The sequence below is a fragment of the Geobacillus sp. Manikaran-105 genome, assembly GCF_002809955.1.
Classification (GTDB): Bacteria; Bacillota; Bacilli; order Bacillales; family Anoxybacillaceae; genus Geobacillus; species Geobacillus thermophilus.
The window spans coordinates 1-53,226 of record NZ_PIJG01000014.1 but is presented as its reverse complement, the minus strand read 5'-3'; the positions used below and the strand labels follow the sequence as shown (position 1 = coordinate 53,226).

53 protein-coding genes, 4 tRNA genes and 2 rRNA genes are annotated in these 53,226 nt (G+C 52.7%); 1 reads left to right on the top strand and 58 read right to left on the bottom strand.

The window, feature by feature from the left end:
• Position 1: 1 nt before the first annotated feature.
• The 49 genes from CV945_RS06330 to metG form a co-directional block, all read right to left on the bottom strand.
• Positions 2–74 (bottom strand) — tRNA-Lys (locus CV945_RS06330).
• A gap of 285 nt (positions 75–359) precedes the next feature.
• Positions 360–435: transfer RNA gene (locus CV945_RS06325), tRNA-Val, on the bottom strand.
• Positions 436–443: 8 nt separating this feature from the next.
• Positions 444–560, bottom strand: a 5S ribosomal RNA gene (gene rrf / locus CV945_RS06320).
• A 507-nt stretch (positions 561–1,067) separates the two neighbouring features.
• The gene (gene lysS / locus CV945_RS06315) at positions 1,068–2,552 is read right to left on the bottom strand and encodes a lysine--tRNA ligase (RefSeq protein WP_033008952.1); all 1,485 of its coding nucleotides are present in this window, start codon (positions 2,550–2,552) and stop codon (positions 1,068–1,070) included.
• Positions 2,553–2,882: 330 nt separating this feature from the next.
• Positions 2,883–3,881: a tRNA dihydrouridine synthase DusB gene (gene dusB / locus CV945_RS06305; protein WP_100659380.1), complete on the bottom strand. Its 999-nt coding sequence runs from the start codon at positions 3,879–3,881 to the stop codon at positions 2,883–2,885.
• Between the two features lie 15 nt (positions 3,882–3,896).
• Positions 3,897–4,118, bottom strand: coding sequence for a helix-turn-helix domain-containing protein (locus CV945_RS06300; protein WP_033008955.1), 222 nt, complete (start codon positions 4,116–4,118; stop codon positions 3,897–3,899).
• On the bottom strand, positions 4,070–4,597 hold the full coding sequence (gene folK / locus CV945_RS06295; RefSeq protein WP_033008956.1) for a 2-amino-4-hydroxy-6-hydroxymethyldihydropteridine diphosphokinase: 528 nt from the start codon (positions 4,595–4,597) through the stop codon (positions 4,070–4,072). The genes CV945_RS06300 and folK overlap by 49 nt, the downstream gene beginning before the upstream one ends.
• A gap of 1 nt (position 4,598) precedes the next feature.
• Positions 4,599–4,958 carry a dihydroneopterin aldolase gene (gene folB, locus CV945_RS06290; protein ID WP_287136198.1) on the bottom strand — a complete coding sequence of 120 codons (360 nt, stop codon included), beginning with the start codon at positions 4,956–4,958 and terminating at the stop codon, positions 4,599–4,601.
• Positions 4,951–5,805, bottom strand: coding sequence for a dihydropteroate synthase (gene folP, locus CV945_RS06285; protein WP_100659379.1), 855 nt, complete (start codon positions 5,803–5,805; stop codon positions 4,951–4,953). Before folP ends, folB begins: the two co-directional genes overlap by 8 nt.
• Positions 5,802–6,677 (bottom strand): aminodeoxychorismate lyase, encoded by an 876-nt coding sequence (gene pabC / locus CV945_RS06280; RefSeq protein ID WP_100659378.1) that lies wholly within the window; start codon positions 6,675–6,677, stop codon positions 5,802–5,804. Before pabC ends, folP begins: the two co-directional genes overlap by 4 nt.
• A gap of 5 nt (positions 6,678–6,682) precedes the next feature.
• Positions 6,683–7,258, bottom strand: a complete 576-nt coding sequence (gene pabA / locus CV945_RS06275; RefSeq protein ID WP_100659377.1) for an aminodeoxychorismate/anthranilate synthase component II — start codon at positions 7,256–7,258, stop codon at positions 6,683–6,685.
• A 5-nt stretch (positions 7,259–7,263) separates the two neighbouring features.
• Positions 7,264–8,685 (bottom strand): aminodeoxychorismate synthase, component I, encoded by a 1,422-nt coding sequence (gene pabB / locus CV945_RS06270; RefSeq protein WP_033008962.1) that lies wholly within the window; start codon positions 8,683–8,685, stop codon positions 7,264–7,266.
• Positions 8,686–8,803: 118 nt separating this feature from the next.
• Positions 8,804–9,730: a cysteine synthase A gene (cysK, locus tag CV945_RS06265; RefSeq protein WP_100659376.1), complete on the bottom strand. Its 927-nt coding sequence runs from the start codon at positions 9,728–9,730 to the stop codon at positions 8,804–8,806.
• Positions 9,731–9,816: 86 nt separating this feature from the next.
• Positions 9,817–10,695, bottom strand: a complete 879-nt coding sequence (hslO, locus tag CV945_RS06260; RefSeq protein ID WP_033014188.1) for an Hsp33 family molecular chaperone HslO — start codon at positions 10,693–10,695, stop codon at positions 9,817–9,819.
• Between the two features lie 14 nt (positions 10,696–10,709).
• Entirely contained in the window at positions 10,710–11,486 is a 777-nt protein-coding gene (locus CV945_RS06255; protein WP_033009019.1) for a type III pantothenate kinase, read from the bottom strand.
• A gap of 132 nt (positions 11,487–11,618) precedes the next feature.
• On the bottom strand, positions 11,619–13,517 hold the full coding sequence (gene ftsH / locus CV945_RS06250) for an ATP-dependent zinc metalloprotease FtsH (protein ID WP_100659375.1): 1,899 nt from the start codon (positions 13,515–13,517) through the stop codon (positions 11,619–11,621).
• A gap of 94 nt (positions 13,518–13,611) precedes the next feature.
• Complete coding sequence (gene hpt / locus CV945_RS06245) at positions 13,612–14,157, bottom strand: hypoxanthine phosphoribosyltransferase (protein WP_012820458.1); 546 nt, start codon at positions 14,155–14,157, stop codon at positions 13,612–13,614.
• A gap of 11 nt (positions 14,158–14,168) precedes the next feature.
• Positions 14,169–15,563 carry a tRNA lysidine(34) synthetase TilS gene (tilS, locus tag CV945_RS06240; protein WP_033008967.1) on the bottom strand — a complete coding sequence of 465 codons (1,395 nt, stop codon included), beginning with the start codon at positions 15,561–15,563 and terminating at the stop codon, positions 14,169–14,171.
• Positions 15,564–15,650: 87 nt separating this feature from the next.
• Positions 15,651–16,634 (bottom strand): protein kinase domain-containing protein, encoded by a 984-nt coding sequence (locus CV945_RS06235; RefSeq protein WP_033009022.1) that lies wholly within the window; start codon positions 16,632–16,634, stop codon positions 15,651–15,653.
• Positions 16,597–17,391, bottom strand: coding sequence for a vWA domain-containing protein (locus tag CV945_RS06230; protein WP_080706498.1), 795 nt, complete (start codon positions 17,389–17,391; stop codon positions 16,597–16,599). The genes CV945_RS06235 and CV945_RS06230 overlap by 38 nt, the downstream gene beginning before the upstream one ends.
• Before the next feature lie 13 nt (positions 17,392–17,404).
• Positions 17,405–19,882 (bottom strand): stage II sporulation protein E, encoded by a 2,478-nt coding sequence (gene spoIIE / locus CV945_RS06225; RefSeq protein ID WP_100659374.1) that lies wholly within the window; start codon positions 19,880–19,882, stop codon positions 17,405–17,407.
• Positions 19,883–20,086: 204 nt separating this feature from the next.
• A tRNA-Glu gene (locus CV945_RS06220) sits at positions 20,087–20,158 on the bottom strand.
• Between the two features lie 11 nt (positions 20,159–20,169).
• Positions 20,170–20,246: transfer RNA gene (locus CV945_RS06215), tRNA-Met, on the bottom strand.
• Positions 20,247–20,413: 167 nt separating this feature from the next.
• Positions 20,414–20,809, bottom strand: a complete 396-nt coding sequence (locus tag CV945_RS06210) for a S1 domain-containing RNA-binding protein (RefSeq protein ID WP_033008971.1) — start codon at positions 20,807–20,809, stop codon at positions 20,414–20,416.
• Positions 20,810–20,927: 118 nt separating this feature from the next.
• A complete protein-coding gene (locus CV945_RS06205; RefSeq protein WP_033008972.1) occupies positions 20,928–21,299 on the bottom strand; it encodes an FtsB family cell division protein in 372 nt (123 codons plus the stop codon).
• A 16-nt stretch (positions 21,300–21,315) separates the two neighbouring features.
• Positions 21,316–21,948 carry a spore cortex biosynthesis protein YabQ gene (yabQ, locus tag CV945_RS06200; RefSeq protein ID WP_033008975.1) on the bottom strand — a complete coding sequence of 211 codons (633 nt, stop codon included), beginning with the start codon at positions 21,946–21,948 and terminating at the stop codon, positions 21,316–21,318.
• Positions 21,945–22,250 (bottom strand): sporulation protein YabP, encoded by a 306-nt coding sequence (yabP, locus tag CV945_RS06195; RefSeq protein ID WP_033008977.1) that lies wholly within the window; start codon positions 22,248–22,250, stop codon positions 21,945–21,947. The genes yabQ and yabP overlap by 4 nt, the downstream gene beginning before the upstream one ends.
• A gap of 362 nt (positions 22,251–22,612) precedes the next feature.
• Entirely contained in the window at positions 22,613–22,894 is a 282-nt protein-coding gene (locus CV945_RS06190; protein ID WP_033008978.1) for an RNA-binding S4 domain-containing protein, read from the bottom strand.
• A 12-nt stretch (positions 22,895–22,906) separates the two neighbouring features.
• Entirely contained in the window at positions 22,907–24,367 is a 1,461-nt protein-coding gene (gene yabN / locus CV945_RS06185) for a bifunctional methyltransferase/pyrophosphohydrolase YabN (protein ID WP_033008979.1), read from the bottom strand.
• A 6-nt stretch (positions 24,368–24,373) separates the two neighbouring features.
• Positions 24,374–25,930 (bottom strand): putative polysaccharide biosynthesis protein, encoded by a 1,557-nt coding sequence (locus tag CV945_RS06180; protein WP_094239412.1) that lies wholly within the window; start codon positions 25,928–25,930, stop codon positions 24,374–24,376.
• A gap of 319 nt (positions 25,931–26,249) precedes the next feature.
• Positions 26,250–26,786, bottom strand: coding sequence for a stage V sporulation protein T (spoVT, locus tag CV945_RS06175; RefSeq protein ID WP_033014196.1), 537 nt, complete (start codon positions 26,784–26,786; stop codon positions 26,250–26,252).
• Positions 26,787–27,014: 228 nt separating this feature from the next.
• The gene (gene mfd, locus CV945_RS06170) at positions 27,015–30,548 is read right to left on the bottom strand and encodes a transcription-repair coupling factor (RefSeq protein ID WP_100659373.1); all 3,534 of its coding nucleotides are present in this window, start codon (positions 30,546–30,548) and stop codon (positions 27,015–27,017) included.
• An 88-nt stretch (positions 30,549–30,636) separates the two neighbouring features.
• A complete protein-coding gene (gene fin, locus CV945_RS06165) occupies positions 30,637–30,867 on the bottom strand; it encodes an anti-sigma-F factor Fin (RefSeq protein ID WP_033008984.1) in 231 nt (76 codons plus the stop codon).
• Positions 30,868–30,969: 102 nt separating this feature from the next.
• The gene (pth, locus tag CV945_RS06160) at positions 30,970–31,530 is read right to left on the bottom strand and encodes an aminoacyl-tRNA hydrolase (RefSeq protein WP_100659372.1); all 561 of its coding nucleotides are present in this window, start codon (positions 31,528–31,530) and stop codon (positions 30,970–30,972) included.
• 60 nt (positions 31,531–31,590) lie between these two features.
• On the bottom strand, positions 31,591–32,223 hold the full coding sequence (locus CV945_RS06155) for a 50S ribosomal protein L25/general stress protein Ctc (protein ID WP_033008987.1): 633 nt from the start codon (positions 32,221–32,223) through the stop codon (positions 31,591–31,593).
• A gap of 74 nt (positions 32,224–32,297) precedes the next feature.
• Positions 32,298–33,245 (bottom strand): ribose-phosphate diphosphokinase, encoded by a 948-nt coding sequence (locus tag CV945_RS06150; RefSeq protein WP_044746529.1) that lies wholly within the window; start codon positions 33,243–33,245, stop codon positions 32,298–32,300.
• 12 nt (positions 33,246–33,257) lie between these two features.
• Positions 33,258–34,634: a bifunctional UDP-N-acetylglucosamine diphosphorylase/glucosamine-1-phosphate N-acetyltransferase GlmU gene (gene glmU / locus CV945_RS06145; RefSeq protein WP_033008990.1), complete on the bottom strand. Its 1,377-nt coding sequence runs from the start codon at positions 34,632–34,634 to the stop codon at positions 33,258–33,260.
• 469 nt (positions 34,635–35,103) lie between these two features.
• Positions 35,104–35,394 (bottom strand): septation regulator SpoVG, encoded by a 291-nt coding sequence (spoVG, locus tag CV945_RS06140; RefSeq protein WP_003247437.1) that lies wholly within the window; start codon positions 35,392–35,394, stop codon positions 35,104–35,106.
• 127 nt (positions 35,395–35,521) lie between these two features.
• On the bottom strand, positions 35,522–35,896 hold the full coding sequence (locus tag CV945_RS06135; RefSeq protein ID WP_033008991.1) for a RidA family protein: 375 nt from the start codon (positions 35,894–35,896) through the stop codon (positions 35,522–35,524).
• A gap of 47 nt (positions 35,897–35,943) precedes the next feature.
• Positions 35,944–36,765 (bottom strand): pur operon repressor, encoded by an 822-nt coding sequence (gene purR / locus CV945_RS06130; protein WP_033008992.1) that lies wholly within the window; start codon positions 36,763–36,765, stop codon positions 35,944–35,946.
• Positions 36,766–36,820: 55 nt separating this feature from the next.
• Complete coding sequence (ispE, locus tag CV945_RS06125) at positions 36,821–37,693, bottom strand: 4-(cytidine 5'-diphospho)-2-C-methyl-D-erythritol kinase (RefSeq protein WP_033008994.1); 873 nt, start codon at positions 37,691–37,693, stop codon at positions 36,821–36,823.
• Positions 37,694–37,917: 224 nt separating this feature from the next.
• Positions 37,918–38,097: a small, acid-soluble spore protein, alpha/beta type gene (locus CV945_RS06120; protein WP_011886605.1), complete on the bottom strand. Its 180-nt coding sequence runs from the start codon at positions 38,095–38,097 to the stop codon at positions 37,918–37,920.
• Positions 38,098–38,290: 193 nt separating this feature from the next.
• Positions 38,291–38,548 (bottom strand): biofilm formation stimulator Veg, encoded by a 258-nt coding sequence (gene veg / locus CV945_RS06115; RefSeq protein ID WP_033008996.1) that lies wholly within the window; start codon positions 38,546–38,548, stop codon positions 38,291–38,293.
• A 182-nt stretch (positions 38,549–38,730) separates the two neighbouring features.
• Complete coding sequence (gene yabG, locus CV945_RS06110; protein WP_033008997.1) at positions 38,731–39,627, bottom strand: sporulation peptidase YabG; 897 nt, start codon at positions 39,625–39,627, stop codon at positions 38,731–38,733.
• A gap of 92 nt (positions 39,628–39,719) precedes the next feature.
• Complete coding sequence (gene rsmA / locus CV945_RS06105) at positions 39,720–40,601, bottom strand: 16S rRNA (adenine(1518)-N(6)/adenine(1519)-N(6))-dimethyltransferase RsmA (RefSeq protein WP_033008999.1); 882 nt, start codon at positions 40,599–40,601, stop codon at positions 39,720–39,722.
• On the bottom strand, positions 40,594–41,157 hold the full coding sequence (gene rnmV / locus CV945_RS06100; RefSeq protein ID WP_033009000.1) for a ribonuclease M5: 564 nt from the start codon (positions 41,155–41,157) through the stop codon (positions 40,594–40,596). The genes rsmA and rnmV overlap by 8 nt, the downstream gene beginning before the upstream one ends.
• 258 nt (positions 41,158–41,415) lie before the next feature.
• Positions 41,416–42,621 carry a G5 and 3D domain-containing protein gene (locus CV945_RS06095; RefSeq protein ID WP_033009002.1) on the bottom strand — a complete coding sequence of 402 codons (1,206 nt, stop codon included), beginning with the start codon at positions 42,619–42,621 and terminating at the stop codon, positions 41,416–41,418.
• A gap of 197 nt (positions 42,622–42,818) precedes the next feature.
• Entirely contained in the window at positions 42,819–43,589 is a 771-nt protein-coding gene (locus tag CV945_RS06090) for a TatD family hydrolase (RefSeq protein WP_033009004.1), read from the bottom strand.
• A 133-nt stretch (positions 43,590–43,722) separates the two neighbouring features.
• Entirely contained in the window at positions 43,723–45,672 is a 1,950-nt protein-coding gene (gene metG, locus CV945_RS06085; protein WP_100659371.1) for a methionine--tRNA ligase, read from the bottom strand.
• A gap of 394 nt (positions 45,673–46,066) precedes the next feature.
• Between metG and CV945_RS06080 the strand changes: the two genes are divergently transcribed.
• Positions 46,067–46,360: a transition state genes transcriptional regulator AbrB gene (locus CV945_RS06080; RefSeq protein WP_033009007.1), complete on the top strand. Its 294-nt coding sequence runs from the start codon at positions 46,067–46,069 to the stop codon at positions 46,358–46,360.
• Between the two features lie 19 nt (positions 46,361–46,379).
• Here CV945_RS06080 and rsmI read toward each other — a convergent pair whose 3' ends face one another.
• From rsmI to rrf (CV945_RS06035), 9 genes are all read right to left on the bottom strand, one after another.
• Positions 46,380–47,288, bottom strand: coding sequence for a 16S rRNA (cytidine(1402)-2'-O)-methyltransferase (gene rsmI, locus CV945_RS06075; RefSeq protein ID WP_100659370.1), 909 nt, complete (start codon positions 47,286–47,288; stop codon positions 46,380–46,382).
• A gap of 15 nt (positions 47,289–47,303) precedes the next feature.
• On the bottom strand, positions 47,304–48,053 hold the full coding sequence (locus tag CV945_RS06070; RefSeq protein ID WP_044746533.1) for a tRNA1(Val) (adenine(37)-N6)-methyltransferase: 750 nt from the start codon (positions 48,051–48,053) through the stop codon (positions 47,304–47,306).
• Positions 48,054–48,115: 62 nt separating this feature from the next.
• Positions 48,116–48,478: a DNA replication initiation control protein YabA gene (yabA, locus tag CV945_RS06065; protein WP_033009009.1), complete on the bottom strand. Its 363-nt coding sequence runs from the start codon at positions 48,476–48,478 to the stop codon at positions 48,116–48,118.
• A gap of 16 nt (positions 48,479–48,494) precedes the next feature.
• Entirely contained in the window at positions 48,495–49,322 is an 828-nt protein-coding gene (locus CV945_RS06060) for a PSP1 domain-containing protein (RefSeq protein WP_033009010.1), read from the bottom strand.
• A gap of 13 nt (positions 49,323–49,335) precedes the next feature.
• Positions 49,336–50,328, bottom strand: coding sequence for a DNA polymerase III subunit delta' (holB, locus tag CV945_RS06055; protein ID WP_100659369.1), 993 nt, complete (start codon positions 50,326–50,328; stop codon positions 49,336–49,338).
• 37 nt (positions 50,329–50,365) lie between these two features.
• Positions 50,366–51,040, bottom strand: a complete 675-nt coding sequence (gene tmk, locus CV945_RS06050) for a dTMP kinase (RefSeq protein WP_033009015.1) — start codon at positions 51,038–51,040, stop codon at positions 50,366–50,368.
• A 20-nt stretch (positions 51,041–51,060) separates the two neighbouring features.
• Entirely contained in the window at positions 51,061–52,500 is a 1,440-nt protein-coding gene (locus CV945_RS06045; protein ID WP_044746532.1) for an aminotransferase class I/II-fold pyridoxal phosphate-dependent enzyme, read from the bottom strand.
• A 318-nt stretch (positions 52,501–52,818) separates the two neighbouring features.
• On the bottom strand, positions 52,819–53,109 hold the full coding sequence (locus CV945_RS06040; protein WP_080729565.1) for a sigma factor G inhibitor Gin: 291 nt from the start codon (positions 53,107–53,109) through the stop codon (positions 52,819–52,821).
• A 34-nt stretch (positions 53,110–53,143) separates the two neighbouring features.
• A 5S ribosomal RNA gene (gene rrf, locus CV945_RS06035) occupies positions 53,144–53,226 on the bottom strand; the annotation flags it as partial.

The following is a 53,226-nucleotide window of genomic DNA, read 5'->3' as shown; positions in this document are numbered from 1 at the left end:
GTGAGCCATGGAGGACTCGAACCTCCGACCCTCTGATTAAAAGTCAGATGCTCTACCTACTGAGCTAATGGCTCATGAGTTGGATAACACCCTAGGATATTGATGTCCCTTCCTCTGCTAGCGTATTCGAAGATGCAAGATGCGTCGGGACAACTCGCAGCAAACTCGATGATGCATCGCTCGTTGCTCTACCTACTGAGCTAATGGCTCATGGTTAGGATAACACTCTAAGCTTCATTTCACTCTACCTGCCCCTTCCTCTACAAGCTTATTCGAAGAAGTCAAGTGCGTCGGGGCAACTCGCAGCGAACTCGAAGATGCAACGCTCGTTACTGAGCTAATGGCTCATGGTATATAAATGGTGGAGGATGACGGGATCGAACCGCCGACCCCTTGCTTGTAAGGCAAGTGCTCTCCCAGCTGAGCTAATCCTCCACGCTGTTGCCTAGCGACGACCTACTCTCGCAGGGGCGCTGGCCCCAACTACCATCGGCGCTGGAGGGCTTAACTTCCGTGTTCGGGATGGGAACGGGTGTTTCCCCTCCGCTATCATCACTAGGCAGTCAACAGAACAGACAAGTTACATTATAATCAAATTTGTTTGCTTGTCAATATCCTTTTGTGCGTCATTATTGACGTCTCACGTGCTATCATAATATAACACACTGAAGAAAGCTTGTCAACTCATTTCGTTTTTTGTTTTGTTCTCAAAAACAACATTGCTCATTATATACATTCTATGACTAAAAGTCAATCGTCGAACGAAAATTAGCGTTGGTACGTGTTATAGGCAAATGCGAGTGGTGTATGATGCAAATATGATTTGCCAAGACGATAGTAATGATCAACGATTTTCCGGTTTAGATCTTTCCATTTGTCTAGGACGGGCGGCAAATTGAGAAACTTTGCAACACTATAACTTCGTTCCTTTCGATTTCTCAAAAACCAAACGAATCCGTTGTTTTTCACCGGCCTTCTTAGGGGCTGGCAGCAGCCGGCTTTTTCTTGAATCGAGTTCTCATAACAAACTGTCCCCTGCCGTTGTTCGCAACAGGGGACGATCGTGGTTATTTATGGCGCATTTGCGGGAAGAGCAATACATCGCGAATGGACGGTGAATTGGTCAAAAGCATGACTAACCGGTCGACCCCGATCCCGAGTCCGCCCGTCGGCGGCATGCCGTATTCGAGCGCTTCGAGGAAATCTTCGTCCATTTCGTGCGCTTCATCGTTTCCTTGTTCGCGCTCCTTCAGCTGCTCCTCAAACCGTTGACGCTGATCGATCGGGTCGTTTAGTTCCGTAAAGGCGTTCGCATGTTCGCGCCCGACGATGAACAGCTCAAACCGATCGGTAAAGCGCGGGTCGTCTGGGTTTTTCTTGGCTAATGGCGAGATTTCGACCGGGTGGCCGTAAATGAACGTCGGCTGGATCAGTTTATCCTCTACTTTTTGTTCAAAAAATTCATTGACGATATGGCCGAACGTCATGTGCGGCGCGACTTCGACACCGTGTTCTTTGGCCAGCTCCCGCGCCTCTTCGTCGCTCATCTGCCGCCAGAAATCGACGCCGACATATTCCTTGATCGCATCGACCATATGGAGGCGCCGCCATTCAGGCGTCAAGTCGACAAGATGTTCGCCGTACTGGATTTTTGTTGTGCCAAGCACTTCCGTGGCAATATGAGCGATCAAGTTCTCCGTTAATTTCATGATATCGCGGAAGTCGGCATACGCCTCGTACAATTCGAGCATCGTAAACTCCGGGTTATGGCGGGTGGAAATGCCTTCATTCCGGAAAACGCGCCCGATTTCATACACTTTTTCCAAGCCGCCGACGATGAGCCGTTTCAAATGCAGCTCGATGGCGATCCGCATATACAGCGTCATATCGAGCGCATTATGATGCGTAATGAACGGGCGCGCCGCCGCACCGCCTGCTACGGCGTGCATCATCGGTGTTTCGACTTCCAAGTAGCCATGGCTGTCAAGATAGCGGCGCATCGATTGAATAATGAGACTGCGGGTGATGAACGTCTTTTTGCTCTCCGGATTCATAATTAAATCGAGGTAGCGTTGGCGGTAGCGCTGCTCGATATCTTTTAAGCCGTGGTATTTTTCCGGCAGCGGACGCAGCGCTTTTGTTAAAAATTCATACGACGATACTTTGATCGAAAGTTCGCCGACCTTTGTTTTAAACATCGTGCCGCGCACGCCGACGATGTCGCCGAGGTCGGAGATTTTAAACAGCTCGTATTGCTGTTCGCCAACATCGTCTTGGCGGACGTAAATTTGAATTTGTCCCGTCACGTCCTGGATGTGAGCAAAGCCCGCTTTTCCCTTGCCTCTCTTTGTCATGATGCGGCCGGCGACGGCGACTTCGATTTGTTGCTCTTCGAGTTCCTCTTTTGACAAATCTCCGTACAGTTCAAACAGCTCTTCCGCTTTATGCGTGCGCTCGAACCGTTTGCCAAACGGATCGACACCCAATTCCTCAATTTTTTTCAGCTTTTCCCTGCGGACGCGCAGTTGGTCGTTCAATTCTTCATGGCTCATACCTCATTCACTCCATTTAGCGATTTTTTACGAAAAATACTGCCAGCACCCGCTGGCAGTCTTCCGCTGCATGAACGTCATCTCCGTTGTGTGAACTACCCGCCACCTACGCTTCGCTTAGAGGTGGAGGCTTCAAGCGACTTGTGCGTGTTCGCCGAACGGTAAGCCACACACCAGAACCCTTTACGCTTCCCTTCGTTCCGAAGGTGTCCGTTCTAGCCATATTCTATCCTATTCGTTGGCTAACGCCAAACGACATTCATCTCCCACTTACTCACTGGGTTACACCCTTCGCGTTCCTTGAGGTGGGAGACTTCTTTCCGAAATCCGTTAAACGGCTTCGGCGTTCGCCGCCCGGCTTTCCGCTTCTTCGGCGACTTGAAGCAAGAGCGCGGCCAATTCGTCCCGCGTCTCGCACTCGTTGATGGCGTTGCGGATTTTCGCCGCCCCGCGGATGCCTTTTAAATACCAAGCCGCGTGCTTGCGCATTTCTTTCACCGCAATATCCTCGCCTTTAAGGGCGATCAGACGGTCCAAGTGCAGCAGGCAGACATCGATTTTTTCCCTTGGGGTCGGTTCGGGAATGAGCTCCCCTGTTTCTAAATAGCGGACCGTGCGATAAATCATCCACGGGTTGCCGAGCGCCGCCCGCCCGATCATCACGCCGTCAACCCCAGTTTCTTCGAGCATCCGCTTGGCATCCTGCGGCGTTTTGACATCACCGTTTCCGATGACTGGAATGTTGACGGCCTCTTTGACTTGCTTAATGATATCCCAATTCGCCTTCCCTTCATACATTTGCACCCTTGTCCGTCCATGGACGGCGACGGCTTTGCCGCCGGCGCGTTCGACCGCTTGGGCGTTTTCAACGGCGTAAATATGTTGGTCATCCCAACCGATTCGCATCTTGACCGTGACGGGTTTTTCGACGGCGTCGACAATGGCGGCGACGACATCGTAAATTTTGTTCGGGTCGAGGAGCCATTTCGCTCCGGCATCGCAATTCGTAATTTTCGGCACTGGGCAGCCCATGTTGATGTCGATAATATCGGCATTTGTATTTTTGTCGACAAATTTCGCTGCTTTGACAAGTGTTTCCTTTTCACCGCCGAAAATTTGCAAGCTGAGCGGCTTTTCGCGTTCGTCGATATAGAGCATATTTAACGTCTTTTCATTGTTGTATACGATTCCTTTATCGCTCACCATCTCTGCGCATACAAGACCGGCGCCGAACTCCTTTACGGTCAGGCGGAAAGCCGAATTGCACACGCCTGCCATCGGCGCAAGGACGACACGGTTTTGAATTTCCACATCACCAATGCGAAACATAAAAACGCCTCCTTTCTACCTGTTTGATTCGAACTTTGGCGGTGCCAGCTCCTCAACCGATACGTTCAGCCGCTCGGCGATCTGTCCGACAAGCGTGTCGGACGGCATCCGGTTCCCCCGTTCAATTTCGCCGAGAATCGAAACGGAAATGCCGAGTTCCTTGGCCAACTTTTCTTGTGTATATCCTTTCAGCTTTCGAAAAGCGCGAATACGTCTTCCCCATCTTTCTGCTTCCATACACGAACTCCTTTTTTGTCGGGTAGTCGGTCAATAATGTCTGCTAACGGTTCCGAAACGTTCGGTATTGTCAAATGGGAATTGATCTCGAGCAACGGGATTAAAACAAACGCCCGCTCCGCCATGCGCGGATGCGGAATGACAAGTCGCTCTGTTTCAATATTTTCATGATTGTACAACAAAATGTCAAGGTCTAACGTGCGCGGCCCCCAGCGAGTTTCCCTTTTCCTGCCAAATTCCTGTTCGATTTGTTGCGTCACGTCAAACAAAGCAAATGGCGACAAAGCGGTCGCCACCTCAATCACCATGTTTAAAAACTTGTCTTGGTTGACGTAACCGACCGGGTCGGTTTCATAGATGGACGAACCCGATGTGACAAAAATTCCCTTATGGCGATGAAGCGCCGCGACGGCTGAACGCAAATAGTACGCACGATCTCCAAGGTTGGAACCTAAAGCAATATACGCAATGTTTTCCATCTTACCGCCCCCTGTAGATTTCAACGGCGACATGCTGATAATGGCCGCGAATGGGCGGATTCGGCTTGATTACTTTCACCGTGCACCGCTGAACGGCGGGGAAAGCGGCAAGCAGCTCATCCGCGATCGCCTCGGCAACCGCTTCGATCAAGGCGAGCGTCCTCTCTTCCACGATCGTCCGACAGCGCTCGTATACTTCCGCATAGTTCACCGTATGCTCGAGACGGTCGCTCCGGCCGGCTGGGCGCAAGTCGAGCTCAAGGGCCACATCGACCAAAAACCGCTGGCCGAGGACGTTTTCTTCTCGGAGCACTCCGTGATAACCGTAAAATTCCATACCTTGAATATAAATTTTATCGATGGCCGCTCTCTCCTTTCCCGAGCATCGCATCCATCATTTTCGCCATGCGGGCGATCGGCAATACGTCATGGACGCGGACGATATGCGCCCCCTTCACGATGCCAAGGCAAACCGTCGCCCCCGTTCCTTCGACCCGCTCCTCAACCGGCACATCGAGCACATGGCCGATAAACCGTTTGCGCGATGTGCCAAGCAAAAGTGGGTATCCCAAAGCAGCAAACTCATCGAGACGCCGCATCACTTCCAGGTTATGTTCAACCGTTTTGGCAAATCCGATCCCCGGATCTACAATAATGTTTTCCTCTTTTACTCCCGCCTGTTTGACAATACGGATGCTCTCCTTCAAGTCGGCGATCATGTCGGAAATGAGATCGCGGTATGCCATATCGTGACGGTTGTGCATTAAAATGATCGGCACTCCGTACGAAGCGGCGACGTGGGCCATATCCGGATCGGCTTTGGCGCCCCAAACGTCGTTGATGATATACGCTCCCGCTTCAATGGCCTGCCTTGCGACCTCGGCTTTATACGTGTCGACGGAAATCGGCACGTCCACCGCATCGGCGATCGCTTTGACTGCCGGAATGACGCGCTGTAGCTCTTCATCAAGCGGCACTGGATCCGCCCCCGGACGAGTTGATTCACCGCCGATGTCAATGATGTCGGCTCCTTCCGCCACGAGCCGTTTCGCATGCTCGACCGCTTTTTCCACTTCATAAAACCGGCCGCCGTCGGAAAACGAGTCAGGCGTCACATTGACAATGCCCATGATCAACGTTTTTTGGCGCAAATCCAGCTCATGCCCGCGGCATTTTAATACAAAGGAACGCGTCATCGTTGCCATCATTCGTTCATCCTTTCTTTCAGTTCGTTCCTCGTCCATAATGTATCGGTAAAGCGGCGGTAATGATGTTGCAGCGAACAGGTCACCGGGCCATGTTTTCCGCTATAAGAGCGGCGGCCGATGCGGTGAAGCGGCACAATTTCCTGCAGTGAATTCGTAATAAAGACCTCATCAGCCTCCTGCAAATGGGACAGGGGATACGCTCCCTCTTTAATCGGGATATGAAGCCGTTCGAGCAAGGCGATGACGAACTGCCTCGTAACGCCGTTTAATATGCCAACAGACGGCGCCGGGGTGTAGACAACGCCGTCCTTGACCCAAAAAATATTCGAAACGATTCCCTCGGCTACTTGCCCGTCCCGATTTAAAAAAATGCCTTCCACATCCACACGGCGGCCAAGCTCCCACTTTCCAATTATATTGTTTAAATAATGATGCGATTTTAACCGTTCATCGCCTTCAGGGCTGTTCCGCCTCGTTGTTAAAACGACCCCTTCTTTCCCTTCTGGAGGGGCGGATGGCGGCAGCGGCTTCATATAGACGATGACGGTCGGGTTTCGGTAACGTTCGATCGGCAAGCCGAGATCGCCGACCCCGGCCGATACATTGAAGCGCACATAAGCGTCGCGCAAGCCATTGGCCTCGAGCAACTGCTCGATGATCGCCACCGCTTCGGCGCGGCCGAACTGCCTTTCGATGTGAAGCTCAGACAGCCCTTTGTTCAATCGGGCCAAATGATCGTCAAGCAAAAAAGGGTGGCCGCTATACGTGCGGAATGTTTCAAATAAGCCAAGCCCATATAAAAAGCCGTGATCAAACGCTGATAACTGCGCTTCTTCGCGCGGAACGACCGCGCCGTTGATATACACGTACATGACTGTCACGCCTTTTTATACGTGTTGATAAAGTTTTTCAACAGTTGCATCCCATGGCTGGTCATAATCGACTCCGGGTGGAACTGTACTCCTTCGATTGGCAATGTTTTATGGCGAATGGCCATCACTTCGTCTTCGTCCGTCCAAGCCGACACGATGAAACAGTCTGGAAGCGTCTCTTTCTCAACGATAAGGGAATGGTAGCGCGTCGCTGTAAACGGGCTTGGCACGCCGCGGAAAATCGTTTCCCCGTCATGGTAAACGGACGACGTTTTCCCGTGCATCAGCCTTGGGGCACGGATGACGCGGCCGCCAAACGCCTGGGCGATCGCCTGATGGCCGAGGCAGACGCCAAAAATCGGGATGCGGCCGGCGAAGCGATCGATAACGGCCAAGCTGATTCCCGCCTCATTCGGTGTACATGGGCCGGGGGAAATCATGATAAAATCGGGATGAAGCCGCTCAATCTCGTCCACCGTAATTTCGTCGTTCCGCTTTACGAGCAGCTCTTCGCCTAAAACCCCTAAATATTGCACCAAATTGTACGTAAACGAATCATAGTTATCGATCATGACGATCATCCTTCTCACCTCATGCTCTGAAATAAAGTCTCTGCTTCGCTCAGCTCTTTCGCCTTCCAGAGGGCAGCGGCTTTTTTCAAACATTCTTTGTACTCGTGCTCCGGGTTGGAATCGATGACAATGCCTGCGCCTGCTTGCACATGGGCCAGCCCGTTTTTCACAACCATCGTGCGGATGGCGATGTTTAGCTCCATATTCCCTTGAAAATCGATCCAGCCGATCGAACCGGTGTACAAACCGCGGCGAACCGGCTCCAATTCTTCGATGATTTCCATCGTCCGCACTTTCGGAGCACCGGTGATCGTTCCGCCGGGAAACATCGCACGAATAACAGAAAACGCATCATGTTCCGGAGCCATGATGCCGGATACGTGGGAAACAATATGCATCACATGCGAATACTTTTCCACCGTCATCCACTCATCGACACGCACCGTCCCATAGACACAGACACGCCCAAGGTCATTCCGCTCAAGATCAACGAGCATGGCGTGCTCGGCCCGCTCTTTTTCGCTGGCTAGCAGTTTGCGGGCGATTTGCCCGTCTTCCGCTTCCGTGCGTCCGCGCGAGCGGGTTCCGGCTATCGGGCGTGTTTCCAGCCGTTCTCCCTGCTTGCGGACGAGCAGCTCCGGCGAACCGCTGACAATTTGACATTCAGGGGTATGCACATACGCCATGTACGGCGACGGGTTAATGGTCCGCAGTTGTTTGTACACAGCGAACGGGTGGGTCAACAGCGGACGGGACTGGCGCACCGACAAATTGACTTGGAACACATCGCCCGCTGCAATATAATGTTGAACGCGGCGGACCGCTTCCATAAACTGCTCCTTTGTCATGGAAACCGATGGACAAGCCGATGAGACAACGGACGGCCAAACCGGCGGGCTGCTTCGCTCTTCAAGCCACAGCCGTTCATACATCTCCAACCGCCGCTCCGCTTCTCCTTCTTCCCCTTCATCTGCATAAGCGAGCAAATGAAGGCGATCGGTTTGATGATCGTAAATCGCCACATCGTCAAATACAAAAAACTGCATAGACGGCAGCTGCAAATCATCTACAGCCAGCGATGGAAGCCGTTCGATATAACGAGCGGCGTCATAGCTGATATAGCCGACCAACCCGCCTTGGCACGGGAGCGGCTCCCCCTCCCCCGGCGCCACACGTTGTGAAAACCATTGCTGCAGCAACTCGAGCGGCGGCCCGTTCAGCACCGTTTCTTTTCCACGATAGATAATGGACAGCTGATGCCCGGCGGCACGAATGATCCCGCTCGGATTGAGGCCGATGATGCTGTATCTTCCCCCTTGTCCGCTCTCCAGCAACACGTGGTGCCGCCGGCCGTATGCCAGTTGCTCATACTGATAAAACCAATCCCGCCCGCTGTAATGAATGGTCCGCTTCAGCCGCCTTCGTCTTTGTTTCATCACAGCCAACCCCTTTACGACGCTCATCATTATCCTTATTGTACAATGAGTCGGCGCTCATATCACCCATAAACATAAAAAAGTTCGACAGGGTCACCCCTGCCGAAAGTAAAGCTGCTTAGTCTTCGAATTGGTAAAGCGGCGTGCTCAAATAGCGCTCCCCATTGCTCGGGATGATGGCAAGCACTTTTTTCCCTTTGCCGAGCTCTTTCGCCACCTTCAACGCCGCATGAATGGCAGCGCCGGACGAAATGCCGCCAAGGATGCCTTCTTTGCGGGCGGCGCGGCGGGCAGCCGCAAACGCTTCGTCGGTTGTGACGGTAATGACTTCATCGTAAATGCTTGTATCCAAAATATCCGGGATAAATCCGGCTCCGATTCCTTGAATTTTATGCGGGCCCGGTTTGCCGCCCGACAAGACCGGCGAATCAGCCGGCTCAACCGCATAAATTTTAATGTTTGGATACGCTTCACGCAACACTTTGCCGGCGCCTGTGATCGTTCCGCCCGTCCCGATGCCGGCCACAAACGCGTCAAGCTGGTCGCCCATTTGTTCGACGATTTCTTTGCCCGTTGTCAAACGATGAATTTCCGGGTTGGCTTCGTTTTTGAATTGCTGCGGCATAAAATAGCCATGCTCGCGAACGAGCTCTTCCGCTTTTTCGATCGCACCACGCATTCCTTGAGCGCCCGGCGTGAGCACCAGCTCAGCTCCATACGCCCGCAACAGGTTGCGGCGCTCTAAGCTCATCGTATCCGGCATGACCAACACTGCTTTGTATCCTTTCGCCGCCGCGACCATTGCCAGCCCGATTCCGGTGTTGCCGCTTGTCGGTTCGACGATCGTATCGCCTGGCTTCAGTTTCCCTTCTTTTTCCGCCGCCTCAATCATCGCCAATGCAATCCGGTCTTTGACGCTGCTGCCCGGGTTCATGAACTCCAATTTTACATAAACATCAGCGCTGTCCTCATCGACGATACGATTTAATTTCACGGCTGGTGTATCGCCGATCAGTTCCGTTACAGAATTGACTGTGCGTGCCATGGTTCCACCCCTAATCCCGATTAATTTTATCGAATTTATTTCCAATGTATCAGCTATTAGTGAAATTGTCAATCATTTTCGCGTTTTCACCGTTTTTCGGCAAGTTGCTTCAGCTGTTCGAGCTCTTCTTTCGCAAAATGGTATGTTTCATTGCAAAAATGGCATGACGCTTCCGCCTGCCCTTCCTTGTCGATGATATCTTGAATCTCCCCTGGCCCCAGGCTGATGAGCGCATCCGCGATCCGCTCGCGCGAACAGCGGCAGACAAATGACACCGGCATCGTCTCCAACACCCGGACGCCGCCGCCTAATTGTTCCAATATTTGCTCCGGTGTTAGGCCGTTTTCAATCATGCGCGACACAGGCGGAATTTGTTTCAACCGCTCCTCAATGCGGCTGATCGTTTGTTCTTCCGTTCCAGGCATCAATTGAATGATAAACCCTCCCGCGGCCCGGATCGTGTAATCGGGGTTGACGAGCACGCCGACGCCGACGGACGACGGGATTTGCTCGGAAGAAGCGAAATAATAGGTGAAATCCTCACCGAGCTCCCCCGAGATGATCGGCACTTGACCGGTGAAAAAGTCGCGCAGCCCGAGGTCTTTGACGACCGTCAGCATCCCGTTTTTGCCGACCGCCCGCGCGACATCGAGTTTCCCGTGTTCATTCAGCTCGAAATGCACGTGCGGATTGGTCACATAGCCGCGCACTTCCCCTTTGGCATTGCTGTCGATTAAAATCGTGCCGATCGGCCCGCCGCCATCAATTTTGATGGTCAACGTTTCATCCCCTTTTAACATTGCTCCCATCATAACGCCGGCCGTCAGCGCCCGTCCGAGCGCCGCCGAGGCGGTCGGCCACGTTTGATGGCGGCGCTGCGCTTCCGCCACCGTCTCCGTCGTCCTTGCCGCATACGCCCTCACCTGTCCGTCATAGGCGAGCGCTTTGACTAAGTAATCTCCCATCTTCACCAAACCCTTCATCCTTTTTTCTCGGTGTTTTTCTCGTACAACAATTTTAAGCCTGTCAGCGTCAAAAACGGATCCACGACATCGATCACGTCCGATTCGCCGGCAATGAGAGGCGCAAGGCCGCCAGTGGCGATGACTTTCGGCGGAACTTTGCTTTTCGCCTTCATGCGCGACACGATGCCTTCCACTTGTCCAACATATCCGTATAAAATGCCGGCCTGCATGGCGCTGACTGTATTTTTGCCGATGATATCGTCCGGACGGGCGATTTCAATGCGCGGCAATTTTGCTGCCCGCGCAAACAGCGCCTCCGTCGAAATCATAATTCCCGGGGCAATAGCCCCTCCCATATATTGTTTATGTTCGTTAATATAACAATACGTCGTCGCCGTGCCAAAATCGACAATAATGAGCGGGCTGCCGTACAAATGGATGCCCGCGACCGCATTGACGATCCGGTCGGCGCCCACTTCGCGCGGATTATCGTATTTAATGTCCAGCCCGGTTTTAATGCCCGGTCCGACAACGAGCGGCTTTACGTGGAAATATTTTAAGCACATGCGTTCAAGGGCAAACATAATCGGCGGCACAACCGAAGAAATGATGATGCCGCGGATGTCGGAAAACTGCAAGCCGACATGGCTCAAGAGCGCCTTGATGGTCATGCCATACTCGTCTTCCGTTTTCGCCCGGCTCGTCTCGATGCGCCAATGGTGTTTTAATTCATCGCCGTCATAAACCCCCAACACGGTATTGGTGTTGCCGACGTCCAACACAAAAATCATGGCCTCATTCCCCACTTTTCTTCAATAAGTTCCTTTCTCTATCATATCATACTTGACTTTCCCGCGGAAAAAAACAGCGCCAACCTACGGGGCCGCGGCTAAAAAAAAGATGCCTCTGAATAGAGACATCGATTACTCCTCTTTCTTTTGAATATTGATTTTCACGTCGATGTCGCCCTTGCCTGCTTCATCGCGGCCTTTGCGGTCGGGCGGCAGCGTGCCGTGCTCAAATAAATGTTTAATTTGTTCCGCATCAAGCGTTTCGACTTCCAACAACGTTGTGGCGATTAGATCCAGTTTGTCACGGTGCTGCGTTAAAATCTGCTTCGCCTTTTCGTAGCACTCTTTAATGATGCGCTGGATTTCCAAGTCAATTTCGTAAGCAATTTTATCGCTGTAATTTTGCTCATTATGCAAGTCGCGTCCTAAAAACACTTGCCCGCTCGGTTGGCCGAATTGCAGCGGACCAAGCTTTTCGCTCATGCCGAACTCCATCACCATCCGGCGCGCGATGTTTGTCGCCCGCTGAAAATCGTTGTGGGCCCCCGTGCTCACTTCGTTGAACACGATTTCCTCGGCGACGCGCCCGCCGAGCAGGCCGGTGATTTTATCCATTAATTCGGCTTTCGTCATAAAGTACCGGTCTTCTTTCGGCAGCATGACCGCATAGCCTCCGGCTTGGCCGCGCGGAACGATCGTCACTTTATGCACCATTTCCGCGTCGGCAAGCACCATGCCGATGACCGTATGCCCAGCTTCGTGAAACGCGACGATCCGCCGCTCTTTTTCCGAAATGACGCGGCTTTTTTTCGCCGGTCCGGCAATGACGCGGTCGGTCGCCTCGTCGATGTCGCTCATGTCGATTTTCTTTTTGTTGCGGCGCGCTGCAACGAGCGCCGCCTCGTTCAACAAGTTTTCCAAATCGGCGCCGGAAAATCCCGGCGTGCGCATGGCGATCGCCTTCAAATCAACCGACTCATCGAGCGGCTTGTTGCGGGCATGCACGCGCAACACCGCTTCGCGCCCTTTCACATCCGGCCGGTCGACGGTAATCTGCCGGTCGAAGCGGCCCGGGCGCAACAGCGCCGGGTCTAAAATGTCCGGCCGGTTTGTTGCCGCAATAATGATGATGCCTTCATTGCCGTTAAAACCGTCCATTTCCACAAGCAGCTGGTTGAGCGTCTGCTCCCTCTCATCATGGCCGCCGCCAAGGCCGGCGCCGCGCTGGCGGCCGACGGCGTCAATCTCGTCGATGAAAATGATGCACGGTGCGTTCTTTTTCGCTGTTTCAAACAAGTCGCGCACGCGCGAAGCGCCAACCCCAACGAACATTTCTACGAAATCCGACCCGCTGATCGAGAAAAACGGCACGCCCGCTTCCCCGGCAACCGCGCGCGCCAACAACGTTTTCCCGGTCCCCGGCGGCCCGACAAGCAACACCCCTTTTGGAATGCGGGCGCCGAGTTCGGCGAATTTGCGCGGATCTTTCAAAAACTCAACAATTTCCACGAGCTCTTCTTTTTCCTCGTCCGCTCCAGCCACATCGCGAAAACGGACCTTCCGCTTGTCATCCGTATACAGCCGCGCCCGGCTTTTGCCGAAATTCATCACCCGGCTGCCGCCGCCTTGCGCCTGATTCAACAGAAAGAAAAACAAAATAAACATAATCACAAACGGAATGATGGAAGTGAAAAACGTCACCCATCCGCTCGTTTCATCCGCAGGCACAACTTCCACCCGCGTCCGTGCCGCCGCTGCATCAATGCGGTCCAGCACTTTGTCGCTGTTCATGACATAAGCGGAAAAATACTGACCTTCATTGTATGTTTTCAATCGGCCTTTGATTTCATATACGCCGCGCTCCGGCTTAATGGAAAACGACTCAACGTCCCCGTTTTCCAGATGAGTGATAAACGCATCGTACGTCATCGGCTCAGTCCGCTGGTTCGTGCCGTTAAAAAAGCTGACGACGCCGATCACGACGAGGAAAATCAGCAAATAAAAGATGGTGTTGCGGAAAATCCGGTTCATTTCTTGCCTCCTCCCATATGAAACACACTATACTCAATACTAGCATAGAAATTTGCTTAAATACAAACAATTCGGCCGGTGCACGACAATCGCTTCACTTTTGGTACACTTCTGGCTTTAAGACGCCGATAAACGGGAGGTTGCGGTATTTTTCAGCATAATCGAGGCCATAGCCGACAACGAATTCGTCGGGGACGGTAAATCCAGTGTAATCAGCCTGAATATCCGCCTTCCGGCCCGACGGCTTGTCAAGGAGGGTGACGATTTTAATCGAATTCGCTTTCCGGTAGCGGAACAAATCCACCAAATAACTGAGCGTCAACCCGCTGTCGATAATGTCTTCAATGATCAAAATGTCGCGGCCCTCAACCGATGTATTTAAGTCTTTGACAATTTTCACTTCACCGGATGAAACAGTCGCATTGCCGTAGCTTGACACATCCATAAAATCCATTTCCAAGTATGTATCGATATGTTTGAGCAAATCGGCCATAAACGGCATCGCCCCTTTGAGGACGCCGACGGCGAGCGGAAAACGCCCCTCATACTCTTTCGTCAACAAGCCGCCGAGTTCTTTGACTTTCGCCTGAATTTCCTCCTCAGTGATCAACACTTTTTGAATATCGTCTTTCATTCCCATCTTTTTTCCTCCTAGCTGTTCATCGCCTCATAATGGAGCAGGATATAACGGGCTTGCCCGCGGTCTTCGGCTTCAAAAGCCGATTTTTTCAGCCCGGGCACCCAGAGAATGCGGCCGTCGGCATCTTCGACGATCGGCCAGCCATCCCTTTCCGTCCGCGGAACTTTGGCTTCAATGAAAATCTCTTTAATTTTTTTCGTGCCTCCCGTCCCTTTCAGCACCATCCGGTCGCCCTCGCGGCGCGTCCGCACGCGAAGCGGAAGGGACACCGCATCGGGGTCAACCACAAACGAATCGTTTCCCAGCCGTCCCTTCGGATAGTGTTCCCTAAATTCACTCACGATTGCACCACCGGTTGGGAGGGGCAATAGCGCTGGAACCGGCAAGTCAAGCTGATAGCTTGGAGCGCCGCTTTGGACGCCAAACGTAAACAAACAGCGGTCATACGAGCGGATCGCTTTGAGCCCTTTTGGCAAATCAATTTGTCCGGAAGGGCGGGCGCGTTCGCAAAGCATCAGTATATGACCGATATGTACAAAAGTCAACGCCGCCGGAACGGCGTCGTAAAGGCGAAGCAGCAAAAGCTGCAACACCCGACGCTGCAACGGCCGAGGCAATGCGAGAAACGGGCGGAGATGCAACACAACTTCATTATATTGTTTTTCCATTACTTTATTCAGCGCGTCGATTGCCAATTCCTCCAAGAACTGCTCATCTTCCGCCATCATTTCACTATATTGTTGAAATCGCTCATGCAAGCGCGGATTTTCCTGTTTCAGCAACGGAATAATATAGCGGCGGAACCGGTTGCGCGTGTAGTCGTCTTTTTCGTTGCTTGGATCGCGGCGCGGGGCGAGCCCTGCCTTTTCGCAATACTCCTCGATATCCGCCCGGCTGACGGCTAAAAACGGGCGGATGAGATACCCGCCGTGAAACGGCCGCTTGACGGGGATACCGGCATATCCTTTTCCTGTGCTGCCGCGCACAAGCCGCATTAAAATCGTCTCGACTTGGTCATCGCCGTGATGGCCGACAGCGACATACTGGGCTTGATGTTTTTTCACCAGTTCGGCAAAAAAGCGGTATCGACAGTTGCGCGCCGCCTCTTGGGCGCCAAGGCCCGTGCGGCGCTGGAAAGCGGGAACGTCGATTTGCGCCGTCTCACATAAAATACGGTGTTCGGCGCAAAAATGTTTCACAAACTCCATCTCCTCTTCCGATTCCCGCCCGCGAAACATATGGTCGACATGGGCCGCTACAAGGCGAAGCTTCCACTCATCGCGAAGCGAAAGAAACACGTGCAGCAGAGCAAGCGAGTCGGGGCCCCCGGAAACGCCGACAATGACTGTCGCCCCTTTTGAAAGCAGTCCGTGCCTGTCAATAAAGGCGCGCACTTTATCCATCATCGCCGAAACCCTCTTTACCCTCTTTTAGCTTCATCGTAACACGACCGCCCCATTTTCTCAAAACTTCCGTTTCTTTATTTTACTAGGTTACATCGACAGATGCCAGTATATATAAAAACCGTACGCGCCAAGCAGCAAGACAGCGATCAGCACCGTTTCGGCAATCCTGCCCGTTTTGCGGCGCTTGGCGGCCCGCCGCCCCGACCGGCGGTTCGGTGCGGCCGCTGCTGTCTTGACCTCATAGTGTGCCGCCACGCGGCGGGAAGAGGCAGCCAATAAGTCGCGGCGCATGTCCTCGGCCTTCGCATACCGGCCGTCAAGCGCATTTTGCAAAACTTCTTTATATTGGGCTAAAAAACGATCCGTTTCAATGATGGACAAAAGTTGCGCCCTCCCGTTCCCTTTTTTCTCGAGCGGCCCCGGATAACAGGCGGCAATCATCACCATCGCCGCCGCAAACAAATCGTACGACGGCTCTGCTTTGCGCGACCCGAGCCCCCAATAGCCGCGGTCATACAGCTCGGTAAACTCTTTGATCGCCCGCCCCTGCATCGTCGTCCCCCCGACATCCAACAGTCGGACGGACGGCGGCGGCCCGGTGACGATCAAATTGTCCGGCTTCAAATCACCGAATACCCATCCTTCTTCATGAAGCCGTCCGAGCACAGACAAAAGCTGCATAAGCAGCACCGGCGCCCATTCTTTTCCGCGCCGGCGGACGAAAGCGGAGAACTGCTCCCCTTCAATGTACTCCATGGCATAAAACGGAACCACCCTCCGGGCAAACGGGCTTTGCCAATCATCGGCTTCCAGCAAAGAAGGCCCGAGGGCGGCTCCCTGGACCTTGGCAAAACGGCGCAATATATTCATTTCCGAGGCTAGCGACGCATAGTCGTCGCTCAGTTTCAGCGCAACGCGGCGGCGGCCGCTCTCCGCCAGATAGACGACGCCGTTCGCCCCGCTGCCGAGCCGACGCAGCAACCGGTACGAATGGCCGTGCCATTTGCCAGTGATGACCGTGCCGGGCGGAAGATTACCAAGACGATCCTTCGATGTATGGCTCATCGCCATCATGAATCCAACTCCTTAGCGACCGATTGCGGCCGAAATAGGCCATCGCTTCACGCAACGCCGGTCCGGTCGGCGTCAGCCCGCCTGATGAAAGCTTTGGAAAGATGGTGGACAGCTCTTCAATTTTCGGCGTCCAATCCATCATTTTCTCAGCGTAATTCCGTTTGCCCGGGAAAATAAACACAGAAAAGCGATTTTCGCCCATGCGCGCGTTTAAACTGAGCGACAAGTCAAGGAGCGCCTCTTTGACCATCGGCAGTTTCGTCTTCATGCTTCCGCTCGTATCGATTAAGATGAGCACATCAAGTGCGGCCGTTTCCCCAAGTTCATCGACGACTTCCATCACTTGGCCGCGCTTGTCCGGCGGCAAGTCCTCAAGCGAAACGTCAGAACCAAAGATTTGTTTCAACTCGCGATTGACGAGCCCTTGCAGCGTCTGCGTCATCGCCTGGCGCGTCACCATTTGCACCGTCTGCGACAGCTGTTTCGCGTACACGATTTGGCTCATGCCGCCGCCGGCGGCAGCGATCGCTTCAATTTCCCGCCGTCCGTTTTCGTCAATCGTGTCTTGATCCAACACGCCGATCACGTTCACTGTAATGCCTTGTTCGCGAGCCAATGCCGCCATCGCAGCCGGGTCCTCGCCATGGTTTGAGCAGCCGTCCGTAATCAACAAAATTTGCCGCAACGTTCCCTTCCGCATGTTCGTTCCCCTCCTTGGCGAATAAGTATTACCATCATCGCCGCCAGGGAACATTTTTATACGCGCATTACTGCGCCTTTTTCATATACATATACGCGGGAATCGTCGCCCATTTTGGCGTGTTGTGCCGCACTTTCGCGACAACGACCGTCATATCGTCTTCAATTTCCCCGCCGCATTGGCGGATCACTTCTTCCATGATCAAATCGGCGACTTCCTGCGGGTCGTTCGTTTTTAACTCTTGAATTTTTCGCTTCATCCATACATCATGGTTCTCTACGTTCATCGGCCCTTCAAACACCCCATCGCTCATCATGATGAGCAAGTCGCCCGATTTTAACTGTTCGCTGACGACATCAAATTCGACCTCTTTAAGGATCCCCATCGGCAAGTTGCTCGCCTCTACCTTGATCACTTTGTTGCCCCGCTTGATGAAACTCGGCGTCGACCCGATTTTCAAAAACTTTGTCGCGGCGTTTTGCAAGTCGATGATGGCCAAATCGAGCGTCGCATACATGTCCTCTGTCGTCCGCAGCGCCAGGATCGAATTGATCGATTTAATGGCAATCGATTCGTCCATCCCTGTCTGCAAAATTTTTTGCAGCAGGCGCAGCGTCTCGCGGCTTTCGTAGTGCGCCCGTTCGCCGTTGCCCATGCCGTCGCTGATGGCAACCGCATATTTGCCGGTGCCGAGCTCAATCGTCGCATAGCTGTCGCCGGAAATGAGCTCGCCCCCTTTAGCCGCAAACGCGACTCCCGTTTCCACGACAAACGCTTTGGTTGAACCAAAGGCAACACGGCAGTAGCCGTTCGGGTAAGCGGCGCACTCTTCACGCTTGACAACAATTGTTTCTCCTAAAATGTCCGACAGCATCGGCGCGATCAGTTTTTCGCACTCGCCGCGCCCCTCGCAATACGGAATGCTCATTTCAATATCGATATTTCCCTTTTCCAAACTGTAAATATCGACGTGGCCGATTTCGATGCCAAACTCTTGCAAAGCGTGGTAAATTTGCTCTTCCTGCAAATAATGGTTTTCCTGTTCCTTTTGCATTTCTTTGGCGAAATCGTCCATCACCTGGGAAACGCCCAGCAACTGCTCGGCGACGAGTTTTCGGCTTTCATAAATTTGCTGTTTGAGTTTGCGATTCGCCTGATAAATGACCATCTCCTTTTCCATCGCGTCAACGACTTTGCCTGCTTTTACGCAATGGCGCTCCCATTCGCGCAGCAGCTGATGGTTGTGCGCCAATGTTTTTTCTTCGGCTTCATGCATCATTCGCTTCATATACGCATAGGTTGTACTAAAGTTTGTCACCCAGCACTGGGCCTTTTTGAAACACGTTTGGCACGTTTGCTCCGTAATATCGCCAAGAAAGTAGTCTTCTTCGCGCTCCTGATGTTCACTGTCATCTGACAATGGTTCGGGTGAAAAACTTTCTGCCAATGCTTGGAAGACGTTCGAAAACTGTGAAACGCGCTGGGCGGTCACGTCGCGAATTTTGCGGACGTATTGTTGCTGCTCATTGATATATTCGGCCGTACCCGGAATGTATTTGGCGATTTTCTCTGTCAAGGAGCGGGCCGTGAACAAAAACAGCACAATGGCGATGCCTGATTCAAGCAACGTCGGCACAAGCTCCGCCTTTCCATTCCCGTATAAACCCATTAACAACGTCGCGACGATAAGCCCGAACGCGACCCCAAGCTTTCGCCCTTCTTTAAGCAGCCCACCGAGCAGCCCGGCGAAGGCAAGCAAGCTCATTTCCGACAAGTTGCCGACGTTCGCTAAGCTCAAAATGAGGCCGGTGACCACTCCGACAGTCGAACCGGTCGCCGCCCCGGCGACAAATGCGAACAGCAGCACGAGATAACGCGACATCACATGCTCAAGCGACAAGCCATACGCCGACCAACCGATCATCCCTGTCAACATCGAGGCAAGCAAAATAATCAATGAAATGATTTCCTCAGCCCGCAAGGCATGTTTGTGTTTCCGGACCGTCAGCAAAGGGATGCTTTGCATAAAAATCAGTGTAAGCACAAGCGAAAGCCCGGCTTCGACAACCGCCATGGCCGTCCCGTAAACCGTCCGCTCCCCGACCCAGTAGTAGGAGATCAGCCATTTCGCTGCCAATGAGACCGCAAAGACGACGAACGGGACGATTTTTAACGATTCGCTGATCACCCTGCGCACCCATCCGTAAATAAAGAGAAAGCCGAAAATGGAAACGCCGACAAACAGCAAAACATCGAACGACAGTGTCAACGCGCCGGCCATTAGGGCAATCAAAGCAAAGGCCGCCTTGTCACGGCGCAACATATAGACGGAAACGAAAAACGGCAGCGCAAACGGGGTCAGCTTCGCCAAAATGAGTGCTCGTCCAAGCAAAAAGCCGACGAGAAGAAGCAAAAATCCTTGATGGACGAACAAGTGGCCAAGGCGCAGCTTCACATGGCGTATCCAACGCGATACGGTTGCTTGCGTGTCATGAATCGGCACTTCCGAAATGCGGCGCACCGTCCCTCTTTCTACTCTTTCCATTCCCGATCCTCTCCTTTGCTTTTCTATTACCCCCTATTATATATTTGAAATTGCCAAAAATTTGTCAAAATAACGGAGAAAAATAAAAAATCGTTCGACGTTTTTCCCGACAATGTGCAGGCAACGTTTTTGTTCCGACAGAAGCAGACAAAAACGAAAAACGAGCATGTCGCTTCATGGCGCATGCTCGTTCGTCAATGATGATGACCCGTACGGGATTCGAACCCGTGTTACCGCCGTGAAAGGGCGGTGTCTTAACCACTTGACCAACGGGCCATATTGAATTTTGGTGGCGGTGGAGGGGATCGAACCCCCGACCTCACGGGTATGAACCGTACGCTCTAGCCAGCTGAGCTACACCGCCGTGTGGCAACAGTTAATATAATACTGGAGCCCATACCGATTGTCAATATGTATCGTTCAGGAAAATACACCCTTTCTTTCGCCAAACCCAACAAAGAAGCATCCATGACCATGGATGCTTTGTTGTCCCCCTATTCGTCATCTTTCCGGCATTCATTCAGCAGCAAGTTACCCGCGTCTCGCTCCACGACCTCCCCGCTTCGATTCGGTATGGCGGCGCAGCGACGCCAATCGGTCTTCACTCTCTTTCAGGAAACGGCTGATTTTTTGCTCTAAGCTGTCAGCCGCAGAGCGGTCGTGCGCCCGGCGCGGCCGCTGCGAAGAAGGCGTATCCTTTGCTTTGCGAATGGACAAGCCGATCTTTCCGTCTTGGCCGACGTTAATGACTTTTACATACACCGTGTCGCCGACTTTCAAATGGTCGTTGATATCTTTGACGTAGTTATCGGCTACCTCGCTGATATGAACGAGTCCTGTCACACCTTCCGGCAGCTCCACAAACGCCCCGAATTTCGTAATGCCTGTGACTTTGCCTTGTAACTTGCTGCCTACTTCAATCGACATAAAAAAAGTGCTCCTCCTTAAAACGCTTTAAAGATGGTGTTGCTTTCATTATAGCGAATAAAAAAAATAAGTGTCAATATGACGAATGCCCGTATTGAACGGGCATTGGAGGGATTTGTTACTTTTCGGGCAACACAAAAATAATTTCCCCATCCTTTGACAAATAATATTTTTTTCGCGCCAGCTCAGCGATGTAGTCATCATCATGCAGCCTTTTCATTTCCTCTTTCAGCTGCTTTTCCTGGCGTTCCAGTTCCGCAAGCTGTTTGGTCAACCTTTCTTTTTCCGCCCTTTTCGCGTCAACCGTCTTTGCCTGCAGGTGCAAAGCATAGACAAGGACGGAGGCGACCACGGCCAACAGCAACGACCAAAAGGCAAAACGGATGGCCAAAATTCGCCGTCTTCGCGACGCCCTCCGCTGTTTCTCCTCCTGCTCGGCCGCATACGTCGATGCCAGCTTCGTCACGTTTGTTCTCCTGGGCATGTTCATTGCCTTTGCACCTCTTTTACTTTCGCCATTTCGCAAGCCACATGCCTATTTTCTCTTGTGTATTCTTGATTTGTCCAGCAAATCCCTTCAAACGGCGAAAAAATTTTTCCACCCAAGCCCGGCGGGACGGCGGAATCCGCCGCCAAACGGCGATGCCCGTCCAACGAAACGGGGCAAACAGAAGAACAACGGCTTTCCAAACCGCAAGCAACAAAAATCGTCCCGTCCATATCACAAGCCGCCAAGCAAACAAAAGAAGCGCAAGCGCCATTTGCCCGAGAAGAACGAGCGGGCGGATCACGATGTAACGGAACAGCTGGGCGATGATGTTCCCGGTTCTGACCGCCAGCTGAATGAGCCATTCCAGCACCCGAACGTACAACGAACGGAGCAGGCTTTGATAGGCGGCATAGCCGCACAACAGCGCCAAAAACAGATAAAAGCGAAGCTCGCCATTGTTGACGAGCAGCAACACATAAAATACGAGAAGCGCCTGCACCGCCCAAAACAGTACATCGTTCACGAAAACGAGCCAGTGCGCCCGTTCACGCCGGTTGAGAAACCGATTGTACGTGTCCAGCGCCATGCCGAGCCAGCCCCCCATGCCAATCATCGCGAGCATGGTGAGGAACTGTGTGGTGATGGTCATTTGAACAACTTGCTAAAGAATCCTTTAGCCTTCTCCTGATGATCGTCTAAGTAAACAAGGTCAAAAATGCGCCCTTTAATCGAAACGACGCCTTTGTCGACATCTAAGTTTTTCATTTGCAAATTCTGCCCGCGGATCGCCAAAAAACCCATGACCGTCTCAAGCAAAAACTCCTCATTGTCAAAGCTTTCCACTTGTTTGACCCCGGTAATGTCAAGGAGGCGCCGGCCGCGCATGATCACGTCGTGTTCTTGGACCGGGCCTTTGTTCGTGTTTCCGCCAAATTCCTCATGTCGGTTCATGTTCATCCCCCGCATTTCCGATTTAGAATGAAAGCCGGCTAGGCCGCCCGTTGTTTCTCATCTGCTGTCTGTACCATATGTATGTCAGCGGGGGATCGTTTAGAACAAGCCTTAAGGACAAAGTGAACCCCCACCGCCTGCGCTTCGCTTAGAGGCGGGGGCTTCCAGCGCCTTGTGCGTGCTCCGCTGAACGGCAGCCCTGCACAGGAATCCTTGACGCTTCCCTTCGTTCCGAAGGAGCCCGTTCGAACAAGAACCGAATGATATTCAATTGGCGATTGCCGGCCGAAATTCACTTCCCCCTATTCACTAGGCTTCGCCCTTCGCGCTCCCTGAGATAGGAGACGTCTTTCGGAAATCCGTTAAACGCCGCCTTGATCCGGATCAGGGGCCGTCCGTTCCTCGCGAACGAGCTCGTACATTTCGGCTGCCTCTTCTTTTTTCACCGTTTCTTTTACGCTAGTCACTTTTACCGTTACCCGTTTTTGCCCGAACTGAATCGTCAGTTCATCGCCGATTTTTACATCTGAACTTGCCTTCGCGACGTGGCCGTTGATCCACACCCGGCCTTGGTCGGCGACTTCTTTTGCCAATGTGCGGCGTTTAATGAGGCGGGATACTTTTAAAAATTTATCAAGGCGCATGCCCTTTCCCCCTTACTGTTCGTTTTCTTTTGCTTCTTCCCAAAAGCGGTCGAGCTCAGCGAGCGAGAACGATGTGATCGGTCGGCCGCTTTTTCGCACTTGCTCCTCAATGTAGGCGAAGCGGCGGGCGAATTTGTCGTTCGCCATCTGCAATGCTTCTTCGGGCTGAATATCATAATAGCGGGCAAGGTTGATAAGCGCAAACAATACGTCGCCGAACTCGCTGACGAGCGCCGCGCGGCGGCCGCCCGACGCTTCAGCCCGGAACTCCGCCATTTCTTCCTCTACCTTTTCCCAAATGGGAGCGGCATCGTCCCAGTCAAAGCCGACGTTTGCTGCTTTTTTCTGCAGCTCATACGCCCGCATCGTCCCCGGCAGGCTTTTTGGAACATCCGCTAAAATCGACGCTGGCCGGCCGGTCCCTTTTTCCTTCTCCTTAATTTTTTCCCAGTTCGCTGTAACTTGCTCAGCTGTTTCAGCCGTTGCATCGCCAAATACGTGCGGATGGCGGCGAATCATCTTCGCGGTCAATGTCCGGATGACGTCATCAATCGAAAACATCCCACGGTCAGCGCCGATCTGGGCATGGAGCATCACTTGCAGCAGCACGTCACCGAGCTCTTCGACCATATGGTCATCGTCATCATCGTCAATGGCTTCAAGCAACTCATACGCCTCTTCAAGCAAGTACCGCTTCAGCGACGCATGCGTCTGCTTCCGGTCCCACGGGCAGCCGTGCGGCCCTCTCAACGTCGCGATGACGCGGCGCAACGTTTCAAACCGATGGTATAGCAGCGGCTCATCCTTGACCGGCGGCACATAGACGCTCGTTAAATTGTCAAGCGCCGCCTGACGGTCCAATTCATAGAGCGGCACTTGCTTCACTTGTTCGCTCTTCGTCCCGGCCGCGGTCACAATATAGACCGGATAGTCGTCCGGAAGCTGTTCCATCAGCGACAGTTTCACATTTGAAGCGACGAACGGGTCGTACACTTGGCAAAAGACAGCATGCAGCGATGGCGACCATTCGTCCCCTTGGAAAGCGGTCGCATCCAACAGCTGAAACCCCTCGATTGGATCAATGCGCACCGCTGTAAACAACGCATCTAAAAAGCTTTGCCCGCCCTCGATGACCACCCGGCAATCGCCGCGTTGCTCCGCTTCCAACAACAGCTGCACCGTCCGTTCGGCGACAAGCGGATGGCCAGGGACAGCGTAAAACACATCCCCGTGTTTTGCCTGCTCGATGAGAGTGCCGGCAATTTCTTCATATACATCAGCAAATTGCTCATGTTTTTCGTAAACATCATCAAACGATGTAAACGCGATGCCCTCTTCTTGAAGCCCTTCGGCCGCCGGATGCTCCTTCGTCCGCAAAAAAAGTGGATGCGCCTTTTTTAGCTTTCGATACACGCCGACCGTCAGCTGCTCCACATCCCCGGCGCCAAGGCCGAAAATATAAATCGTATTCACCGCTGATCACCTGCTTCCTAATCGTAAATGAAATTTGTGAACGAACGGGAGAGCGGACAACTCTTGTTCGGAAAATACACTCCCCCTCACGATGCATGCGATATAGACAGCCGCGCCGAGAACGACGCCGCCAAGCGCCTCGGCGGACGCCCATAGGCGTCCCCCGCCTGAAGCGTCCATTAACCATGTATACAACTTCAGCACCGCCATCATGGCGACAGCCGCCTTCACAATTGGATATATGCATACTCGGGCGCGCGCTGACCGGCATTCACGCGGCAAACGCACGTATAAGAAGCCTGCCATAAGCGCATAAGCCCCTGTTGTCGCCAAGGCGGCGCCAAGGGCGCCGAACGACGGCACAAGCCAGCGCATAAGGACGATTTTCCCTGCCAAAGCCGCCGCCACGCCGGCCGCCGCTGTCCACTCTTTCCCCATTCCTTGCAATAAAGCGGAGGCAGTCAACGCCATCGTCGCAAAAAAGACAGAAGCGGACAAGACGGCAAGGACCAACGAACCGCGGTCGTTTTCAAACAGCATGGTGTTGATCGGGCGAATGAGGCAAATGAGCCCCGATGAAGCGCCGACGCCGATGACCGCGGCGAACCGGATCGGCAGCATGCTGTGCAGAAAGGACAGCTCCCGCCCGCGCCGCATGCCGGAAACGAACGGAACAAGCGCCAATGAAAGCGATGTGCCGACAGCCGTGCCAAGCTGAATCAGCGGCTGGCCGCGGTCGTACACCCCTTTCAACTCTTTCACCTCATTCAACTCCAGCCCGGTTTCTTGGAGAAGCGGGACGAACAAAAACGAGTCGACGAGCGGAACAAGCGTCAACACCATGTTGGTGAAACAAATGACCGTTCCAACTGTAAGCAAATGCCATCCCGCCTGTCGCACCGAGCCGGGCGGCGTACGCCCGGCCGGTTTTTGCCGTCCGCGCCGGACCAGATAAAAGAGCAAGATGAGAAGCGCGGCCGCCATGCCCGCCAACGTCCCGCCGACCGCAGCCATGCCGCACGCATAGGCGTCAGCGCCGCGCTTGATCGCCCAATAAGACAACCCTAAAATCGCCGTCACACGCACCGTCTGCTCGCCGACTTGGGACACTGCCGTCGGCGCCATGTCATGGCGCCCTTGAAAAACGCCGCGCAACACCGCAATGAGCGGAAAGAATAAGCATGAAAATGAAAGCACCCGCACCAACCCTTCAAGCTGCCTGTCGCCCATCCATGACGAAATGGCGCCGGCTCCTATATATAACACGGCAAACAGCACCGCTCCCGCCCCGCCCAACAGCAGCAGCGCGATGCGGCCGACAGCGGCCGCGCCCGCCTCGTCCCGCGCCGCCAGCCGCTCAGCGATGAGCTTCGAAATGGCAACCGGGTAACCGGTCAGCGACAGCGCGACAACGATTCCATAAATGGGGTAAACTTGTTGGTAAATATAAAAACCGACATCCCCGACCATATTTTGATACGGGATGCGGTAGAGCGCGCTTAACAGCTTCGTAAGCAAAGTGGCAGCAGTCAAGGCAGCTGCACCTTTCCATACGTTTCCCATGCCTCTTCTCCTCCCGTTGTATGGCGCCAGATGGCGAACAGTCCATCAAGAGCACTGGCCGCGCAAACCGTCAACATTACCGCAACAAACGGCTACGCTCGATATTATAGCGCAATGCAGGCGATGAGACAAAAGCGGGAGCCGCCCATCGGCCATGGCCTCAGTCCAGCGGAACGGGAGCGAACCAACCAACATAGCAACCCCATTGCAGACAAAGCAGAAAGGAAAAGATCCCGACCTTCTCCCATCAACGATAAATGTGCGGCCCGATCAAAAAGGGTGTCCCGATCTTTTGGGACACCCTCTTTTTGCGTTCCATTTATTGTTCCATTTGCCGGGCCAAAAAGCTGGCCGCTGTTTCCACTGCTTTATGTTCAACTTCGCCGAGCGTTTTCTCGCGCGATAAAATGATGACGGCTCCAATCGGATCGCCGTTGGCCACAATCGGGCCGATCGTATACGACTTCAACGTTTCCGTCATCCCGTCGACCAGCTCGACCTCGCCCTCCTCCGTATGGAGAACGGAGTTGCGATCTTCCATGGCTCTCTCCACTAACGGGCTGACGCTTTTGTTCATGTATTCTTTTTTCGAAACACCGGCAACGGCAATAAATACGTCGCGGTCGCAAATGAGCACCGGCTGTCCGAGGCTGTCAAACAGCGCCTCGGCGTACTCCTTGGCAAAGTCGCCGAGCTCACTGATCGGCGAATATTTTTTCAAAATGACCTCTCCATCGCGATCGACAAATATTTCGAGCGGATCTCCTTCGCGAATGCGTAATGTTCTGCGAATTTCCTTCGGAATCACAACCCTGCCTAAGTCGTCAATCCGACGAACAATACCGGTTGCTTTCATGCCTTGTATACCCTCACTTTCATCTAGGATTTGAAGGATACTCCGATGAATCCTGTTGTAATGGGGAATTCACCATTGTTGTCATTAGTATCCTTCACAATCCACGTTCTATGCACGATGAAAGTGATTTTGGCCATTTTAGATAAAATTGCCCATCCTTCACTATCGCCACATCAGCAAAACCGTAAACGTATAAAATGAACATAACGCCTCATTTTTTCTTTATAGCTAGGCGATGATCGACTTTTCGTTTTTCACTCCGGACAATTCCCTCAACGTCTCATATAAAATCGCCAGCCACTCGTGCGCTTTCATTTGCTTAATGTAAAGCACAATTTTCAGCTTCACCCCCTCCATGCCAAACCCAAACAGGCGCCCGTACTGGCGGCCGACGCCGGACAAGCGCTGAATCTCCACCGTTTTCGACGCTTCTTCAGTGAATAGAATGTCAACTTGCTGCTTATGTTGCTTAATCGATTCAACACCGAGCTGTTTCGCCAGCGCTTTGATCTCGGCAATCTGCAGCAAATAGGCGACGGCATCCGGATAATCGCCGAAGCGGTCCACCATCTCTTCGCGCAGCGCTTCAACATCTTCGAGCGTCTCGACCGCTTTAAACCGCTTGTACATCTCGATTTTTTGCAGCCCATCGGAAATGTAGGCATCCGGAATGTAGGCGTCGACTTCCACGTCGATCGTCACTTCCGGCCGCTCGTCTTCCCGTTTCAAGCCGCGCCGTTTTTCGATCGCCTCTTTCAACATTTGCGAATATAAGTCAAATCCGACCGAGTCGATAAAGCCGTGCTGTTCAGCGCCGAGAATATTGCCGGCGCCACGGATCGACAAGTCACGCATGGCGATTTTAAAGCCGGAGCCAAGCTCGGTGAACTCTTTAATGGCTTGCAGCCGTTTTTCCGCCGTTTCATTCAGCACTTTGTCTTTCCGGTAGGTGAAATACGCGTAGGCAACGCGGTTCGAACGGCCGACGCGCCCGCGCAGCTGGTACAGCTGCGACAGCCCCATCCGGTCGGCATCGTACACGATGAGTGTATTGACGTTTGGAATATCGACGCCTGTCTCAATAATCGTCGTCGTCACGAGCACGTCATATTGTCCTTCCAAAAACGCTAAAATCGTTGATTCAAGTTCGGTTTCTGACATCCGCCCGTGCGCGAACGTGACGCGTGCTTCCGGGACAAGCTGGGCGATTTCTTCCGCTTTCAAGTCGATGTCTTCAATATGGTTGTAGAGGAAAAACACTTGCCCATCGCGGGCGAGCTCACGTTCAATCGCCTCTTTGACAAGCTCCGGCGTATATTCCATGACATACGTCTGCACCGGGAACCGGTTTTCCGGCGGCGTCTCGATGATCGATAAATCGCGCACGCCGATCATCGACATATGAAGCGTCCGCGGAATCGGCGTCGCCGTTAAGGTGAGCACGTCGATATTCGCTTTCAGCTGCTTGATTTTTTCTTTATGCGCCACGCCAAACCGCTGCTCCTCGTCGATGATGAGCAACCCTAAATCCTTAAACTTGACATCCTTCGACAGCAGCCGGTGCGTGCCAATGACCATATCGATTGTGCCGTCTTTCAACCCTTTGATCGTCTCCGCCTGCTGTTTTTTCGTGCGGAACCGGTTGAGCAGCCCGACGTTAATCGGAAATCCTTGAAACCGCTCACGCACCGTTTCGTAATGCTGCTGAGCCAAAATCGTCGTCGGCACAAGAAAAGCGACTTGCTTGCCGTCCATAATGGCTTTAAACGCCGCGCGCAGCGCCACTTCCGTTTTCCCGTAGCCGACATCGCCGCAAAGGAGGCGGTCCATCGGCTTTTCGCTTTCCATATCGCGCTTAATTTCTTCAATCGACCGGAGCTGGTCTTCCGTCTCTTGATACGGAAACGCGGCCTCAAATTCGCGCTGCATTTCCGTGTCCGGCGAAAACGCGTACCCCTTGCTCGCCTCGCGCTCGGCATACAACTTGATCAAATCTTCCGCGATATCTTGAACAGACGATTCCACTTTCTTTTTGACTTTTTTCCATTCCGAGCCGCCAAGCTTATAAATTTTCGGCTCTTTTCCTTCCGAACCGACGTACTTTTGCACTTGATCCATTTGGTCGACCGGGACGTACAGCGTGTCGCCGCCTTGATATTGGATATGGATGTAGTCTCTATGCACTCCATTGATTTCTAACGTCTCGATGCCTAAATATTTTCCGATGCCGTGGTTGACATGGACGACGTAATCGCCGACTTGCAGTTCAGCGTAGCTTTTGATCCGCTCGGCGTTGGACAGCTTTTGCCGGCGCACCGGGCGTTTCGCTCGCTTCTTAAACAGTTCCTCTTCCGTAATGACAGCCAGCTTTTGCAGCGGCAGCTCAAATCCTGTATTTAAATCGCCTTCGAGAAGTTGGCATTTGCCGTAAAGCAGTGCGGCCTCAGGCGGAAGCGGCGCTGCATCGACCCCATAATCTTCCAAAACTGACTGCAGCCTTTTTGCCCGTTCGGCATCCGGCGCCAAAAAGACGACGGCGTAATTCGCTTTCTTCCAACGCTCGACTTCAGACTGGAGAAGCGCCATTTGTCCGTGGAAGTTTTGCATTTGCTTGCACGTAATATTGACGACATTTTGCGGATGGGTATAAGGCGCATGGCGCAAAAACAAGGACAAATAGACCCGCTGGAATCGATGTTTTTGCAACAATTCAGAAAATGAGTGCGAAATGGGCACATCATGAATGATTTTCCCGCTGTCAAGCAGGCTTGTATACCAATCCGCTTCTTCGCGGTCGAGCCGCTCCGCCGTCTCCTGCAACCGGCTCATTTCATCCATCAGCAGCACGCCGTCTTCCGGCATATAATCTAGCAAACTTGAAACGTTCTCATAGAAAAGGGACATATATTTATATTGTTGCTCGATTTCCCGGCCCTCGCGCAACTGTTCCAATTCGGCATGGATCTGTTCGTACATCCGCTGCTTGGCGGCGTCATCCTTCATTTTTTCGAGGCTGGCCGCCAAACCGGCTTCAATTCGTTCAATCCCCCGCTGCCGCGTCCCCTCGTCGAGAATGATTTCGTCGGCTGGGCCGATGGCGATGCTCTCTACTTGCCCGTGCGAGCGCTGATCATCGGGGGTGAACGTGCGAATCGATTCGATTTCCGTATCAAACAGCTCGATCCGGTACGGGAGCTCGGCCGTGAGCGGATAAATATCCACGATGCCGCCGCGGATGCTGAACTCCCCAGGGGCGGAAACAGTTGCCACCCGCTTGTATCCCATTTGGACAAACCGCTGTTTATACTGCTCGAGATCCAGCTCTTGTCCAACCGTGAACGTGAACAAATACTGTTTCCAAAGCGATGGCGGCGGCAGCAAGCGCCGCAGGCCGGCGACCGGACAGACGACGATCCCCTTCCCGCCTTGCACCCAATGGTTCATAATTTCGAGGCGTTGTGCCTTCAGCTCCGGACTGGCGACTGCCATTTCGGCGGCGATCACTTCATCGACGGAATACAGAAACACCTCGTCCGGACCGAGCAGCGAAACGAGGTCATCATACATTTTTTGCGCCTGAAACAAGTTGTAAGCCACTACGAGCAACGGGCGTCCCGTTTCCTTATAAAGCGTGGAAACAAAAACAGACCGGGCCGACCCCGACAGCCCGGCGACAAGCTGTTCTTTCAGGCGGGCGTGGATTCCTTCTATGATGGTGCGAACATCTTGGTTCTCAGCTAAATAGCGATGCAATGAAAGCACCCCTATTCTCCCTCCTCTCAATGCTAGTTTCTTTCTCTTTCCGCGTTCAGCCAAAACATAAAAATGCTTTGGTCGCCCAAAGCTGCGCCTAATGGATAAATTTTTCGTATTGATGCCACTCCGGATTTCGCGCCAACGCTTCTTGACAGTCTTCGCAAATGGTTTTGACGTGAATATCCCCGTTCGGCTCGTACGAAATCATATCAAGCCGTTCCTCTTCCGTTAAATGGTGGAATCCGAGCTTTTCGCTATAGACGGATACCTGGTCAATAGTTCCGACTTTGGCGCCGCAATGGCGGCAATAGTAATGCAATGCCATCGAAGCAAACCTCCTCACTGGGCTGTTCCGTCCGCAGGGCGGATGGAGCCGGCGCCCCATGCCTTCCGTACTCACATTGTGCACCAGTTTGGAGGAAAATATTCACTTGTTAAACTCGTTCATCACCTGGGTAAACGGCGCCGCCACCGCCTGTTCGCACGCATCGGCAGCCCGCAAAACCGCTTCAGCGACCGCCGGCTTCTCCTCCTCCGTAAAACGGCTGAGCACATAATCCGCCACCGGCTGCCCGCCGGCCGGCCGGCCGATGCCGATGCGAATGCGCTTAAACTGCTCGGTGCCGAGGTGATGGATAAGCGATTTGACACCGTTGTGACCGCCGGAGCTCCCTTTCAAGCGAAGGCGGATTTTTCCTGGCGGAAGATCGAGGTCATCGTAAATGACAATGACATCTTCAATGGCGATGCCATAGTAATCGATGAGCGGGCGAACACATTCCCCTGATAAATTCATATATGTCAACGGTTTGCATAATGCCACTTTTTCGCCGAAAACGGACGCCGTTCCGAACAGGCCGCGGAACTTGCCGGTTTTCAACGAAACGTCCCAACGTTTGGCCAGCTCATCAATGACGAAAAAACCGATGTTGTGCCGCGTTTGCTCGTATTCCTTGCCCGGATTTCCAAGCCCGACAAACAGCTTCAATCGTTGCACCCCTCTCTATGCATGATACTACAAAAGACGTAACCGAAACGGTTACGTCTGTCACTTTTCTGGCGTCGTCTCTCTTCCTTCCTCGGCATCAGGCTGCCCCGGCTCTTGCTGCTCGCCGCTATGGATTTCCTCTTCCTGCTGCGGCGGCAAGATCGTCGCAATCACTTCGGAAGGTTCATGGTTAATTTCAAATTTTCCATCTGTCTGCACATCGCCAACCGTGACGGTATCGCCGACTTGCAAACCGGAGATGTCCACTTCAATCGCTGGCGGAATGTTCGCCGGCAAGACGCGGATCGACAACTCATGCAAGTTTTGCTGCAACACGCCGCCGTCTTTTACCCCCGGCGCTTCGCCCACCAATCGGACTTCTACGTCAATATCGACTTCTGTCGACATGTCGACCGCTTGAAAATCAGCGTGAAGGAGCTCGCCGCGCAGCGGATCGCGCTGCAGCTCGCGCAAGAGCACCGAATAGTCGTCGCCGCCGACTTTCAACGTTATCAAGCTCGTGCGCCCACCTTCACGAAGCGCCTTCTCCAGTTCAGCAGCGCTGACAAAAATCATTTTGTTTTCGACTTTTTTGCCGTACAAAATCGCTGGAATGCCCCCTTGCGAACGAATACGGCGCAATGTCGAATGTTTTTTGTCTGTGCGTTCTTTCGCTTCCAACACAATCGCCATGTTTCCTCACCTTCCTGAATTAGAATCTATTGTCTACTTTATCCTAAAACAAGAAGGGCTAAACATGCTTTATGTCAGTCGAACAGGACGCTGACAGACTTCATTTCATACACGCGCGTAATCGCTTCAGCAATGAGCGGCGCCACCGACAGCTCTACAATTTTATCAATTTTCTTTTCTTCTGGCAAGGCAATCGAATTGGTGACGACAAGCTCTTTAATTTTAGACCCTTGAATGCGCTCGATCGCCGGGCCGGACAGCACCGGATGTGTACAGCACGCGTACACTTCCTTCGCCCCATGTTCAACAAGAGCGTTCGCCGCGAGCGTAATCGTGCCGGCCGTGTCGATAATGTCGTCAATCAAAATGGCCGTTTTCCCGCTCACTTGCCCAATAATGTTCATCACTTCCACCGCGTTCGGGCGCGGCCGGCGTTTGTCGATGATCGCCAATGGCGCTTTCAGACGGTCGGCGAGTTTGCGCGCCCGCGTTACGCCGCCGTGATCCGGGGACACAACGACAATGTCATCCAACTGTTTGCTTTTAAAATAATCAGCCAAAATCGGCACGCCCATTAGATGATCGATCGGGATATCAAAAAACCCTTGGATTTGCGGGGCATGCAAATCAAGCGTAATGACGCGCGACGCCCCGGCCGTCTCAAGCAAGTTCGCCACCAGCTTGGCCGTGATCGGCTCGCGCGCCCGCGCTTTCCGGTCTTGGCGGGCATAGCCGTAATACGGGATGACGATATTGATCGTGCGCGCGGACGCCCGCTTTAACGCATCGATCATAATGAGCAGCTCCATTAAATGCTCATTGACCGGGACGCTCGTCGATTGAATGACAAATACATGGTCGCCGCGGATGCTTTCCTCAATGTTAATTTGGATCTCCCCGTCGCTAAAGCGGGAAACGGAACATTTGCCAAGCTCGATCCCCATGACTTCCGCAATTTCTTTCGCTAGCCTCATGTTCGAGTTAAGGGCGAACAACTTTAGTTGGTGCTGGCATTCAGACATGATAAACCTCCATTAAGATTTTTTCTTGCCTGGCAGGCGATCAACATAATGTTCTTTATTGACTTGCCGGGCGCGGGCGATGGCGAGGGCGCGGCCGGGAACGTCGTCGGTGATCGTCGATCCGGCGGCAACGTAAGCGCCCCGGCCGACCGTAACCGGGGCAATCAAGTTGACGTTGCAGCCGATAAACGCCCCGTCTTCAATTTTGGTCATATACTTATGCACGCCATCATAGTTGACGGTAATCGACCCGCAACCAAGGTTGACATCGGCGCCGACTTGCGCGTCGCCGATATAGCTTAAATGCGAGGCTTTGCTTCCTTTGCCGAACGTCGATTTTTTCACCTCGACAAAATTGCCGATCCGCACCTCGTCATCAATTTTCGACAGCGGGCGGATATGGGCGAACGGGCCGATCGTGACATCGTTGCCGATCTCGCTGTCATGGGCGACCGAATGGCGGATGGACGTGCGGTGGCCGATATGACAGTTTTTAATTTCCGCATGCGGTCCAATCGTGCAATCCTCGCCGATCACTGTTTCGCCTTCGATGACTGTGCCGGGATAAATGACCGTATCGCGGCCAATCGTCGCGTCGGCGGAAATATACGTGCAGCCCGGGTCGATGATCGTAACCCCGTTTTCCATATGCCGGCGGCAAATGCGCTCGCGCATGATCCGCTCCGCCTCGGCAAGGGCGATGCGGTCATTGACCCCGATCGTTTCCTCAAATGACGGCGCCTGATAAGCGGATACTGTGCCGCCGCCCGCTTTGATAATTTCAATCACGTCGGTTAAATAATATTCCCCTTGGGCGTTGTTGTTTGTCACGTTTGTAAGCGCTTGAAACAATGTTTGGTTGTCAAAGCAATACGTTCCAGTGTTAATCTCGCGAATAGCCCGTTCCTCTTCATTCGCATCTTTATGTTCAACAATTTTTTCAACGCCGCCGGCACTGTTGCGGACGATGCGGCCATATCCAGCCGGGTCGTCAGCGATGGCTGTCAATACCGTCGCCTTCGCTTTGGCGGCCAAATGGTGCTCGACGAGCGCCTTCATCGTCTCAGCTGTGATGAGCGGCGTGTCTCCGCAGACGACGATCGTCACCCCTTCGAGGCCTTGCAAATATGGGGCTGCCTGCATCACCGCATGCGCCGTCCCAAGCTGTTCCTCTTGCAATGCGTACTCGCATTGGGCGCCAAGCTGCTCTTTCACCTGCTCCGCCCCAAATCCAACGACCGTGACGGTTTTTTCCACCCCAAGTTTGGATACTTGGTCCATGACGTGCTGAACCATTGGCTTGCCGCAAACGGGATGAAGCACCTTATACTGCTTCGACTTCATCCGCGTTCCTTGTCCGGCCGCCAAAACGACCGCATATCGCTTCATGTGAAAAGCCTCCAATTATCCTTTTAATCATAGTCCCAAGAGAAGATCCCCCCCGCTTCAAGCGCGTGAAAGACGAAGCCCCACGACCAGCGGGGGAATGCCGGTGGCATCAGCCAAAACACATAATCAAATCAATGTATATCATGTTCTTTGTAAACTAGATATAGCGGGTTGCATGGAGAACATTCAATGCGAAAACAAGCAAAGCCTTCCATGCGTACCATATTCAAAGGCGCGAAAAAACCCCAAATCGTCGAACCAGGGTTGGGACGACCCGAAGTGACGCTCAGGGAGACGAAAGAATGGCTTTCGTCATGGAACTGAGAAGCTCCCACTTCAAGCAAAGCGAAGTGGGAGTAGTTCGCCCATAATTGAATATATATGAATCAACAGCACTTTTCAAGGAAACAATGCGGCTGGCAAAAAATAAGGAGCTTGGTGAATTTCACCTAAGCCCCCTTTCATATGTTTACGAAGCGCCCGCTTCTTCAAGTTCTTCTTCCAGCTTCCCGAGGCGGTGGTACTCAGCTAAGATCGCCTCTTGAATTTTTCCGCGCGTAGCGGAGTTGATCGGATGCGCGATATCGCGGAACTCCCCGTCCGGTGTACGCTTGCTTGGCATCGCGACAAACAAGCCGTTATTCCCGTCAATGACGCGGATGTCATGGACAACGAACTCATTGTCCAACGTAATGGAGGCGATCGCTTTCATCCGTCCTTCGGTGTTGACGCGGCGTAATCTTACGTCTGTCACTTCCATTATGTTCACCACCTTTTCCCCTATATAAGACTCGATGTAATTAATTCCACGCCTTTCGGCAATTTCCTTCCTTTTTCAAAAAATTTTTTCTAAATTTCAGCAAGGGAAAAGATGGATGCGCCCCTCTTTATCGCACGAGGGCAACGACTTCGATTTCAACTAGGGCGTCTTTCGGCAGCCGAGCCACCTCAACGCATGAGCGCGCTGGTTTATGGTTCGGGAAATATTGACTGTACACTTCGTTCATGGCCGCAAAATCATCCATGCTTTTTAAAAAAACGGTTGTTTTCACGACTGTGTCGAGTGAGGCGCCGGCGGCTTCCAGCACCGCTTTCAAATTTTGAAACACTTGATGCGTCTGCGCCTGAATGTCGCCTTTTACCATTTCCCCCTCTGGAGTGAGCGGAATTTGCCCAGAGCTGTAAACCATATTGTTGACGATGATCGCTTGCGAATACGGGCCGATCGCTTGCGGCGCATTGGTCGTTTCCACTTTTTTCATTGAAAGAAATCCCCTTTCTAAAGTTTTATAATCAGGCAGCAGGCTGCCTAAAAAAACGCTTTGTAATTGCCTTCCTTGACGGCGATCCGCTTTTCTTTCACGTCCACCGCCGACAGTTTGACGAGCGAGATGTACTCGTCGACAAGCCGCTCTTTTGCTTCCTCAGACTCAACGAGCACACCGATGCCGGAGACGTTGCCGTTAAACTCTTGCAATAAGCTGACCATACCGTTGATCGTGCCGCCCGCTTTCATGAAGTCATCGACAATCAGCACGTTGGCTCCCTCCGCCAGGCTGCGCTTCGACAAAACCATTGTTTGGATGCGTTTGGACGAGCCGGATACGTAGTTGATGCTCACCATCGGCCCTTCCGTCACTTTATTGTCATGGCGGACAATCACAACCGGCACATACAAAAAATTGGCGATCGCATATGCGAGCGGAATTCCATTGGTGGCAATGGTCATGACGACATCCACCGGACGGTCGGCAAACATCGACGCATAAAGGCGGCCGATTTTGTTCATAATACGGGGGTCGCCAAGAATGTCGGTCATATACAAATATCCGCCGGGAAGAAGCCGGTCCGGGCGCGACAATTGCTCGCACAAATAGGCGATCACTTCCTCCGCCTCCCCGGCAGCCATTTTCGGAATGTATTGCACGCCGCCGGCCGCGCCGGGCAGCGTCCGAACCGTCCCGATTCCTTGCTGCTCAAACGTTTGTTTAATAATCGTCAAGTCTTCGCTGATCGATGATTTGGCCGATTCGTACCGATCGGCAAAAAACGTCAGCGGAATGAGCTGATGTGGCCGTTCGAGAAGATAATGCGTCATATCGACTAAACGGCCGCTTCGCCTAAGCTTCATAGCCGACCTCCTAAAACCGAATATTATAAATTTATTTTAACAAAAATGTACGTGTTTAATCAAGCGAATGCCGCTCCCCCAACAGCCTGACCGCAAACACTTGATCGCAAAAGCCCCGCAGTCCGTTATACACCCGCTGCATTCTCGAATCATGCTCGATCAGCCCAAACACTGTCGGCCCGCTTCCGCTCATCAGCACCGCATCAGCTCCGAACCGTTTCATTTGCTCTTTAATATGCGCAACTTCCGGATATTTTTTTAAGGTCACTTCCTCCAACACGTTGCCGACCAACCGGCAAATGCCCTCATAATCTTGCCGTTCGATCGCTTTCACCATTGCATCGACATCCGGATGGCAGACATGCTCAAGCTGCAAATTTCGGTACACATCGGCCGTCGACACGCCAATTGGGGGCTTGGCCAACACCACCCAGCATGGCGGCGGCGACGGGATGGGGGTGATGATTTCGCCGCGCCCGGTCGCCACAGCTGTTCCGCCGTAGACGCAAAACGCAACATCCGAGCCGATTTGCGCACCAAGCTCAGCCAATTCCCGGACGGTCAATCCGAGCTGCCAAAGCTTGTTGAGCCCGCGCAACGTTGCGGCCGCGTCGCTGCTTCCCCCTGCCAGGCCGGCCGCCACCGGAATATGCTTCGTAATCGAAATGGCCACCCCTTGGCGGATCGAAAACGTCTCCTTCATCAGTTTCGCCGCCTGGTACGCCAAATTGCGGCAATCATCCGGCACAAAGCGGTTTTGCGACACAATGCGGATCACATCCTCCTCAGGCAGCGGAATAAGCTCAATGCGGTCCGCCAAATCGATCGTCGTCATCACCATTTTCACTTCATGGTAGCCATCGGGGCGTTTATAAAGAACATCAAGTGATAAATTAATTTTTGCCGGCGCTTTGATCGACAGCCTCACTCATCTTCACCTACTTCCACGCACATTGATGATAAACGGCTTCTGGCCAGCCGCCTATCCGCCCGTTGTTTCCTATTTTCAGCGTTTTCCCGCGTGACATTCGCGCTTTTTTCATCAACCCATTTTACCATATTACCATGTCCTGGTGCCGTCGCCAAACGATATATGTAAAAAGGGCGCCCCTGCTAGGGCACCCTTGCCGCAGCGCGCCATCGCCGCCGGCGCTATTCCGTTTTTCCGGCCAGCTGCCGTTCCGCCCGTTCAATCGCCAATCTTACCATGTTTCCTGCGTCTTTCGCGCGGATGGCTCCCCACCCTTCACGCTGCACGACATCGTAAAAGCCCAGCTCTTTTGCCAGCTCTTCTTTTAAGCGTTGCGACATAACCCCGCGGCGTCGACCCAATGTCAGCAACCCCTTTCCATGTTCGTTGGCGTTAAGGCGCGAAACGTTGTGCAACCCGCCGGCGCAACAGCCGGCTGACTCGCCTGGTCATGGGGCAGATGAAAGGCGGCTGCGGCAGTTTTAGTATGAAGTGAGGAAGGCGGCTTTATGTCCGCCTATTTATGACAAAACAAAAAGCAGCAAACAAATTTGTCTACTGCCCCCCTGCTTGCTCATCGTCCCAAAACGTCAGCTTTACGGTCTCTGTCAACACGTCGGCGTAGCTGAACGATACACGTTCAAACGAGTTTTCTTTTTGATCCAGTTCAATGACAAATACCGATGGGTAAGTCTCCGCCAAAATGCCGCAACGCTCGATCATTTTTCTGCGTCCGCCGTTGGCCCGCAGCGTTAAACGTCTCCCGATATTAGAGTCCAGCGCTTTTTTAATATCGGATAAAGTTTTTGGCATTCGTCATCCACCTCACTATTTGCAATTATAACAAAGATTGTCTTCAAAGTCAAAAAAATAAAAATTATATCAGCGTGTTTTTATTGCTGTCAATGAATATTTTTCTACAATATCCTTCTTTTTATGTACCTTGTGGAACTTTTTTGTAAAAAATATGGCGAAAGACATAAAAAAACCGCCCGTCAATTGCGGCGGTTTTCCCCCCGTTCGTCGATCAGGCGAAACGGCATCCCGGTGCGGAGCACACCTTTCGTCTCGACTCCACCCAGCCCTTTTTCCCCGGTCAGCGTGTTGCGAAGCACATCCCACACATCGACCGTTTCCGTAAACGGGGTAAAACTGAGACGAGAAACGATATAAACCGGATCTAAGGCGTGAATGTTGACCCGCGCCGGCGAACTGGCAAAATTCGCCCCCGCGCGGATGAGCGATTCAAAATGCGATTGGCAGGCGCCGGCGAAAATGATGAGCTGATCGAGATGCGGCACTTTTTTGCGCGCTTCTTTCACTGTTTGAACAAAATGGCGTGAATGGCGGTACGCTTTCAAATCATGAAGCTTCCCTTTTGACTTTGAATACGAGTCATGACCGGTAATGACTAAAATATCCGGACGAAACTGCTCAATCAAGGAGCCGACTTTTTCCGGCATCTCGCTTTCCTCACAGTAAACGCCGTGCACCGGCACCCCAATCCGTTCATACAAATCCATGCATTTGCGCAAATATAACGGGTCGCCGTCCAAATGAAGGACGCGTCCCGGAATTTGAAAAAAATCTTTCTCCACCCGGTACCCGCCGGTTGCCCGATACTCGACTTTTTGCTTGATCATCTGATAATCTTGGCGAAACAGCCGGTATGACTGTTCAATCAGTTCGATTTCCCGCCTTTTTCGTTCTTGTTGCTCCCGCTCATCGATAATGACCAAGTCGCTGCACGGGGCGTCGGCCACAAGCCGCACGTCCTCGCCATATAAAATGGCTTCCCATTCCCCGTCCTTTTCTTTAAGGTCAATGACGCGGAACAATACGTCGCATTGGTAAGACTTGCGGGCGACAATATCGCCGATTTTGACGTCCATCACCGCTCACTCCATTGCATAATCGTTGTCATCCATACGATATGCAGACGCGGACAATAGGTGATAGACGCCTGTTTTCAGCTGCTGCGGCCTCAACGGCGAAAAAGCGGCGCCAATGCGTTGCTTAACGAGGCAAACTCGGTTATATGAAGCGTTTCCCCGCGGCGGCGCGGATCGATGCCCACCGCAGCAAGCGCCTGTTCGATTTGTTCTTTGTTCTCTTTTCCGCCTGGCAAGCTGCTCACTAAATTATTGAGCAGCGTTTTGCGGCGCTGAGCAAAGCTCGCCCGCACCACTTGGAAAAACACGTCCTCATCCTCAACAGCGACAGGCGGATGGGCCCGTTTCGTCAGCCGGATGACGGCGGAATCGACGTTTGGCTGCGGCATAAACACGGTGCGCGGCACCGCCATCACGACTTCCGCCTCTGTGTAATACTGCACAGCAATCGTCAGCGAGCCGTAATCTTTCGTTCCCGGCCTGGCAGCGAGGCGGTCGGCCACCTCTTTTTGCAGCATGACGACGATGCCGCGGATTGGGAGCCGGTCGGTAAGCAGCTTCATAATGATCGGTGTGGTCACATAATACGGCAAGTTAGCGACCACCATCCGGTCGTTCACATCGGCCAGCTCTTCCGCAATGACCGCATGCAAATCCGCCTTCAACACATCTTGGTGAATAATGCGCACATTGTCGTAGGGGGACAATGTATCCGCCAAAATCGGCAGCAGCCGGCCATCGATTTCAAAGGCGACGACCTTTTTTGCCCGCCGTGCGAGCTGTTCGGTCAACGCCCCGATGCCGGGTCCGATTTCAATCGCCCCCGTATCGCTGGAGACGCCGGCAGCATCAACAATTTTCCGCAAAATGTTCGCGTCAATCAAAAAGTTTTGTCCGAGGCTTTTTTTAAACGAAAAACCATACCGCTCCAAAATTTCTTTCGTCCGCCCCGGTGTTGCAATGTCTTTATGCATCGCCCGCCTCCTCCCGCATCACTTGCGCCAGCGCGGCGTAAAAGGCGTCTCGGGAAATGCGGAACACTTTCAGCCGCTTATGAAACTGTCGGCCGTTGGCATAACCGATTTTCAGCTCCTCCCCGAGCCGCTGCCGGCGCCGGCGCGCCATCTCCCCGCCAACCAGTCCGGCTTCAATCAATTCTGCAAACGTAATTTCTTCTTCCCAATCGGCTGTCTCTTCATACACGTTCGCAAGCGCCTGGCGAATGTCGTCGGGGGAAGCGTGCTCGACCCCAATGCCCTTCCCGCTTCTCGCTTTCGCGGCTTCGCGCGGCAAAAAGGCGTGTTTGCATCCCGGCACTTGCTCGGCAATCGTGCGGCGGATTTTCTCGCCGGGGAAGTCGGGATCGGTGAAGATGATCACCCCGCGCCGCTCTTTCGCCAGCTTGATCCGTTCGATGACTTCCGCCCCCACCGCCGCCCCGTTTGTTTCGATCGTATCGGCATCAACGGCGCGCCGGATCGCCGCTGTATCATCTTTCCCTTCCACGACAATCACTTCTTTAATCTTCATCCCATCATTGCAGAAACAGCGGAATGAGCGATTTTTCCTATTTCTGCAATGCCTCCTTTCCGGTAAAATAAAGGGTAGAGCGAACCGCCGCCGCTCCATGCCCCTATTTTATTTTTTCAACTTTGTTGAAACTTTTTTCTGCATCAGAAGTCTAATTAGACAGATGGAGCAATACGCGCATTGTTGCGGCCCAATGCCATTATAGCGAAAAAAAGCAGAGGGGAAAAACCCCTCCGCTTGCATTCTCCAATCGCCTTTCTATGGCAGCACCCGTATTTTGACACGCTTTCTGCCCCAACGAAACGCATCCGACCGTTCCGGGAAAAACACGTCGATTTTATATCCGCGAATGCTTGAGCCGGTGTCAGCGGCAATGGCATATCCGTATCCTTCCACATACACCTTCGACCCGAGGGGGATGATGGACGGGTCGACGGCAATCACTTTGACGGAAGGATTTTGGCGCAAATTGATGCCTGTGCTCGTTATGCCTGAGCAACCCGCACAATAGGCGGTATAGGCGGTGGCGGTGACGTAAAACTCCTTCGCGGCTTGATCGGCGCCGCGCGAGGACGGCCGGCCGGATGATGCAACCGGGTGCACCGTTTTAGTGCCAATGGCGACAATGCGCGGTTTGCTCTCTTTTATCGTTCTTGTCGCCAGCAATTTGCGCGCCACTTCTTTGCCGTTTTCCAATGTCACTTCATACGTTTTTTCGATTTTTCCCTTTTCCCCGGGTGCAATGACGCGCCGCTCTCCTTTTGGCAGCGAATCGTCCCGCTTCGTCACCACGGCAAAGTCGACGGGCTCTTCCACTACATCGGTGACTTTTTTAATCCGAACGATGTAAACCGTCATCCCAGCTTTGACTGTTTCTTGCAAGGAAGGTTCAATTCGGTCCCATTGGCCCAACGAGATCCCTTGCTGTTTCAAAAAGTCAGCGACCGTAGTCGAAGTGGTCCATGCCTGTTGCTGTTTGCCGCCGACATTTAGGCGAACCGGAAACGCCCTTTCAATGCCGATGTTCATGCCTTTTTGAACTTTGGCGGAAAGCGACGGCGCCACTTTGTCATGCGGCCCGACTGCCACGTGTTGCGAACGGAGCAATTCCCCGACCGTATCGGCCGTCGTCCACACTTTTTTCTTTTTTCCATTGATCGTCAATGTCACTTCTTTGCTTGCTTCCCAAATGATGTGAAGATCGTCGGTGATCGGTGTATTTAGAGACGGATAGACGTAATCTTCCTTGCGAGGCTGAATGCCTTGTTCCTCAAGCAGTTCCTCCACATCCTTCGCATAAGTGCGGATTTCCTGCTTTTTTCCGTTGATCGTGAGCGTTACATCATCTTTGGCCATCTCGTAGCCGGCCACCCCTGTGGTTGCCGAGATGGCGAGAAATCCGCTCGCCGTAACGGTCGCATTTTTCCTCCATAAGTCCAGCCACTTTCTCCTGTTTGGCAACATCGGAAACGCCTCCTTTTCCTCTGAAATCCCCTCTCCCTCTAACATGTACGCGCGAGCATACTCTATTATGCAGAAAATTCAGTGAAAAAGGAAGGGAGACTTGTCGACACGCGGTTGGTTCATATCGGCTGAATTTGTAGAATTTTATCGTCTTCGCCGCACCTTCGACAAGCCTCCCCGCTATTCGACGCCTAATTTTAGCGGTCGATGGCGAACAATTTTTTGGCATTTTCCGCCGTTGTTTCCGCTACTTCGGCAAAAGAAACGTTTTTAATTTCCGCGATGGCCTCGGCAACGTATTTGACATAGCTCGGCTCATTTCGTTTTCCACGGAAAGGGTGAGGCGTTAAGTACGGGCAATCCGTCTCGATTAACAAATGGCGGAGCGGAATTTCTTTCGCCACTTCTTTCGGCTTTTTCGCATTTTTAAACGTGACCGGGCCGCCAAGGGAAATGAAAAAGTTCATGTCAATGCATTGTTTGGCCACCTCAACGCTGCCGCTGAAACAATGCATAATCCCACCGACTTCAGCAGCGTTTTCCTCTTGCAAAATTTTTAAAATATCGGCTGTTGCCTCACGGTTATGGATGATGATCGGCAGCTTCACTTTTTTCGCCAGCGCGATTTGCCGGCGGAAAACGTCTTGCTGCACGTCTTTCGGCGATTTGTCCCAATGGTAATCGAGTCCCATCTCGCCGAGGGCCACCACTTTCGGATGGGCGGCGAGCTGTTCAATCATCTCCAAGTCGTCATCGGTCATATCAATCGCATCGACCGGATGCCAGCCGACCGCTGCATAAATAAACGGATATCGCTCAGCGAGCTCGATCGCCCGGTCAATCGTCGGCCGGTCAAACCCGACAACCACGATGTGCGAAACTCCTTCAGCGCGGGCGCGCTCGATCACTTGCTCCAAGTCTTCCTCATATTGGACGGCGTTCAAATGAGCATGAGTGTCAAAAAGCATACGAAGTCCCTCTTTTCCACCTTGATGTTAAGTGTAGCATAGAAATTGGTTACGTATGTCACAACTCAGTAACATTTCCATTACAAAATAGCAACAAGGAGGTGTCAACGACGACACCCCCTCATCCGTTGCATTATTTGATTTTTGTGCCGTTTGGCACGTGCTGGTCGACGGTTGCCAACGAAAAGCCGTCGCCGCTGCCGCCGGCCAAAATCATTCCTTCCGACCATTCGCCGCGCAGCTTGGCCGGTTTTAAGTTGGCGACGCAAATGACCTTTTTGCCGACAAGTTCCTCCGGCTTGTAAAACTCGGCGATGCCGGAAATCACTTGCCGCTTCTCGCCGCCGAGATCAAGCTGGAGCTTCAGCAGCTTGTCGGCGTTTTTCATTCGCTCGGCGTGCACGACTTCGGCGACGCGCAAGTCGACTTTCGCAAAGTCGTCGATGGAGATTTCCTCCGCCCGAGCCGCTTGTTTTTCCTCTTTGGCCGCTTCCGCCGGTTTGCCGCCTTGCATATGCGCCTTAATGTACTCGACTTCAACGCCGATATCCAAGCGTGGGAAGAGCGGCTCCCCTTTCTGCACGTTCGTCCCTTCCGGAATAAGGCCGAAATCGTACAGGCTGTCCCACTCTTTCAATGAACGGTCGCTGATGCCGAGCTGGGTGAAGATGCGCTCCGGCGTGCGCGTCAAAAACGGCTGCAGCAACACCGCCGTATGGCGGAGCGATTCGGCTAGATGGGCCATGACAGAGGCAAGTTCCTCCCGTTTGCTTTCCTCTTTCGCCAACACCCATGGCTGCGTTTCGTCGATATATTTGTTCGTTCGGCCAATCAGCTGCCAAACGGCGGAGAGGGCAACGGAAAACTCCATCCGCTCCATTGCCTCTTCATATTGACGGACAACCTCGCGCGCCGTTTCGGAAAGATCTCGGTCAAACGGCGTTTTCGGGCCGCGGTACGGCGGAATCGCGCCGCCAAAATATTTCTCAATCATCGCGACGGTCCGGTGCAACAAATTGCCTAAATCGTTGGCCAAATCGTAATTGATGCGCTCGATAAACCCTTCCGGCGTAAACACCCCGTCAGAGCCAAACGGCACTTCCCGCAGCAAATAGTAGCGGAGTGCATCAAGCCCGTACCGGTCAATGATCATCACCGGATCCACGACATTGCCTTTCGATTTCGACATTTTCCCATCTTTCATCAGCAGCCAGCCATGTCCGAACACTTTTTTCGGCAGCGGCAGGCCGAGCGCCATCAGCATGATCGGCCAGTAAATCGTATGGAAGCGGACGATCTCCTTGCCGACGAGATGGACATCCGCCGGCCAATATTTGTGAAACTTTTCATCGTTGTCCGTACCGTAGCCGAGCGCTGTGATGTAGTTGGCCAGCGCATCGATCCAGACGTAAATGACGTGCTTCGGGTCACCCGGCACTTTAATGCCCCAGTCAAACGTCGTCCGCGATACAGCCAAGTCCTCGAGCCCCGGCTTGATGAAGTTGTTGATCATCTCGTTTTTCCGCGATTCCGGCTGGATGAAATCTGGATTTTCTTCGTAATATTGCAGCAGGCGGTCGACGTATTTGCTCATCCGGAAAAAGTACGACTCTTCTTTCACTTTTTCAACAGGCCGGCCGCAGTCTGGGCAGTTGCCGTCAACAAGCTGCCGTTCGGTGTAAAACGATTCGCACGGCGTGCAGTACCAGCCTTCATACTCGCCTAAATAAATATCGCCTTGTTCGACAAGACGGGCGAAAATCTTTTCGACAATTTTTTTATGCCGCTCCTGTGTCGTCCGGATAAAATCGTCGTATGAAATGTCCAGTTTTCTCCACAACTCTTGGATGCCGGCAACAATGTCGTCGACATATTGCTGCGGCGTGACCCCTTTTTCTTGCGCCTTGCGCTGAATTTTTTGCCCATGTTCGTCCGTTCCGGTCAAATACATGACATCATAGCCGCGCAGCCGCTTATAGCGAGCCATCGCATCCCCCGCCACGGTCGTATAAGCATGGCCAATGTGCAATTTGTCGCTTGGGTAATAAATCGGCGTCGTCAAATAAAACGTCTTTTTCTCCATCGGTTAGGCCCTCCCTCGTACTGTTGCGCACAAAAGCCCCCGTCCTGAGGACGAGAGCGGCGTTACTTCTATTTTACATAATTTTTTCATTGTACAAAAACATCTATTTCTCCTTGACGAAAAAAATATACGCAAATGGGCAAAAATACCTCCTTATTTTGGGCAATCGCCGCGAATTTATTATAGAGGGATAGAGTTTTGGCAAATAAAATGGTTCATGTTCCTTTATACCCAACCACAAACTTTTTTCCACAATAACAATATACATTTTTTTTAAATTTTACATATTAAAGGATTGACGCATAATGGAAACACTGATATGATTAGGGTGTAGGAAATTTGTCGAATATTGACGAATAAACGACAAAAATCATTGCGGAGAGGAGAGCAGACGATGAAATCGACGGGGATCGTACGTAAAGTCGATGAGTTGGGCCGTGTCGTCATCCCGATTGAGTTGCGCCGTACACTGGACATTAACGAAAAGGATGCATTGGAAATTTACGTCGATGACGATCGCATCATTTTGAAAAAATATAAGCCGAATATGACATGCGTCGTCACGGGGGAAGTATCGGACGACAACTTTAAATTAGCGGGCGGCAAAATCATTTTAAGCCGCGAAGGCGCGGAAATTTTGCTGCAGGAAATCCGCCAGCATTTGCAAGAAGCGGCGGACAACGAGTAAAAAAAGAGTTTCTCTGGTTTCAGAGAAACTCTTTTTTTTCTTGCTGCTGATGGTACTGTTGATAGACGTCGCGTTTGGACATATGCCGATCAGCCGCTGCCTGCTTTGCGGCTTCTTTTACGGAAAGGCCCTGCTCTTGAACATAATAGTCGACATGTTCGACAATCGACAGCGGCTGCCACCATGCCCCCTCCTCTTGCATGGCTTCATGTCCACCGCCGCGCGCCCCTTCGACAATGAGGCAAAATTCGCCGCGGATGTCCGCCGTCTCGGCCCAAGCAACCGCCTCGCTCAAATCGCCGCGGATGAATTCCTCAAACCGTTTCGTCAGCTCACGGCAAAGAGCAATGCGCCGTTCACCGAACACGTCGTACATGACAGCAAGCGTTTCTTTCAAGCGATGGGGCGCCTCATAAAAAATCAACGTTTCCCGCGCTGTTTTCAACGACAGCAGTTGCTCTCGTTTTTCTTTTTTCGACCGGTCCAAAAAACCGACGAACAAAAAACGCTCCGTTGGCAGCCCGGAGGCGACGAGCGCCGTCACTGCCGCGTTGGCTCCGGGAAGCGGCACGACGCGGCACCGTTCATCCAGTGCAGCAGCAACAAGATCATAGCCAGGGTCGGAAATGCCGGGCATGCCGGCGTCGCTCACCAGCGCCACCGTTTTCCCTTCTTTCAGCCATTCGACAAGCTGCCGGCCGCTCGCATATTTATTGTGTTCATGGTAGCTGACTAGCGGCGTATGAATGTCGAAATGCGACAACAGCTTTTTCGTCTGCCTTGTGTCTTCCGCAGCGATCACGTCCGCCTCCCGCAGGATCCGCACAGCCCGAAACGTCATATCGTCCAAATTGCCGATCGGCGTCGGCACGATGTACAGCGTTCCTTGTTTATCCCGGTCAGCAAAGCTTTTTTGGTGCCAAAGCATCCGTCTCCCGCCCCTTTACGATGAAATGATGCCGTATAGAATGCGCTTCGTTTCTTCGGTATATTCATCATCCTCACCATACACGATGAGCGGGGGCAACACTTTTAAGTCCGGGTTCGCATCTTTCATCCCCTCGATTAAAATCATGTTCGCTTCTTTGCCCGCTTTTGGATATACAAACCGAAGCCGTTTCGGCTCAAGCCGGTATCGGCGCATAAACGTCACAAGGTCGGACAGCCGTCCAGGCCGATGGACGAACGCCGCCTTTCCGCCTTGTTTCAGCAGCTGGCTGCTGACACGAACGACATCCTCCAGCGTGCAGTAAATTTCATGGCGGGCGATGGCAAAATGTTCATTTTTGCTTAGCTCCTCTCGGCCAACAGTCGGAAAATACGGAGGGTTGCATGTGACAACATCATACTGGCTGTAGCCGATGCGCTGCGGCGCCTCTTTAATGTCACCGTGTATGATTTCAATTTGTCCTTCAAGTCCGTTGTATGCGACGCTCCGCCTCGCCATGTCGCAAAGCCGCTCCTGAATTTCGATGCCGATAATCTTCCCCTTTGTCCGCCGGCTTAACAGCAGCGGGATGACCCCATTGCCTGTGCATAAATCGACAATCTTCCCCTTTTGAATCGGCATGTAGGCAAAATGGGCAAGCAGCACGGCATCAAGGGAAAAGGAAAACACAGACGGACTTTGGATAATGCGAAGCTCCTCATTGAGCAAATAATCGAGTCGTTCATCTGCGTACAATTCCACCATTTTGCGCACAATCCTCCATAGAAAAAAATAACCTTTCCGAAATGGAAAGGGGAGCACTGCCTTTATTTTTTGTTCAAAAACGACAAGCAAAACAAACAATCGCCTTCCGTGCGAACGCTTCCGTAGTGGACGTGGCAAATATGGAATCCTTCTTGGTAAAGGCGTGCCAAATTGTCATACCCTTCGCCAATGTCAAGCAGCTTTTTGCCCTGTTTCGTTTCTTTTTTCTTCTCCTCATCCCATGCTTCCGACATCTGCTCGAGCCGCCGGCGCAAATGGGCGTTTTCAATCTGCAGCTGATGGTTCTCCTCGAGAAGTTCTGATACGCGTTGCTTCAGCTGCACAAGCTCACGGTAAAAATGGCTCAGCTGCTCCTCCATATTGGCCACCAATTGAAACACTTCTTTTTTGTCTACCTTTTCCACATGGCCCCACCCCAAATTAATCTGCGACACGAATGGACAGCGTCCCGTTCTTCATCAGCTCATCGAGCGTATATTCAACGACCCGCCCGTGCTCCGGCAATTCGATCTGCAACACCCGCTCCAAAATGTTTAACCCGACGACTTTGCCAAAGCCATACGGCGTTTCGACATATTCCCCTAAATCAGGAAGTTGTTCTTTCGCTGTTTCGTACTCCTCGCTCTCATATTTTAAGCAGCACATGAGACGTCCGCACAACCCGGAAATTTTCGTCGGGTTGAGCGATAAGTTTTGATCCTTCGCCATCTTGATCGACACCGGCTCAAAATCGCCAAGAAAGGTCGAACAGCAAAGCATGCGGCCGCACGGTCCAATGCCGCCAAGCATTTTCGCCTCATCGCGCACCCCGATTTGCCGCAGCTCGATGCGCGTCCGGAAAATCGAGGCCAAGTCTTTGACAAGCTCACGGAAATCGACGCGGCCATCGGCGGTGAAATAAAAGATGACTTTGTTGCGGTCAAACGTATATTCAACATCAACAAGCTTCATTTCCAGCCCGTGCTCTTCCACTTTGCGCAAACAAATGTCGTACGCCTCGCGCGCCGCTTTTTTATTTTCTTCAACGACCCATTTGTCTTTTTCGTTCGCGACGCGGATCACTTTTTTCAGCGGCAGCACCACATCGTTTTCATCGACTTGTTTATTGGCGACGACGACTTTTCCGTATTCAATGCCGCGCGCCGTTTCGACGATGACAAATTCGCCGACGGGAATGATGAAATCACCTGGATCAAAATAATAAATTTTCCCCGCTTTTTTAAAGCGGACACCGACGACAGTATACAACGCTCTCCCTCCTTTACCGCTTTAATTGAAGAACGAGCTGCTCCATCAACAGCGCCTGGCTCATGTTCGTTGTATTTAAACGCGCTTTCGCTTGCAAGATCGCTTCCATGCTGTCCAAAATCCGCCGCTGCGGGCAAGAAAGCGCCCACTGCTGCAGGCGGTCAAGATGGTCGCGATAGAGGGCGCCCTCGCTCCGTCCCACCTGAATATGCAATAAATCGCGGTATATATATAAAAGCAAATCGAGGCCAAGGTCAAGCTGGTGTTTTTCCGAAAAGTGCGGAACCACACGATCGTGGATGAAAAACAGCAACTGCAGCTCCGGTTTGCCGAGCATCTCATACAATTGTAGCACTAACGTTCGCGCATCAGCAAACCAACGGTCTTGACTGATCGCCAACGCCTCATCGTAGCTGTTCGTCACGTGGGCCGCCAGCAACGCCAACGAAGGCGGCACGCGCTCCTCCATGAGCCGGGCCGCGAGTTCCGCCGGCGGCAGCGGTCGGAAAGAAAGAACTTGACAGCGGGAAATAATCGTTCCTAACATTCGGTGATATTGCTCGGTCAACAGCACGGCCACCGTTCCCGGATGCGGCTCCTCCAGAAACTTCAGCAGGCTGTTGGCTGCGCTGGCTGTCATTTGATCGGCGTGCTCGACGATATACATCTTCTTATCCGACTCAACGGCTGTTTTTGTAAACTCTTGTTGCAGCCATTCGATTTGCTCTTTCTTGATCGACCCTCCATCCGGGCTGATCACCCGAACGTCCGGATGGTTGCCGGAATCGATGCGCCGGCAGTTGCGGCATTCCAAACACGGGGCGATTCCTGACGGGGACAAGCAAAACAAGCTTTTTGCCAACAACAAGCTAGCGGCTTTTTTTTCCGTCCCCCTCTGCCCTTCAAACAAGTACGCATGGGAAATCCGCCCTTTTTCAAGGCCGCTTTGCAGCATTTTCGCCGCCACCGGCTGATGCTTGGCCAGCTGCTCCCATCGCATCGCCATCACTCTCTCTCATTTCTTACCTTCTATTCTATCATGTTTATGGCAAATCATCACGGCCGGATTCATGGAAATCGCGCTTTGATCTTCCTTCCAGGCAGGCGAGCACTGCCGCGGCCGTCTCGTCAAACACGACATCGAGCGGCCGGCTCGCATCGATCACCACGATTCGGTCGGCAAACCGCTTGGCGAGCTTCCAGTACCCCTCCCTGACTTTCGTATGGAAAGACAACGCCTCGAGGTCGAGCCGGTTGACCTCCCGCCCCGTATGTTTCCGAATCCGTTCGAGCCCGATTTTTGGGTCAAGATCGAAATAAATGGTGAGCGATGGCATATATCCATCAATGGCAAACTCGTTAATTTTCCATACCTCCTCAATGCCAAGCCCACGGGCAAACCCTTGGTAAGCCAACGAACTGTCCACAAACCGGTCGCAAAGAACAATGCGCCCCGCCTCAAGCGCCGGCACGATCTTCTCGAGCAAGTGTTGGCGCCGGGCCGCCGCGTACAGCAATGCTTCCGTCCGTCCATCCATTTCCGTATAATCGCGATTCAAAATAATGGCGCGAATCGCCTCGGCGATGCGCACCCCGCCCGGCTCCCTCGTCGCCATCACGTCAAATCCACGCTTGCGCAACAACGATTCGAGCTTGCCGACCATCGTCGTTTTTCCAGCCCCCTCCGGCCCTTCAAACGAAAAAAAATACCCGTTCATCGTTCACGGCATCCTTTCTCTCATTCGAGTTCATAGACGACCAGCTGCCCGTGCCTAAGCCGGCTCCCTCCTTGTATATGCGCCCGATGGCCGAGAAGACGGCGAATCTGCTCAATATGGCGCCCGTCAATCCGCTCCCCAACCCAAACGAGCGGCACCCCGGGTGGATACGGAATAACCGTTTCCGCCGCTATGCACCCTTCCGCCTCCTCGATCGCGACGGCTTTTGTCCGCACATGGCGCAACTCATCGTATGGAACCACCGTCGACATCGGAGGATGTACGCAAGGGATGAAGTCAAACGGCGGCGTTTCCTCAACCGGCAGATCGCGCCACGCCCATTTGATTTTCTCCGCCGCCTCCATCAACCGTCCAGTGGCAGCAAGCGGGCAAATGAGCAAAACATTGGAAGGATCAGCCAGTTCGGCAAACACTCCTTCTTCCTCAAGACGCCGCTGCAGTTCATAGCCCGTCAGCGAGCTGCGCGTCTGCACCGTCACCTTCAGCGGATCGGTTTGAACACCGGGCTGACGGGAGGAAACGACCGCCACCCCGCTAATACGATCAAGCGCTGTCTTAAATCCGTCAATTTCAGCGACAATCGCCGCGACATCGTCCGCCGTCAGCTGAGCGACGTAGCGCCGCGCCAAATCGAGCGAGGCCATAATCGGGTAAGACGGGCTGCTTGACTGAAACAACTGCAAAAAATATTTCAACCGTTCAAGATCAACCCGCTCGCTGTTTACATGCAAAAACGCTCCCATCGTCATCGCCGGCAGCGTTTTATGCGCCGACTGGATAACGACATCGGCGCCGCAGGCAAGCGCTGACTGAGGAAACGGCGGGCCAGCCGCAAAATGGGCGCCATGCGCTTCATCAACTAGAACGGGAACGCCGCGTTCATGGGCAAAGCGGACGATGTCCGTTACATCAATGGACATCCCGTAATAGTTTGGATTGGTCAACACAACAGCCGCCGCATCGCGATGAAGCTCAAGCGCTTCCTTGACAGCTTCGGCACGAACATGCGAGGCGACGCGTACATCGCTGTCAAATTCGGGGGAAAGGAGAACCGGAGCCGCCCCCGCGATTTGCAGCGCATGCATCACTGACTTATGGCAGTTGCGCTGTACGATGACTTTCTGTTTATTTTTATCGCATACAGCGGCAATCATCGCCAAATTGCCCGCTGTTGACCCGTTGACAAGGAAAAATGTCTTAGCAGCCCCATACAGTTCAGCCGCCAATGACTGCGCCTCAGCGATAACCGATTCCGGATGATGCAAATCGTCAAGCCCCCCGATCTCCGTCGCATCAAGAGCCAGCAACGGCGCAAAAAATTCCGTTGCCTGCGGCGGAAACAACGCCCCATACTTATGCCCCGGCACATGGAAAGACACGGGGCGGCGGGCCCAATGCCGTGCCAATGCATCATATAAAGGAGTTTTCGCTTGATCCATCATGATCCTCTTTCCTAATCATCATTTACGAAGTGCAACGGCCGCATGCACCAAAAGTACACAGACACCCGATATGTATGAAGGCTGATGATTGGTTGAACCATCGGCCCCAAACGTGCTTTTTCCAAGATGAGAAACCTTTTCAAAACAGCTCTTCCCTTGCAGCCCAAAACACGGGTCGGCCGAAATCATTGTGTTTCGCCAGCCTGATGGGAAATGCTAAAAATAATATTAACATGAACCAGCCGGAAAGAAAATGAACAGACAGCGGCCGCCATTTTTCCCGAAGAAAAATAAAAACAGGCCCTGTACAGGCCTTCATGAGTAAATTTTCGACGCAACCATTTTCCGAAGCTTCTGCACATAAAATGCGTAATTTGGGTCATCCGTATTCGTTTGTACAATCGCTTGGTTGCAGTCAATACAAAGAAAATGGCCAAAAAGGAAAATGCCCTTCTCTTTTTCTTGCTCACAAACGAGACAAACTTTTTCACGTCGATTTTTCCCAATCACCGGCGCCCCCACGCTCTCCACCTCCCATTCTCTATGTTTCCCACACTGATAACATTCTATACTAGTAGACGATAAAGGGTAAAAAAAGCACCCCATTGCGCGTCATGCACAATAGGGTGCTCTGTTTTCCGCCTAGCAGCGACCTACTCTTGCAGGGGCGCTGGCCCCAACTACCATCGGCGCTGGAGGGCTTAACTTCCGTGTTCGGGATGG

What these genes read in the sequence shown, in the direction of transcription:
- hslO (WP_033014188.1), bottom strand. Translation starts at nt 10,695, where the DNA reads ATGGGAGATTACTTAGTCAAAGCGCTCGCCTATGACGGACAGGTGAGG.
- spoVT (WP_033014196.1), bottom strand. Translation starts at nt 26,786, where the DNA reads ATGAAAGCAACCGGTATTGTTCGTCGGATTGACGACTTAGGCAGGGTT.
- CV945_RS06095 (WP_033009002.1), bottom strand. Translation starts at nt 42,621, where the DNA reads ATGTTGCCAAACAGGAGAAAGTGGCTGGACTTATGGAGGAAAAATGCG.
- rnmV (WP_033009000.1), bottom strand. Translation starts at nt 41,157, where the DNA reads ATGAAGATTAAAGAAGTGATTGTCGTGGAAGGGAAAGATGATACAGCG.
- CV945_RS06070 (WP_044746533.1), bottom strand. Translation starts at nt 48,053, where the DNA reads ATGGTGGAATTGTACGCAGATGAACGACTCGATTATTTGCTCAATGAG.
- rsmA (WP_033008999.1), bottom strand. Translation starts at nt 40,601, where the DNA reads ATGCATAAAGACATTGCAACACCGGGGCGGACGAAAGAAATTTTGGAG.
- CV945_RS06080 (WP_033009007.1), top strand. Translation starts at nt 46,067, where the DNA reads ATGAAATCGACGGGGATCGTACGTAAAGTCGATGAGTTGGGCCGTGTC.
- fin (WP_033008984.1), bottom strand. Translation starts at nt 30,867, where the DNA reads ATGGCATTGCATTACTATTGCCGCCATTGCGGCGCCAAAGTCGGAACT.
- CV945_RS06300 (WP_033008955.1), bottom strand. Translation starts at nt 4,118, where the DNA reads ATGGAAGCAGAAAGATGGGGAAGACGTATTCGCGCTTTTCGAAAGCTG.
- glmU (WP_033008990.1), bottom strand. Translation starts at nt 34,634, where the DNA reads ATGAAGCGATATGCGGTCGTTTTGGCGGCCGGACAAGGAACGCGGATG.
- CV945_RS06090 (WP_033009004.1), bottom strand. Translation starts at nt 43,589, where the DNA reads ATGCTTTTTGACACTCATGCTCATTTGAACGCCGTCCAATATGAGGAA.
- CV945_RS06045 (WP_044746532.1), bottom strand. Translation starts at nt 52,500, where the DNA reads ATGGATCAAGCGAAAACTCCTTTATATGATGCATTGGCACGGCATTGG.
- pabB (WP_033008962.1), bottom strand. Translation starts at nt 8,685, where the DNA reads ATGAAACAAAGACGAAGGCGGCTGAAGCGGACCATTCATTACAGCGGG.
- ftsH (WP_100659375.1), bottom strand. Translation starts at nt 13,517, where the DNA reads ATGAACCGGATTTTCCGCAACACCATCTTTTATTTGCTGATTTTCCTC.
- rsmI (WP_100659370.1), bottom strand. Translation starts at nt 47,288, where the DNA reads ATGCTTTGGCACCAAAAAAGCTTTGCTGACCGGGATAAACAAGGAACG.
- holB (WP_100659369.1), bottom strand. Translation starts at nt 50,328, where the DNA reads ATGGCGATGCGATGGGAGCAGCTGGCCAAGCATCAGCCGGTGGCGGCG.
- yabQ (WP_033008975.1), bottom strand. Translation starts at nt 21,948, where the DNA reads ATGACCATCACCACACAGTTCCTCACCATGCTCGCGATGATTGGCATG.
- cysK (WP_100659376.1), bottom strand. Translation starts at nt 9,730, where the DNA reads ATGGCACGCACAGTCAATTCTGTAACGGAACTGATCGGCGATACACCA.
- CV945_RS06255 (WP_033009019.1), bottom strand. Translation starts at nt 11,486, where the DNA reads ATGATTTTTGTGTTGGACGTCGGCAACACCAATACCGTGTTGGGGGTT.
- CV945_RS06205 (WP_033008972.1), bottom strand. Translation starts at nt 21,299, where the DNA reads ATGAACATGCCCAGGAGAACAAACGTGACGAAGCTGGCATCGACGTAT.
- tmk (WP_033009015.1), bottom strand. Translation starts at nt 51,040, where the DNA reads ATGAACGGGTATTTTTTTTCGTTTGAAGGGCCGGAGGGGGCTGGAAAA.
- spoVG (WP_003247437.1), bottom strand. Translation starts at nt 35,394, where the DNA reads ATGGAAGTGACAGACGTAAGATTACGCCGCGTCAACACCGAAGGACGG.
- spoIIE (WP_100659374.1), bottom strand. Translation starts at nt 19,882, where the DNA reads ATGGAAAGAGTAGAAAGAGGGACGGTGCGCCGCATTTCGGAAGTGCCG.
- yabG (WP_033008997.1), bottom strand. Translation starts at nt 39,627, where the DNA reads ATGGACGTCAAAATCGGCGATATTGTCGCCCGCAAGTCTTACCAATGC.
- pabA (WP_100659377.1), bottom strand. Translation starts at nt 7,258, where the DNA reads ATGATCGTCATGATCGATAACTATGATTCGTTTACGTACAATTTGGTG.
- lysS (WP_033008952.1), bottom strand. Translation starts at nt 2,552, where the DNA reads ATGAGCCATGAAGAATTGAACGACCAACTGCGCGTCCGCAGGGAAAAG.
- CV945_RS06040 (WP_080729565.1), bottom strand. Translation starts at nt 53,109, where the DNA reads ATGGGGTGCTTTTTTTACCCTTTATCGTCTACTAGTATAGAATGTTAT.
- CV945_RS06190 (WP_033008978.1), bottom strand. Translation starts at nt 22,894, where the DNA reads ATGCGCCTTGATAAATTTTTAAAAGTATCCCGCCTCATTAAACGCCGC.
- CV945_RS06150 (WP_044746529.1), bottom strand. Translation starts at nt 33,245, where the DNA reads ATGTCTGAATGCCAGCACCAACTAAAGTTGTTCGCCCTTAACTCGAAC.
- CV945_RS06235 (WP_033009022.1), bottom strand. Translation starts at nt 16,634, where the DNA reads ATGGCGATGAGCCATACATCGAAGGATCGTCTTGGTAATCTTCCGCCC.
- dusB (WP_100659380.1), bottom strand. Translation starts at nt 3,881, where the DNA reads ATGTTTCGCATTGGTGATGTGGAAATTCAAAACCGTGTCGTCCTTGCG.
- CV945_RS06210 (WP_033008971.1), bottom strand. Translation starts at nt 20,809, where the DNA reads ATGTCGATTGAAGTAGGCAGCAAGTTACAAGGCAAAGTCACAGGCATT.
- CV945_RS06135 (WP_033008991.1), bottom strand. Translation starts at nt 35,896, where the DNA reads ATGAAAAAAGTGGAAACGACCAATGCGCCGCAAGCGATCGGCCCGTAT.
- folK (WP_033008956.1), bottom strand. Translation starts at nt 4,597, where the DNA reads ATGGAAAACATTGCGTATATTGCTTTAGGTTCCAACCTTGGAGATCGT.
- purR (WP_033008992.1), bottom strand. Translation starts at nt 36,765, where the DNA reads ATGAAGCTTAGGCGAAGCGGCCGTTTAGTCGATATGACGCATTATCTT.
- veg (WP_033008996.1), bottom strand. Translation starts at nt 38,548, where the DNA reads ATGCCAAAAACTTTATCCGATATTAAAAAAGCGCTGGACTCTAATATC.
- CV945_RS06180 (WP_094239412.1), bottom strand. Translation starts at nt 25,930, where the DNA reads ATGGGAAACGTATGGAAAGGTGCAGCTGCCTTGACTGCTGCCACTTTG.
- hpt (WP_012820458.1), bottom strand. Translation starts at nt 14,157, where the DNA reads ATGGGAATGAAAGACGATATTCAAAAAGTGTTGATCACTGAGGAGGAA.
- CV945_RS06155 (WP_033008987.1), bottom strand. Translation starts at nt 32,223, where the DNA reads ATGGCGATTGTGTTGGAAGCGAAAGAACGCACAGACAAAAAACATTCG.
- metG (WP_100659371.1), bottom strand. Translation starts at nt 45,672, where the DNA reads ATGGAGAAAAAGACGTTTTATTTGACGACGCCGATTTATTACCCAAGC.
- yabP (WP_033008977.1), bottom strand. Translation starts at nt 22,250, where the DNA reads ATGAACCGACATGAGGAATTTGGCGGAAACACGAACAAAGGCCCGGTC.
- CV945_RS06230 (WP_080706498.1), bottom strand. Translation starts at nt 17,391, where the DNA reads ATGTTCCCTGGCGGCGATGATGGTAATACTTATTCGCCAAGGAGGGGA.
- folP (WP_100659379.1), bottom strand. Translation starts at nt 5,805, where the DNA reads ATGATGGCAACGATGACGCGTTCCTTTGTATTAAAATGCCGCGGGCAT.
- pabC (WP_100659378.1), bottom strand. Translation starts at nt 6,677, where the DNA reads ATGTACGTGTATATCAACGGCGCGGTCGTTCCGCGCGAAGAAGCGCAG.
- tilS (WP_033008967.1), bottom strand. Translation starts at nt 15,563, where the DNA reads ATGATGGATAAAGTGCGCGCCTTTATTGACAGGCACGGACTGCTTTCA.